This is a genomic window from Porphyromonas sp. COT-108 OH1349 (assembly GCF_000768755.1).
GTDB classification, from domain to species: Bacteria; Bacteroidota; Bacteroidia; order Bacteroidales; family Porphyromonadaceae; genus Porphyromonas_A; species Porphyromonas_A canoris.
In genome coordinates this window covers 173015-229673 of the sequence record NZ_JRAH01000019.1, presented here as the reverse complement: position 1 = coordinate 229673, position 56659 = coordinate 173015, and the positions used below count along the sequence as shown (strand labels likewise).

Here is a 56659-nt window from a genome sequence, read left to right as displayed (position 1 = left end):
GTTACAGAAGTTCTGCGTACATCTTGTTTTGTCCAATATGCTGATATAAAGAGAGCCTTTTTGCCAAGTGCAGAAAGGCTCTTTTCTTGTTTATAGCCTTAGATTTGTCTCTTCTTTCCATTCTTTATAACTTTAAGAGAGTAGTAAACCTTAAATGCTATAGGGTATGGAAGAGAGGGATTTTATCAAGAGAGAGATTGAGAAGATCGGCGTTATTATGAGAGCGATATGGGGCTATCTGTTTGGGGGCAAAGATCGGACGGCTACCACGATTGGGACGGAAGTGGTGATGTCGAAAGATATGTTGAAGAAAGAGATGAACTTCGATGTGGATGAGTTTTTGCTTTTAGACGAATCGGAGAGCATCGAATACTTAAAGGGCTTTGAGGGGTTGGATTTTCACAATCAGGAGAGTCTGGCGGATATTTTAGCCGAAATCGGAAACCGAGAGGAGCCACACGCTTCCAAGCTCTATTTAGGCAAAGCCCTTTTCTTGTACGAACTGATCACGAAACAGAGTCAAACCTATTCTTTCGAGAGGGAAGAGAAAGCTGCAAAGATAAGGTCGCAGTTGTAGTATTGTCGTAGCTCCTTTTCTTTTTCGTCGTTTGGTGTAAAATAAATCTTTTAAGCCTTTTTACTTCTTCGTTTTATCGGGTTGTAAAAAGGCTTTAATCGTATTATGTTTTACGAACCGGGGGCTGTTTTGTGAAAATCAACACTTGATTTGTAGAAATCAAAGCACGACTTGCCGAAATCAAGGCTTGATCTTATATATTATATTCGTTCAGACAAAGATTTGAATCTTTATAAAGAAATATTTATATCCTTTTATCGAATATTTATATCTTTGCAAAAAGCTGTCCGGATTGTGAAAAATAGAATAAGAGAGTCCGGATAACGATCTGACTACAATAAAAACACTTTGTTTATGAAAGGACTACATTTCTCTATCTCCTTGTTAATAGCTCTGCTTGCCCTTAGCGGTTGCCGGAAAGGAGATCTTCAAGAAATAAAGGGAAACGAGGAGAGAATCATCAAGGTTTTGGTCGAGATGCCCGAAGAACCGGCTTTAAGAGCGGAAGCGGGAGAGAATACCGAGGGCAATAAACTCTTGCTTCGTTGGAGGAGAGGGGAGGAGTTGACCCTTTTATTCAAGCAGGAAGATGTTCTAAGTGAGCTCATCAAAACTCCTTTGGAGAATATTTCTTCTGACAATAAGAGTGCAACTTTTGAAGTGAAGCTTCCCAACACCATTGATGCAGAAAAGCCTTATACGCTTTATGCTTTTTCATCTTTTCCGGGAGAGGGAATAAGCGTGAAGGATGGACGGATAATGATGGATATAACACCCATTGTGGGGATGAAGTTGGAGGATGTGTCTGTCCCGGTTATGTCTGTTGTCAGTCTCTCTGATGGGAAACAAGAGGTACGGGCGATGTTTTCGGTTTTTGGCACGATAGAGTACATCCGCCTTCGTAACGGATCCGATAAGGCGTTGAATATCTCTTCCTGCCATCTTGCCGGAGTTGGAGGAGCAGAATGGAGATATATGCCGATGGGCGACAGATATTATCATTACGATCTTTTTGAGAATAAAGTTGTAGAGTCCGATGGGGCTAAAAGTATTATCACCCCGAAAAAGGTTACAAATATAGCGCCCGGAGAAGAGGGGCTGTTTGCTTCGTGGTTTTATCCGCTTGAGAAAAGTTTGCCGGTCATGCTTCTCCGGGTTAAGTCCGCAGACAGTGAAGAAGCCATCTATTCGGAAAATTCAAAACCGGCAAAAGCCTTCGGGATGGAACCGGGTAAGGCGTACAGAGTGCGAGCAGAATGGACAGGACGCTCTCTACAAATGAAAGGACGAGATGTGATCCCGACCGATACTCCATTTATTACAATGGTAACCGCCAAAGAGACGGGGCAGACCATTCGTCTGCTTTTGGCTGCGAAAGAAGAGAACAGATCCAAGATATGGATAGACCTGAATGGTAACGGGCTTTTGGACGAAGGAGAAAATGATATTGTTTGGGCTGATTTTGACGACAACTTTAATAACGATGAGTATAAAGAGTATCGTTTTTCTTCTTCAAAAATCACCATTTATGGTCCTGTTACAGCTTTGGAGTGTTCCGGAAACAAGCTTAAGGAATTGGTCGTGAACGGAAGAGAGAGTCTGGAGATGCTATCTTTTTACGAAAATAATCTTAGCACTTTGGATTTAAGCCTCTGTAAGAGACTTAAGTATCTGGATTGTGAAGACAATGCAATCTCCTCTTTGGACATCAGTATGTGTAAGGAATTGAACGTTCTGTGGTGCTCCAATAACGGGATTAAGGCTCTGGATGTGAGCGAATGCAAGGATCTGCGCGTGCTGGGATGCTCGAAAAATGAGCTTGAGGAGCTGAATATAGTTGAAAATAAAAGACTTCAAAACCTCTCTTGTCATGGAAATAGACTCTCCTCTTTGGATGTAAAAGGGTATAGTTCACTTGAAAGGATAAGGTGCGATGGCAACAAACTCTCTTCTTTGGATCTGGAAGGCTGCATCGGTTTAAGGAAGCTTTACTGCTTTGAAAACAGCATATCTTTTTTGAATATCAAGGATTGCAAAGCATTGAATACCCTGTGGTGCAACAAGAATATGCTCTCTTCTCTGGACCTTTCCGTATGTCTCTCTTTGAAAGAACTCTATTGCGGAGATAACAGTCTGACGGAATTGGATGCAAGTAACCATGAGAGTCTGAGACTTCTTGAATGTCATAATAACCTCCTGACCTCTTTGAAAGTAGAGAAATGTGTTGCTCTGCAGGAGCTTTATTGCGATGAAAATAAACTTTCGGTCTTGGATGTGCGAGACTGTAAAGCGTTGTCCCGTTTCTGGTGTCAGAGTAATGAACTGGAGATACTGGATGTCAGCTCTTGTCCTAATATCGCCGATTTGCCTTGCCAGAATAATAAATTGAAGTCTCTAAAACTGAGCAGAGACCCTTCTTCCCAGTTGAGCTATCTTACAATGCAGGAAAACAAAATGGATGCTTCGGCATTGAATGCCGTATATGAAGCTCTACCCAATAGGGAGGGAAAGGAGATGGGCATTATCGAAGCTGTAGATAATGATGGTTATGCTACCTCCGATGTGAGTATAGCCACTGCAAAAAACTGGAAGTTTCAACCTTATGTCGCCGGTTCTTCTACACCGATCCGAAGAAAAGAGCTCAAATAAGTATAAAGATAAAGGGAGAAAATCCGATGCGGATCTTCTCCCTTTTATTGTTCAATAACAAACTCTTGTTTGTCGAGCCGGGTATCAGTTGGTTTTATGCAGATACTTCAGCTCCGATAGCTGCTTGTTGGCTTCCACTATCTTATTCTTGAGATTCCTCTTGTAAGCCTTGAAGCGAGCGCGTAATTCCGGATCTCCCACAGACAAGATCTGTACTGCCAAAAGAGCGGCATTGAGAGAAGCATCTATTCCAACCGTTGCAACGGGAATGCCGGGAGGCATCTGTACAATGGCAAGAAGGGCATCGAGCCCTTGAAGAGATGCGCTGATAGGAACACCGATTACGGGAAGAGGAGTCATGGAAGCGATCACGCCACAAAGGTGAGCCGCCATCCCTGCTGCTGCAATGATGACTTGTACACCCCTATCTTCGCATTCGGTAGCAAACTTTTCTACCTCTTGCGGTGTGCGGTGTGCGCTTAGCGCTTGTATCTCAAAGGGCACCTGCATCTCTTCCAAGAGATCGGCTGCTTTCTTCATCATGGGCAGGTCTGAAGTGCTACCCATGATTATGCTTACACGAGGGGTCATCATTTACCGATTAGAGCCTTATAGTCTGCTGCTGAAAGGAGAGCTTCTACATCGGCAGGGTTAGCAACTTTTACTTTTACTATCCAGCCTTCTCCGTATGGATCCGAGTTGACCAACTCAGGAGTATCTTCGAGAGTTTCGTTAGCTTCGAGCACTTCTCCTGCAACAGGCAAGAAAAGATCGGATACAGTCTTTACCGCTTCGATAGAACCAAATGTCTCTTCTGCTTCGAGCTCGTCTCCTACAGTGGTTACATCTACAAAGACGATTTCTCCAAGCTCGCTTTGAGCGAAGTCTGTTATACCAATGAAGGCAACATCACCCTCTAAGCGGATCCACTCGTGATCTTTTGTGTACTTTAGATTTTCTGGAAAGTTCATAATTCTAATGATATTGGTTTTATTGTTATAGTGAATATTTGTTCTGCTTTTTTCAGCTCCTCAAAGATACAAAATTATATCTCTTTACGAAGTCTTGCCACCGGTATTCCTAATTGTTCTCTATACTTGGCTACGGTACGGCGAGCAACATTCAGTCCTTTCTCTTTCAGCTGCGCCACCATAGCTTCATCGGAGAGTGGAGAGCTCTTGTCTTCCTGCTCTATCAGCTCTGCCAAAAGTTCCTTTACATGTCTGGTCGAAATCTCTTCTCCGGCATCGGTCATTGTTCCTTCCGAGAAGAAATGTTTTAGCGGAAAGGTTCCGAAAGGGGTCTGAACGTATTTCGTGCTGGTTACTCTGGAGATCGTGGAGACGTCGAGACCTGTTGCATCGGCAACATCTTGAAGGATGAGGGGTTTGAGATAGGCTACATCTCCCATGATGAAATACTCTTTCTGCATCTCCACTATCGCCTGCATTGTAAAAAGAAGTGTCTTCTGACGCTGGCGGAGAGCTTCTACGAACCAACGTGCATCGTCTATCTTCTGTTTCACAAACCGGGCAACCTCTTTTTTCTGCTGCGGAATGCGTCTGATGTCTCCGCTGTATTCGCTCATCTGTTGAGTGAATGTTGTATTGACACGCACCGGTGCAATCCCGTCATTATTGAGGGATACCGTAAACTCATCATCGTGTTCTTCCACGATAAAGTCGGGTACAACGGTAAAGAATGTCTCTTCAAGACGGGTATTAAAGTCGAGTCCGGGTTTGGGATTGAGGTGTGTGATCACTCGGATGGCTTCTCTCAGCTCTTCATCCGTAAGATGCAGACGAGAGATGATCTTGTCGTAATGTCTGTTGGAAAACGGCACAAACATCTGCTCAAGAATCTTTTTGGCTGTTGCTACGGCAGTTGTTTCTTCTCTTCTTTCCAGCTGTAACAGCAGACAGTGACGGAGATCTTCTGCTCCAATACCGGGAGGATCGAGAGTCTGCATAACGCTTAGAACATGTTCTATGGTCTCCAAATCTGTGTTTATACCCATCCGTATGGCAAGATCGTCTTGTATGGACAGGAGATCTCGCCGCAGATAACCATCGTTATCAAGGCTTCCGACAATGTAGCGAGCCACTTCCACCTCTTCGCCGGAGAGTGATGTCAGGGAGAGCTGAGAGAGCAGATGGTCTTGCAGAGAGCTTCCTTCCGTGAAAGGGATCTCCTCTCGCGGCGTGCGATGTTGCTCTACTTGTCGGAGTTTGTACTCGGGAACATCATCTATGGAAGCGTAGTCGCCGAGTATGATTTCATCTTGAGAGATCGGCTCAAGCTCTTCGTTGTCGTTCTCTTTTCTTGTATCGTCATCCTCTTCCACTCCTTCTTCCAATGCCGGATTGATTTCCAATTCGCTCTGTATCCGATCTTCAACCTCGACATTGGAGAGTCCGATCATCTGCATGAGCTGTATCTGCCGAGAGGTGAGTCGGGCGGTCTGTCGCTGTTTGAGCTTCTGGTCGTTCATGTAGAGTAAGATATTTAGAATGGATAGCCGATGGCGAGGTGGAACGAGAAAGCATCTTTCCAGATCTTCTTCCCGAAAGTGTTGAAGTATCCATTGATCCCGGTAGAATAAGGAGCATGGAGAGCCACTCCGGTATCGAATCTGATGACCAGATAAGAGAGGTCGTATCTTATGCCTAAACCTGTTCCCAAAGCGAGGTCTTTGAAGAAAGACTTTCCGGTGAGCACTCCTCCCGGTCGGCTTTGATCTTCTCGCATCAGCCAGATATTGCCGGCATCTATGAATGTTGCAAGCTCAAGGCTTCCGAAGAGCTTCCTCCGATATTCGATATTTCCTTCAAGACGGATGTCTCCGGTGCGATCCATGAAGTTGTAGATGCTGTATTCGGTGGGACGATATGAGCCCGGACCTATCGTGCGGACATTAAAAGCCCTGATGCTATTGGCACCACCGGAGTAAAACTGCTCCGTATAAGGTGCCACCAACATATTTCCATAGCTGTATATAGCCCCGGCAAAAAGTCTGGTTGCGAGCTTCTCTTTGCTGTTCCAGCTGTACGCATATCGCATCTCTAAAGAGCCTTTGACAAACTGTGCAAACGGATTGTTGATAAATGTCTTCTGTTTGGTGAAAGGTTCTCCTCGTAGCGCATAGATGGTGCTGAGGATATTTCCTGCTTCCGAAACGGATGCCTCTATGGAGAATGTATGAGGAGAGTCTCCGTCTATCTGCTCATATCCGAAAGTGTATCCTATAACCGGGATAAACTGGTCTTGGAAAGATAGTGCAAGAACCGGGTTGGCAGAGATGATCGAATCGAATTTAGCCGTTGTGCGCAACAGAGAATTGTAGGTTACTCTGATAGGGATAATGGTATGGCGTACACCTCTCTGCGGTTCGATATTGTAGGCAATGCGACCGGAAAACTGCCCCAGTCTGTAAAAAGATGAGCGGTTCAGAAATCCTCCGGTGATGGAAAAAGAGGTCGTTGCAGGTATCTTTTGAAATCTCTTAGGCAGGAACGGCAGCATGATGCGAGGGAATGTGAGGGAGGAGTTAACGGATATACCGTAGCTGTTGATATCCCATGAACTGCCGGGCAGATTGCTTTTTCTGGTTTCCCATTCGTAGTTGGTGCCCACCTGCATAGAGAGAAGTTCACCTCCTCTAAAGAGATTCTTTTTGTTGAGAGTCAAGGATAGTCCCGGACCTAACTGATTGTTACTTTTGCTTTTGAATACCGTTTCAAGCTCTGCGTAATAGGGGAGATCCGCTTGGGAAGATATTGTAACATTGAGCCTGTTCGGTATAGAGTCTGAAGGTGTGTAGTTCACATCGGAGAAAGAGAACGTGTTCAGTGTAGCCAAAGATTGTACCGTGCGATTCTGATAAGAAGCATTGTACAGCTTATCTTTTATGAATCGGATCTTACTTCTAAGCACTCCTGCTCTTACGGGGATCTTCTTATTGAAGCGGAAAAGTACGCCGTCCAGCATCAAGCTGTCCGTTAGAGGAGATCGCTCACTATCGTACACATTATAACTGATATTCCCTATATACCAGGGCTGATACGCTCTCGGATCTGCTTTATTAGAGAGATTGACCTTCAGATGAACACCTTTTTCTCGCAAGGTTGTATCTGCCTGATAGATGATATTGTCCGGTCTGAAATAGTAGTAGCCCTGATTTTGCAACAGTCCGGCTATTCTGTCTCGTTCTGCTTCAAGAGTTGAAATGCTGAAAGGACGCTTTTTCTTAATCAAAGAGATCGGGGCAGAAAATAGATCCAAACTGTCCGGAGTAACAATGTCAATATCGTACTCTACACTATCTATCACGTGAGGAGCTCCTTGTGAAACGTAATACTGGACAAGAGCCTGCAGAGAATCTTTATTGTAGATAAGATTATGACTTACGGATGAATGAAAATAGCCATACTCTTGTAGGATTTGCTGAGCGATGGTGGAACGTCCGGACGGATTGACATTAGAAACAAAGATAGGCTTTGAGGATAATGTTTTCTCCAACCAACGGGTAAAAGTATTGCTTTCGTTACCTATCTTTTCATTGAAATAGAAACCATAGGTAAACGGCAACCTTAGCTTCGTGTGTCCGAAAAGGCTTCCGTTAGGTGCTTTCTTCAGAGCATCTTCCGCTTCTTCCAGTGCACGGGAAGAGTGCCTTGGGTATGTCTTATCCTTCTCTTCCACTTTTATTTTTTCCATCCCAAGGTAGAACGTCTCTCCTTCCGGGACATATTTGCTCGCAGAGCAGGCTGCAATCAAAAAGATTACAGCGATGGACAGAAAGGCATAAAGGCTATGACGTCTATTGTTTCTTCTCATCTTTCGGTTCTTCTATTGCTTTAGGTGCGGGCGTTACAGGCTCTTCCTGTATCTTCAAGAGTATTGGCTTGGTCTTGAAGTTGAAGAGATCTTTCAGTCTGTAAAGCCTTCTTCTCAAAACATAGCCGGCTCCGGTCTCGATGACTTCACCGTCCAATATGTTTTCATAGTCTTTCTTGTGGAAAAGACGAAGATAGTGAGTGCCTGCCTGATCCAACCTATAATCCAACGATATGTTGTCTATAAAACTTTGGTTGGCACTCTTGTTCGGATTGGCTGTTTCTACCTGTCCACCGATCTGAAGCGTTATACGATCGTTGTAGAACTTCTTTGCAATCGAGTAGGAGTAGTTTGTTCCTCTTTTTCCTTCGGCATCTTGCTCTATTCCTAAGTTTATATCCGCATTGATAAGATCTCCCACCAAAGCATTGAACTCTTTTGTTACAAGAGACATCAGCGTACTGTTCACATCAAAACCGGAAGCACCTGCCTGCGTAGAGCCTAAGTAAGTACCGAGAGACAGGAGCATCAGAGCCTGGCGAGACTTTTCTTCGTCCGTCATGGCGGCTATGTTGTTTCTCAGAGTAAGATCTTCCGGAGCATCCAGAGTGAAAAGAAGGGCAAGATCATTCACTCTGTTCTTTGCCACGACGCTGACATCAAAGTTGACCTTCCTTTTCGGTTCACCCGGCAGAGCCACTGTCGAAGAGATCCGTTCCGTAGCCTTAAAGTTGATGAACGGATTCATCACATCGCCACTCCAAGAGATATAGTTTCCTCTATCCACCTTGAACTTCTTCGAGATGATAGGTGCTTGGTTTATGGCAATAAATCCATCGTTGAAGTTGTATGTCCCGCTTAGAGACATCTGCCCGTATGGCGGGTATCTGAAGTTGAGATCTCCTCCCCCTTGTACCTGCACGGCATTACTGCCATCTGCGGTAATCTCCGCACCCAAAGATACTGCCGGATCTACGTGAAGAGCGAGCGTTACATCCAATCCTCCCAATGAGAGCGTGTCTACATCCGTTTTTTTTGCCGTAAAGAGAGTGTCTCTAAATTCCGTAAACTCTATAAGACCATCAAAGCGATTTCTTTTCGAGAGTTTGGAGTCCTTTAGAATATAGGTGAGGTTCGTGTTTCCATTGATCGAAAGAGCACCTCTCACTTTCATTGTAGAAGCAGGACCGGAGAGACTTATATCGGTACTCACGCCGAGGCGACCATATAAAAGAGTCTGTTGGGTGCGCTTGGAGTCTACGAGCAGTACATCATTTCCTCGCAGGTTCAGTTTTAGCTCGTTGTCTCCGGTCAGTTCGACAGAACCATTCAACATGAGTGAAGTATTGTTGAGAGTCTGAATCGTGAACCTGTCCAAGCGAATCTTATCGTTGTCTATCCGGATCGGCTTCGAGTCTATGCCGTATCTGTTGTTCAGAGCAGCAGAGTACACGCTGCCATCCTTGATGGAGAGATAACCCTGCATCTTGGTCGGCTTCATCAGCTTGATGTCTCCATTTCCCGATGCATTGGAGAGTTCGGCATCCACATTTCCGGCAAGAGAGACCAGATCGTCCGGTAAGAACGGATTCGCCTTAGAGATTGGGAACTTATTCACAACCAATCTCCAAACCGGATCTACCCCCTTGTTTTTAGAGATGAATGCCTCTCCCGTTGCGGCATTGACGCCATCCAGCTGTACATCCATTGCGGCATAAGAACCTCCGCTTACCGGCTCATATACTCCCATAACCGCTATATCTCCCACTTTATTCTTTTGGAAGTGGAACTTGTCCAACGATGCTTGAGCGATGTATTTATCTCCATCCGATCCTTTGATCCAGCGTAAGTCTGCATTCAAGATACCATCCATGTTCGGAACGACTCCCAGATTCTGAATCCTCTTAAGATCAAACTTTTGTATCAAAGCGTTCATAACATATTCGTCTCTCACGTATTTCGTGTCGAGAAGAATCTTACTCTCCGGATCATCCGATGCTTTAAGCAGAACGTGTGCCTCTATATTCTTGTCCGGTTTGAGCGGTATCTTCACATAGCTTTTACCATCATTCAAGAACTTATTGTACACCAGTACGGGCGGATCCGGTGTTAGCGCAAACGTAATATCCTCTCTGTTCCACTTCGCACGAACGCCCAGCAGAAGCAGATCTTTCGATTCTTTATCTTTCAGATTGGCAAAAAGCTCGGCATGTTTCATATTGGTCGTAAGGTTCACAAACGCTTCAAAAGGATCCTGATTCCTGAACTTCTGTTTGTGAACAGCCCCTACGGCATAAAACATAGTGGTATCTTGGAATATGGTTAAGTCCATTTCGTCTATTCTGAATGTGTCCTTTTGGAAGCCATTCAGATAAAACTCTCCGGAAAGTCCGCTGTCGGAAGAGGTGCGAATATCGAGCGTGGTACTCTTCCAACCATATCTGTGTTCGTCCAGATAGGAACGTATAGGATTGTTACGCCCCATGGAGAAGGAGATATTCGCATCCGGATAGTGTTCTATCCAGTGGCTTATGGAGTAGTTGTTCGTGGTATCTGTCGTAAACAGAGAGATCTCTTTGCTCACACTCTTTATGCGATTCAGAAAGTCATTCAGTCCGTTCTTGGAGTTGAACGATAGCACGAGATCGCCCGAATTGACTTTCGCCATCAGACTTTCAGCACTGCTTCGAGCAACAAGATCCAAGTTGGTCGGTCTTATGATCTTTCTATCCGTCTCTATGACGCAGTCCACGATTTTTCCCTCTATATCATACTTCTGCTTTGTATCTGTACGGACGGCAGCGAGGAGCTTGAAGGTCGAGCCCAATACCGGTCCGGAGCCGAGGCCTATCAGGGACGGCACTATGGTATCCACCTCAAGGCGGAGAGAGGCATCTATATCCTCTTTCGCCAACCGGGCATCCAGCTGTCCCATCAGCGTAACGCCCTCCGCTTCCGAGTTCAGTGCCGCAAAGAGCTGCTGCTGTTCGAGCTGAGAGACCATTACGATATTGCCCAGACTCTTGTGGTTATAGGTGAGAGTGTCGAGAGACATCTCCAGACGTGCAAATGTTTTCGGGGAGAACGGATCTTTGCCTTGCCCTTCTATCTTGATGTGTGCCTGTAAGTCGCCAATGGTGTCTTTCGGTAAAAATTGCTGTACCGACAGTCTGTTCGTTTGGGTTTCAAGCTCAAAGCGTTCCGACTTCAAACCATACTTTCCGGCAGCTTCAAGAGAGCCTCTTGGCGTTTCGAGTCGGGTGGTGAGATCTATCAGATTGTTGCGGTAAGAAGCATCGGCAAACAGGAATATATCGCTTGGTATGGTCCATCTGTCGCTTGTCAGCCCCATCTTGTCCAGATACTCCATGAGTCCGGACTTCGTTTGCGCTTCCAATCGGACGTTGCCACTTCGACGCTTCTCGTTCAGAGGGAGCCGGGCAGAGCCGTTCATCAGCAGAGATACCGCTTCTTTGGCCTCAACCTTACCGTTGAACCTCACTCTTTCCTCGATCTCTCCTGTCGCATCTACTTCTATTGTTATCGGATTTTCAGGCAAAGAAAAGCTTTTAGGAAGCAGGAATGCCGCATCTTCCGGATAGATTTCGCCGAAAAGATTAAGAGCAACCTCCCCGACGGAGTCCGGCATCCATTTGTGCATCGGAACGGAAGCATTTGCCGTTATGAAGCTCTTTTTTAGCCGTATCTCAAGGTCTTTTACGTTGGCTTGTCTCTCGTCTATATCAAGTGTCGCTTTCAGATCTTTCATTTCCCAAAGATCCGCACACTTGAAGTGCCCTTTTGCGATATTGCCTTTGACGTTCAACGTATCGTAATAGATATCGTACCCTCTCACGTCTATCTCCCACGGAAGAGCCAGGAACTCCACATCTTCTACCGGCTGAAGGACATCCACTCCGCCTTTTATGCGGGCATACTGCACAAAATAAGACATCTTTCCTACATCCGCAGCTATTCCTCGTATGACGGCTCTATCTACACAAGTGGAGAAGAAAACGGTATCGCTACCCATACTCATGCTGTAACGAACATCTTGTATGCCTATGTCTTTGGCCGTAATCATCCAATTGTTTGGGACGGAGTCTTGGGGCTGATTCTCTTTCATCTCTCCCAGTGAGAGGTAAAGGTCTGCACCATTCAGATCCAAGTCTCTAAGGTGTATGCGTTGATCTTTAAGCCTTATCTTCAGTCCGCTTCCTCTAAGCTGATGCACGTATCCGTCTATTCGGAGTACGCTATCCACTATCGGCATATGAATGCGCAGAGAGTCCAGCTCCAAAATGGAGATCGGAATATCTCCACTCAGAAGCAGAGGGATGGGGATCTCTACATCTATCCGTTTGAGCGAGGCAAGCGTATCTTTCTGCTCCGGATCTACTGCGAAGACATCCGATAGATGGACTTTTGCAGGGAATTTGATTCGGAACTTTCCTATACTGAGATCCACTCCCAATAGGGGAGAGAGCTGTTCGGATGCCACTCGTGCGGCAAACTGCTGCACTCCGGGGATGTAGAAAAGAGCGGACAGCAGGAATGGCAAAGCGATTAAGATGCCCACAATCCACAGTAGCAGGCGAAGCCATAGCCGTCTTTTCTTCTTTTTGGGAGAGATCTGCGGCTCTTCCTGCAAAGATGGGTCTTTGCGGTCTGCTTCTTCGTTATTGTCGGGAGAGGATATTGGTTGCTGTCTCTGTTCTGACATAAAAGTTTGTCGTAAGCTCTTAATTCAAACAAAGATAGCAAAAAAATCGGAGCAGCAGCGGGATTTTCCCTCATATCTTCTCGCTTTTTGTCTCTATCGAAATATGCTCATGAGGCGTTGATAGACAGAGAAATAGGGTGCTAAATGCTTTGGGTTGGAGCATGAAGCTGCATGGCGGATTTTGATTTTAAGCTTTTCGGATGCATTGTATCCGCTTTTTGATCGTGCCGACTTTCTACTCTCTTGGGGTATAAAAGTCTGCTTTCGGGGTGGGAGTTTTTATATAAAAACGGATTGAAGAAAATCTTCATTGTAGAACTTTATCCGGAATGATTTCAGCTCATTCCTCTTGTTTGTTTTGAGATAATATTTTGATAATCATTCAGATATGAAGAAATCTCAAATTCGGATAAAAATTTTTCTCAGTCCGTTTGATGGGCTCTTTTCGAGTTAATAGCTGTAAATTTTAACACCCACACCTGTAAATGTTTCCTAATAAAGAAATCTGCCTTTTTAGGTGCTTTTTAGGATAAAAATATGTAGTTGTTTGATTATTAGTGTTTTAGTTGTTTTGGCTAAACACGTTAATCGAATCCGGTAAACGTGTTTAATGAAATCGGTAAACGTGTTCATTGAAAAATTAAACACGTTAAGCCGAAAGAATATAATATATAAAAACAGCGATGCAAGAGGGGGTAAAACAGGGTAGGCGAAAGGGCGATTTCGTATGCTGAAAAAATGAACAGGCGGCCCCCGGTGTCTTAACGGCCGGATCCTGCTGCTCGAAATGATAAAAGGGAGAAAAAAGGCGTTTGTCAGCTCAGAGCCGAAGGTGCTTTCTCCACTTTTGAGCGGTCTCTTTGAGAATAAGAATGCCTTCAGGACCCAAGTTGCACAGGAGATCCAGAGAGGAGAGATTGGGCAAGAAGCCGTGATGATCCGCAAAAGTCTGATAATAGTGCGGAAAGACGATGGGCGGATGCTTGGTAATCTGCCGGTCGCAGAGTGTCTGGAGGTGCGTGCCGTTGGATACAATCTCATCTTCCGGTACATGTATCGGAGCGGTGATGTGCCATTCCCGACAGATCCAGTTGAGCCAAGCCTCATTGTAGTCTACCAACAGAGGAGTGGGGTTATAGAGCAGCCGCAGGATCTCTTCCTCATAAAACTCATAGTATGGAGAGGAGCCGTAAGCGGAACGAAGGCTTTGCTCTGCCACTCTTCTCCAGTCTCCATGCTCGCTGATGGCTATAAGGGCAGTGGGAGGAGCAGGATTGGGGTATTTCTCTACCGGTACAGAGATACTCATTCTACCGGTAGCTCCGTAGATGTCGAATCTGTTTCTGTAACTCTGTTTGCTGTATGGCTCGTCTATAAATACGGCTACACTCTCGCCCATAAGCAGGGAAGAGATGTAGAGAATAGAGGGTATGGTAGAAGTGGGAAGGAATATCATTGAATCTGTTTTTATATCAGTCCGTCAGAAAGGGGAGCATCTGCATACAAGGTTTATAGCTCTTTCTGTGTATGGGAGAGAGGCCGATCTTTCGGATTATCGCTTTGTGAGATGGGGTGGGATAGCCTACGTGTTTGTCGAAACCATACTCCGGATACAGCTCATGGCTCTTCTGCATCACTCTGTCCCGATGTACTTTTGCCAGGATAGAGGCAGAAGCGATGGAGGCAAAGCGGGCATCCCCTTTTACCAGACAGGTATAGGGGATAAAGGTAGAGGGAGTAAACCGGTTGCCGTCTATCAAAAGATGATCGGGGGAAAGCTTCAGATTTTCCGCTGCCCGGCTCATAGCAAGGCAGGAGGCTTGATAGATGTTTATGCGATCTATGGTTGCCGGGTCTATCTCCACGATGGAGAAGGCATCGGAACAGGAGCATATCCGGTCGAACAGCGTTTCTCTCCGCTTGCCGGTGAGCTTTTTGGAGTCGTTCAAAGAGGGCAGGAGGTCGAGAAGGTGCGGATTGTCCGGAAGCCAGATCACGCTTGCAGCCACCACCGGACCGGCAAGAGCTCCACGCCCAGCCTCATCGCATCCGGCTTCTATTCTGTCTTTTTCGAGCCACGGAAGCAGGTCAGAGGTTTTGTCTGCTCTCATATTCTCTCTCATATTTGTTGTCCAGCGTTGCCTCTTTCGGCTCTACGTGAATGATGATATGGGTCTCTTCTCCGTACTCTTTCCGCAAAATGGCTTCGATAAGCTCGGTAAGGTGATGCGCTTGCTCTACTGTCATCTGTCCGTCAACCATGATGTCCACCTCGATGGCAATTCTCTGCCCCACTCTGCGCGTGCGCAGGTTGTGCGGATTGGATACTCCCTCGACGCTTTCTACCATTTTCCGAATCTTTTGTTCGGTCTCGGAGGGGAGAGCCTTCTCGGACAGCTCTCGGAGAGAGTTCATACCGATCTCCATTCCGACCTTTATGATGAGTACCGCAACGAAGATGGCAGAGACGGGTTCCATGAATCGTGCTCCCTCTCCAAGGAAATAGGCGGCAGACAGACCCACCAACACTCCGACGGAAGAGAGTGCATCACTTCTGTGATGCCACGCATTGGCGGCAACGGCAGAGCTGTTCACCCTGTGAGCCACCCGGATGGTGTATCTGAAAAGGATCTCTTTAGCCACAACGGAGAGCAAGGCTGCCCAGATGGCTATTGCGCCCGGCTTTTCTATCATGACCCCTTCGAGGAAGTAGCGATAGAGCTCTTCCACACTCTTTGCCAAGATAAAAGCTCCGACCACAAGCAGAGAAAGGGAGATGAGAGCCGAGGCTATCACTTCGTATTTGCCATGTCCGTAAGCATGGTCATCGTCCGATGGCTTGGCGGCTATACGGGCACAGAAAAGAACCACAGCGTCTGTAAGCAGATCGGTAGCCGAGTGAACGGCGTCCGCAATCAAGGCTCCCGAATTGCTCAGTACGCCTATAACTCCTTTCACCACAGGAAGTATCACGTTGCCTATGGCTCCTATAAGCGTTACTTTATATATCTCCTTTTTTCTTTCTACTGCGTTCATAGCCACTTTCTTGCAGTTACAAAGGTAAGAATTTTCAAAACCTTGCCATAGCTTGTTCTATTTCTTCATCCGAGAAGAATATCCATGGGAGATGTTTTATGGAAGAATAATACTTACCTTTGTCCTTGACACTTAAAGAGGAGTGCTGTTTGGATAGATAGAATTATCAAGTGCGCACATCCCCATGGGGACACCTTTTTTCTTTCGGATAAGCGAGAAAGAGTTTTGAAAATGAATAATAAGGATATGAAAAAGCGTTTTTTAGTACTATTTTCTGCTCTGATATTGCTGTTTTGCTGTTGTGGCAAAAGTAATGCACAGGTTAAAATAAAAGGTGAAATAGGGGTCGGATTATTCTCTTTGAATGCAGGTCTGTACACCGTATTGGAGGAACACCATGTGGCAGGGGTGTCCGGTGCCGGAATTTTTATGTTCCCATCGCTTGCCGGACAAATTTCTCCACAATACCGTTACTATTTTTCCGGTTATAAAGGGAATTCCAATGGCTTCAGTGGAAGCTTTTTTCTGAATGCCGGAATGAATTTCTGGATAATGAAAGACCTGCATGCGGAATCTCCGGAAAAAAACACAACAAGAGCAGGGAATAGTTTGCTGGTCGACTTTTATTACTTTAATGTTGGAGGGGGATATGAGTTGAGGTATAAGAAGTTCTATATACGTCCTACACTAAATGCCATGTTTCCTAATTTCGGATCAAGTTCGTCTATGATCCTTGCAAGCGTATTTACTGCCTCTGCTTTGCAAGCATCTATGGGGTTTAGGTTTTAGGTTTAAGCTCTTTTCCTTTCCCGGTTTCGGAAAGATGGCAAACCAAAGCAATATTTACACTATATTTGCAGGGAGTGGTCGTGCAGAGCTTCTCCGGAAAGAGTTTCCGTTTTGCTCTCGGCATACCTAAATCAATAGAGGTTGAACCTATATATGTATAAGATGAAAAAGCTGATATTTTTTCTCGTTATAATCTGCTTAAACCCTGTGGCGAATATTTTTGCACAGGAACAAGCAGTGAAATCCGAGACTTCTGGTTATAGAAAGAATGAGATCTCTGTGGACTTCTCTTCTCTTGCCTTTGCCCGGATTCCTCACTTCACTTACGAGCGTATGTTGGACGAGGAAATGGGATTCGGAATAAGGGCTTTGTATAATCCTACTGTTTGGGTAGACTCCGGTATGTCCACATCTTTTGTGGGACCTTATTTCAGATGGTATTTCTTTGGGCGTTCTACCCCCGAAAAGCGTTACGCTTCCGGAATGTTCGTGGAGCTGAACAGTGCTTTGGGACACATGAAGCAAGAACTTGTAAGACGCTATTCCAACGGCAAAGAGTATCAGTATGTTTTTGGTGCCGGTATGGGTCTCGGCTTAGGCTATAAGTATGTAAACAGCAAAGGATGGAGCTTCCAGATCTATATGGCAGGGGGACGCTCTCTTTCTGATGCGGATGTCGGATATTTTATCCCGGCAATAGCTTTGGGTAAGAGATTCTAAGCAGTACCGAAAAGAGTTTAAGAAGATAAAAGAATAGCCCGATGGTTTCAATAAGGAAACTGTCGGGTTATTCTTTTATCTCTTTTACATTGAGAGAGTTGAGGTGTAGGATGTGTGAAAGAAAAAGGGTACTTTTGTAAAAGTAAATAACCAAAATATAGAAGATGCGACTGAAACATTTTATCGGAACTTGCTTGTTGGTTCTAACGCTTGTTCCCATGGCTAATGCTCAGAAGGTAGCGATTAAAAACAACTTGGTTTATGATGCCCTAAGGACGCCTAACCTCTCTTTGGAGTTTGCGTTGGGAAAGAAGTGGACACTGGATACTCAGGTCGGGATGAACTGGTTTCTGTACGAAAGACGTGCGGATCATCCGAGATATGTCTCCAAAAAGTGGAGCCATTGGTCCGTAAGACCCGAACTCCGTTACTGGTTCTGCGAGTCATTCAACGGCTGGAATATCGGTCTGCACGCATTGGGCGGAGAGATGAATGTCGGAGGCGTGGAGATCCCTTACTTTATCTTGCAAAATAGGGACGGCGTTATGAAAAATCATCGTTACGAAGGCTACTTCTATGGAGGTGGTATAAGTGTGGGGTATCAGTGGCTGCTTTCCAACAGATGGAGTTTTGAAGCCTCTGTGGGCATAGGTTACGCCAGAGTGGAATACGAAAAATTTCGCTGTACAACCTGTGGCGCTTCTCAAGGAAAAGGTTCGGCAGACTATGTGGGTCCAACAAAAGCGGCACTTAGCCTGATCTTTTTTCTCAAGTAACAGATTGTTTAACGGATATGGTTTCGATACCATAACACAGATAAAAGAAGTATGATGCCGAAAGATAAAGTAAAACCGGCTCTATTGCTACTCTGCCTGCTATTGGGAGTAGCTTCGGGATATGCACAGAAGCCGCAGAACGTAAAGTATGAAGAGTTTGAAGCCGGGAAGAGTGGCGATGAGAGGTATTTGGAGCTGAGTTTGAAGATGGATGTAAGCGATGTTAGGCTTGGCTCTCGTGATCTTCTTTTTGTGGATTTTCTCCTTAGAAGCGAAGGCGGAGAGTCTGAAAAGATTGCCTCGATAGCTGTTGCCGGAGCCAATAGATACAAGGTGCTGAAGAGAAAGAATGCTTTGGGCAACCGTTTGGATGTGGATGTGCCTTTTACTTCCGTGATTCCCTTGAAGAGCTATGAGGATGGAGTGATCCCGGTATTCCTCAAAGTGCCGTTGAAATCGTGGATGAACCACTCTCAATTAGAGGCAAGATCGGTGCTGCAAGGGTGTGCGGAGTGTCTCAAAGAGCGTTCGGGCTATTGGGTAGTGGGTGATGTCGAACTCTTTTCCGTTCGTCCGGAAGATTTGGAATGGGAATACCTCTATTCTGATATTCCTCCTGTTCCTAAGGAGAGAGCTTGGCAGACAGACTGTCGCTTGCAATTTGTTTTGAACAAACATGATATTCGCCAAGAGTTGGGAGATAACGCAAGAGAACTTTCTGCTTTGGACGAGTTTCTGCACAATGCTTCGCAGGTAGACGGAATGAGCTGTGAGGATCTTACGATAGTCGGATATGCTTCTCCGGAAGGAAATTATGAGCGGAACAGAACACTGGCAAAGCAGAGAGCCGAAGCACTCCTTATATATATACAGGAGAGACACGCTGCTTTTGCATCCCGAATACGTATGAGAGTGAATGTCGTAGGAGAAGATTGGAATGGGCTTAGAATAGCAGTGGCTAAGAGTTCGTTGGAGAAAAAAGAGCAGGTGATTGCAGCAATAGACCAATACAAAAGAGATACCGAGAGGGAAGCTGCAATCCGCAGAATAGATGGAGGCAAGAGTTATCGGATATTGCTATTGGACTTTTATCCACAGTTGAGGAGAAGTACGATTGTGGTAAAGTACACGGAGAGATATTATGCTCCGGAAGCGGATATGGATATGTTCCGTCTGCATAAAGATGATCTTTCGTACGGAGAGCTTAGCAGATTGGCTCAAAGACAACGTCTTGCCGGACACGATACGACGGAGATATACGAGTATATCAGCAGAAAATTTCCGGACAAACAGATTGCTCTGATCAACTATGCGACATCTCTCATGCACCACAGAGGGGAAGGGAAAAAGGCTTTATCACTACTGCTTCCGCTCTCGGATAAGGAAGAGGCTTACTATCCGATAGCTTGCGCATACGTTCTTGAAGGGGATATGAGCCGAGCTGAAATATATATGAAAAAGGCTGCAAGTACCGGAAGCGGTGCGGCAAAATCTGTTTTGAAGAAGATTAAGTAGATCTGCGTCATAACCTCTGCTTTTTCTGCAAGAGAGAGAAAATATAAGGCGGAGTGCTTGTCGGTTTACAATAAATGCCCTAACTTTGTTCCGTAAAACAGGAGGGAGTGTATTTCTCCTCATCGGGATGTAGCACAGTTGGTAGCGCGCCACGTTCGGGACGTGGAGGTCGGAAGTTCGAGTCTTCTTATCCCGACACTAAGAAAACAGAAGAGATCTCTTAGGCAAAGGATCTCTTCTGTTTCTTTTTCTGTTCTTGGGCGTTTGCTGTTTTTAATTGTTACCTTTGTGAAAGTTGAAAACAAGAAAATAAGAACATTATGCTTACTAAATCATCTTTTTCTGCGAAGGCAATAGAGGTTTTTCTGCGTGCGATAGCAGATTACCGTGTTTCTAATGATATAGATGCTCCTATTGTAAATCCGTATGAAGTGAGATCAATCGAGTTTTATCTCTACACCAAAAACTGGATAGATAATGCACAATGGGACATGGAGGATATTATACGAAATCCTGATATAGATCCGGTTGAGGCGTTGGCAATGAAGCGTAGAATAGACCGCTCCAATCAGGAACGCACGGATCTTGTAGAGCTTATAGACAGCTACTTCTTGGATCTGTATAAAGATGTATGCCCGGAAAAGGATGCGAAGATCAATACCGAAAGTCCGGCTTGGGCATTGGATAGAATGTCTATCCTTCAGCTAAAGATCTACCATATGCGCGAACAAACCAAGCGCACAGATGCTTCGGAGGAACATAAAAAAGCGTGTGAACAGAAGTTGCAAGTGCTTTTCGAACAAGAGAAAGACCTTGCAACTGCTGTGGATGAGCTGTTGGAAGATATTGCAAAAGGACGAAAGTACATGAAAGTCTATAAACAGATGAAAATGTATAACGATCCGGCTATGAATCCGCTCCTTTTAGGCAAAGCCGGTGCTAAGTAACGGATAGAAAAGTATGCCTGTTTCGGCACAACATAAAAAGCATTACATCGTCCTTCGTTTCTCTGCGTTGGGCGATGTTGCTATGGTACTTTCTCAAATGAGGCGTCTTGCAGAACATCTGCCGGATGCCTCTTTTACTTTGGTTACTCGCCCTTTTATGGCTTCCATGACAGGTTTTGATCCGAAGGAGAATATAGATAGTTACCCTTTCAAGCCGGATCCGGATGGATCTTTCTTTGGTTTGTTGAAGCTCGCTAAAAGGCTGCATCAGCATTTTCCTGACGCTATTGTTGTGGATTTACACGATGTTTTGCGTACCAAACTGCTAAGATGGATGCTTCGTATATTGGGACACAAAGTGGTGAGTCTGGAAAAACCGCGAGCAGAACGTAAACGCCTTTTCTCTCGTCCTGAAAAAGAGACTAAAGTACCCCGGGAACTCTATATCCATCCTATGGTATACAGGTACTTTGATCTCTTGAAGCAGGCTGCCGGATTGGATTTAACAACCGAAACAGCACCATTCCCTAAGGTCGAAAAAAAGGAGAGATACAGAATCGGTCTTGCTCCATACGCTCAGCATAAAGGAAAAATGATGCCTGTTGAAACCATAAAGGGATTGCTCGGACTGCTGTCAAAAGAGGGTGTATACGAGGTGGTGCTTTATGGTGCTCCCGGAAAAGAGACAGAGCAAAATACGTTGCTTGCCTCGGAGTTTGAGAATGTCAGACTGACAAAAGCCAAAAAGCTCACGGAGGAGATGGAGGAAATATCTTCTCTGGATCTTATGATAAGCATGGATTCTGCCAATATGCATCTCGCCTCTTTGGCTCAAACTCCGGTTCTTTCCCTTTGGGGAGCAACTCATGTCGCTGCCGGTTTTTTAGGGTATAGGCAGAGAGAGGAGGATGCTTTAGGGGTCGATCTGGTATGTCGTCCATGTTCCGCTTATGGTCAGAAGCCGTGTCGAAGAGGAGACTATGCCTGTCTCGAAATATCTTCGGAAGAGATCTATAAGAAAGTTGTAGAGCTTACCTCTTAGCTCTGAACTAATATGTAAAATTTGCGGGATAAAGAAAAAGCTCTTAACTCATTAGTTTAAGGGCTTTTGTTGCCGTTTTAAGAGGGTTTTTATGCCCTCTTTTTATTTGTATTGTATCGTTTAACTATTTGTTTATTAGCTTTTTATGATTTTATCTGTCTGGCTATAAAAAGGCATGGAATGGGGTTCTATATCTGCAACTTTTGTTTATCTTTGTAGCTGACTAAATGATAAATAAAACAATGATATTCTGATAACACCATAACGAAAAATGAAAATATTAAAACGGGACCGAACAGAGGAAGATTTTACACTGGGTAAGATCTCGAATGCTATTCGTCGTGCTTTTGTCGCTTGCGGGGAGACCATGCCTGAGAAGGAGATTGAGGTCATTTGTAAAGATATTGAGGCTGCATTGCAAGACCGCCGAGAGGTGGATGTGGAAACCATACAAGATATGGTTGAAAAGGCTTTGATGCAAGCCGGCCACTATCAGGTGGCAAAGAAGTACATTCTTTACCGCGAGAAGCGCAGTGAGTTCCGTGAAATTATCAATAAGTTCAGCAAGACTATTTCGGATAGCGGTGTCATCAGCCTCTTAAAAGATATTCAGGCAACGTTCCAGATGAAAGCTTACTCTTTGGACTTTCTTTATGCAAAGTATCAAGCCTTCTACAAAGAGCAGGCAAATACGTTGGAAATCTTGACTAAGGCTGCGGTGGAGCTTATTACTCCGGAAGCACCAAACTGGGAGTTTATCGCTTCTCGTCTCCTTCTGCTTCAGATCGAACGCTCTATCATAGAGGAGGAGAATAAGCTCTATATCGACTCTTTCTATGGTAAGATCGCTTATTTGACGGATCAGAATCTGTACGGAAGATATATCCTCGAAGGCTATACCAAGAACGAGGTCGAGGAGTTAGGCAGATATATAGACCCCTCACGCAATCACCTGCTCACATATAGCAGTTTGCACCTCATCTCCAAGCGTTATCTCATTACGGACAACAGCCATAGCTTGTTGGAGCGTCCGCAAGAGATGTTCATGGGAATCTCTATGCACTTGGCTTTGCCGGAGAAAGAGAACAAGGTGATGTGGGCTAAGAGGATATATGACATCATAAGCAGACTGAAGGTAACCATGGCAACGCCTACGATGAGCAATGCAAGAAAGCCACTCAATCAGCTTAGCAGTTGTTTTGAAGATGTTATGCCCGACAGTCTCACCGGTATTTACCGTACGATAAACAACTTTGCTCAGGTCTCCAAATTCGGTGGCGGCATGGGTATATACATGGGAAAAGTGCGAGCCATCGGTTCCGACATACGTGGTTTCAAGGGTGTAGCCGGAGGAGTGTTGAAGTGGATCAAGCTGTGTAACGATACTGCCGTGGCTGTCGATCAGCTTGGCATGAGACAAGGATCCGTTGCGATATATCTCGATATATGGCACAGAGATATGCCGGAGTTTTTACAGATCCGTACGAATAACGGAGACGACAGAATGAAAGCGCATGACGTCTTCCCCGGAGTGTGTATCCCAGATCTTTTCTGGCGTATGGTGAAAGAGAATATCGAGGACAACTGGTACATGATGTGTCCTCACGAAATACAGGCCATTAAAGGCTATTCGCTGGAAGACTATTACGGCGAAGAGTGGGAGCGCAGATACAAAGATTGTCTCAATGAATCTCGCATAAGCAAGAGGCCTATCAAGGTAAAAGACATGGTTCGTCTTCTTATCAAGAGTGCTGTGGAGACCGGAACACCGTTTATCTTCAATCGAGACACCGTAAACCGTCTCAACCCGAACAAGCATCAAGGTATCATCTACTGCTCTAACCTCTGTACCGAGATTGCTCAAAATCAGAGCGAGATAAAGGAGGTTAAAGTCTCTGTACGGACAGAAAACGGTCGCGAAATCATTACAACCGAAACAGAAGCCGGGGATTTCGTAGTGTGTAATCTGGCTTCCCTTGTTCTTGGCAACATCGACACAGAAAATAAGCAAGAGCTCCAAGAAGTGATTCATACCATAGTGCGTGCGTTGGACAATGTCATAGACCTCAACTTCTATCCGGTTCCTTATGCTGAGATCACCAACTTGAAGATGCGTCCTATAGGCTTGGGTACGAGCGGTTATCACCATCTGTTGGCACAGAAAGGCATCAAGTGGGAGAGTGCAGAGCACCTCAGCTTCATGAACAAGCTCTATGAGCAGATCAACTATTACGCGATAGAAGCATCATCACTGCTTGCCGAGGAGAAAGGCTCATATCTTCGCTTCCCCGGCAGCGACTGGCAGACAGGAGAGTATTTCCAGCTTCGCAAATACGATTCTCCGGATTGGAAACGCCTTGCATCCGATGTTGCACGCAGAGGAATGCGCAACTCCTATCTTCTTGCCATAGCTCCCACAAGTTCTACCTCTATTATTGCCGGTACTACGGCTGGTATAGACCCTGTCATGAACCGCTACTTCCTCGAAGAGAAGAAGGGTAACATTGTCCCTCGTGTGGCTCCACAGCTTTCGGACTCCACTTTCTGGCTCTACAAAACAGCTCACCAAATAGATCAAGAGTGGGTAGTGGATGCAGCAGCTGTCCGTCAGCGTCATCTGGACCAGTCCCAGTCCGTCAATCTTTTCATTACTCATGATTATAGCTTCCGTCGTATTTTGGATCTTTATTTACGTGCATGGGAGTCCGGCGTGAAGACCTTGTACTATATCCGCAGTCGCTCTTTGGAAGTAGAGGAGTGTGAAAGCTGCTCGGCATAATCTTCTCCCTTTTAAGACCGGGACGGATATAGATATTCGACTAAATTATTATCAACATCAATATTAACTTATAACAGTATGTCCGAACTAAAAAAGAAGGCTCTATTCAACGAGCATGGTGACGTAGAAGTAACGAAACGCAGGATGATAAATGGCAATACCACTAATCTAAATGACTTCAATAACATGAAGTATCCTTGGGTTGCGAACTGGTATAGACAGGCCATGAACAACTTTTGGATACCGGAAGAGATCAATCTTAGCCAGGATGTGAAAGACTATCGAGAGCTTTCACCTGAGGAGAAGATGGCTTATGACAAGATTCTTTCATTCCTTATCTTTCTCGACAGTATTCAGACAGCCAATCTGCCCAACGTTGCCGAGTATATCACCGCTAATGAAATCAATCTCTGTCTGACCATCCAAGCCTTCCAAGAAGCCGTTCACTCTCAAAGCTACAGCTATATGCTGGACTCCATCTGTTCTCCCGAAGAGCGTTCGGCTATCCTGTATCAGTGGAAAGACGACGAGCATCTCCTCCGCCGCAATAAGTTTATAGGAGATATATACAACGAGTTTCAAGAGAATCAGAGTCCGCAACAGCTACTAAAGACTATGGTGGCAAACTATATCCTTGAAGGGGTTTACTTCTATTCCGGATTCATGTTCTTCTACAACTTGGGACGCAACGGCAAGATGCCGGGATCCGTTCAAGAGATCAGATACATCAATAGAGACGAGAACACACACCTTTGGCTGTTCCGCTCCATGATCCTTGAACTCAAGAAAGAAGAGCCGGAGCTTTTCACTCCGGAAGCTATCGAACTCTTCCGCGGGATGATCAAAGAGGGAGCACTTCAAGAGATCGCATGGGGAGAGTACGTTATAGGAGAGAATATCGAAGGGCTGACCTCTCAGATGGTAAGCGACTACATCAAGTATCTTGCCAACTTGAGAAGCGAGAACTTGGGCTTCGGTGTTCTTTTTGAAGGGTACGAAGAAGAGCCGGCAAGTATGAACTGGGTATCTCAGTACAGCAATGCCAATCTTATCAAGACCGACTTCTTTGAGGCTAAACCGAGTGCTTATTCCAAGAGTGGTGCTATTGAAGATGACCTTTAATAAATCTTTCTGTAAGATCAGATCCTAAAACTCATAAAACGAAAAAGCCGCACCGAGAAATCCTCCGGTGCGGCTTTTCTATTTTATCGTATAGTATCAGGCTTTTACATCGTATATCCGATACTGATATAGGGTGTGAATCCCCACTCGGAAGCGAAGAACTTTGTGCCGAGTCCTTGTAAAAGCAAGAAGTTTCCTCCTACTCCCAATGTAAAGCCATAGTCATGCGTATAGCGATAACCCACTCTGATGTAAGAGTGTGAAGCAAATGAAGAAGGGTTTGCTTCTCCTGTCAAGATCTCTTTGGCCTTGATTGCATCCCAATCTTGAAAATAGTTGACCTTTTTTGAGAACCAGTCGAGAGCCGTACCTATACCCATTTCTCCTGCGTGGTTATAGCTACCAAGTAGGAAGTTGACCTCGCCTCCCAAAGACACCTCTTGATGCTGTATGGGAAGATGTCCTTTGCCAAGTTTTGAGAAGTTGATGTGATAGGTCGAGAACTGATATGCCTTTTTAGGAACGGCAAAAAGTCCATAGCCGAGGAATGTTCTGAATCCCAATACTCTGTTTGCCACGAATGCCGGTCGGTACTCGTAGGACAATTCGAGTCCCTTACTGCCTGTACCAAATCCCACTTGGAATGTTTGCGTTGGAACATTGATGCTCTGAGCAGAGAGAGAGTACGATGCTCCTAACAATAGAATGGCTGAGACGGAGCGGAAAAACGTGCGTATGTTCATATCATTAACTGTTTGTTTTGTCTCTTTTGGGTATAAATCCTGTTTTCGGATCGGGACAAAGATAAATAATAAAATTAAGATGGGCGAACGGGGTTGGGAGTCCTCTTTCTGGCAAGAGCTTTTATATAAAAATGCTCTCCTCTCGGAGGAGGATCGGAAGCCCTTAGGGTTGTGAAATTTTTGGAGAGAATAGAATAGATAAGAGTGTAATTGTCTTATGGTCAGTATTATATGTAAAATCGTAAATTTGCGAACAACTCTCCTCTTGCACGCTTTCAGGGGCTGTTTTCGAGTTAATAAATATAGAATTTCAACCTGTTTCGTCTGAATTATTGTTAATGAAGAAATCCCCCGTTTTCCTTCTCCAAAAGGGCTGTTTTATGCTAATCTTTTGATAAACAGTACTATGTGTGAAAATTCTAAATACTTTAATTGAATCCGGTAAACGTATTAAATGAAATCGGTAAATACGTTTATTGATTTCGCTTAATACTTTAAGCCGACAAAATATACTGCTTTAGCGTTTTGAGTAAACCTGCATCAAAAATCGTGTTAATAAAACAGCCCGAATTTAACAGTTCGGTCATGCTCTGAAAACACCCCCTCCGATCAAAATAGAGAGACCGAAAAAAGTGAGCATTTTTCGGGATGGAATATATAAAAATGAGGGGGCGGAAAAATCGGTTTCAAAGGAGAAAAAAGGGGAAGAGACTCTTAAAGACGACAGCTTTTTGCTGTGTCGGTATGCGTGTGAAAATCGTTATCTTTGCCCCTTGAAAGCGAAATCATATTCGCGAACTATTTTAACACCAAAATGATAGACAATAGTATATTTGAATACAAAACGGCTGCTTTCTTTACGCTTGGGTGTAAGCTCAATTTTGCGGAGACATCGGCGATCGGGAGAAGCCTTTTAGAGGTGGGGATACGCAAAGCCCGTGATGGAGAAGTGCCCGATATCTGTGTGATAAATACCTGTTCTGTTACCCAGTTGGCCGATAAAAAGAGCCGACACGCTATACGAAAGATACATCGAGATTATCCCAATGCAAAGATCATAGTAACGGGTTGCTATGCTCAGCTGAAGCCCGAAGAGGTTGGAGAGTTGGAGGGTGTGGATATGGTGTTGGGTACGGATCAGAAGATAGATTTGGTCTCTTACCTTGCGGAGATAGACCGTGCAGGAGATACGGCAAAGGTGATAACCTCGGCAACGGAGAACATCGTGGAGTTTGCTCCATCTCTCTCTTCGGAGGGGCGCACCCGTCATTTCTTGAAAGTGCAGGACGGATGCGACTATAAGTGTTCCTACTGCACCATCCCGAAAGCCAGAGGCAAGAGCCGGAACGGATCCATACAGAGCATCGTGGCTCAAGCCGAAAGTGTGGCGCGAGACGGAGGTAAGGAGATTGTCCTTACGGGTGTAAACGTGGGAGACTTCGGGCGTAGCACCCAAGAGAGCTTTATAGATCTCATCAAGGCATTGGATGAAGTGGAGGGGATAGACCGCTTCCGAATATCGTCCATAGAGCCTAACCTCATCACGGATGAGGTGATCGCTTTCGTGGCTCGATCCAAACGTTTTGCTCCTCATTTCCATATCCCGTTGCAGAGTGGAAGCGATGAGGTGCTCAAGCTGATGCGAAGAAGATACAATACCTCCCTTTTCAGACATAAGGTGGAGGAGATCAAGCGACTGATGCCGGATGCCTACATCGGAGTGGATGTCATTGTCGGCTCAAGAGGAGAAACGGCAGAAGCGTTCGAGGCATGCCGCTCTTTCATCGAGAGTCTTCCCATATCCCGTCTTCATGTATTCAGTTACTCCGAGCGTCCCGGCACCATGGCTCTGAGCATAAAGCCGGTGGTGGATGCGAAAGAGAAACACAAACGGAGCAAGACACTCCTTGATCTTTCGGATACGAAGCAGGCACGCTTCTACATGGAACAAGCCGGCTCTGTGCGCAGACTGCTGTTGGAGGCCGGTGATGATGAGAACTATCTGTACGGATATACCGAAAACTATATCCGCTTGCGTATCCCAAGAGAGCAGGTGGCAAGCTCCGAGGGAGAAATCATTAAAGTAAAAGTGGGGGAACAGGTGGAAAGCGAAGAACTCGCAGAAGGTTATGTGTGCTGATAAGAAAATATCTTTCGGAGGACGGTGTCTGTGGTGGCTTTTTCGGTTGGTCGCCTTGGTTCCAAGAGCCATACTTTATGCAATCTCCGATTTTCTCTCTTTGTTCCTTTACAGAGTGGTGCGTTACAGATATGGTGTAATCTTTTCCAATATCCAAAGATCGTTTCCGGAAAAGAATCTCAAGGAGCAAAAGCGAATTGTGCGAAACTACTACCGCTATCTTGTGGATCTGGCTCTGGAAACCATGATGTTCTCTCGTTTTACGGAGAAAGAGATGCAAAAATATGCGCGCATCACCAATCCCGAAGTGGTGGAAGCCATCTATGCCGAGGGGCATCACCTTACATTTGTTTTGATGGGGCATACCGGCAACTGGGAGTGGTTCAGTGGATCATCCGTCTTTTTCAGAGATATAGATATATACGAGCTGTATAAGCCGATGAAAGGAGCGGTAGAGGAAGTGATGCTTAAAAATAGAGAGCATCTGGGTACTCGCTGTCTGGACAAAAACAGAGCGCCTGTCTCTATTATCTCTTTGAACCGAAATCGCGAACATCGAAGCAGTGTGGTCTTCCTTGCAGACCAGACCCCCTCTCTGCCCAATGCTCATCTTTTTGCTCCTTTTCTGGGTCAGACCACAGCGATGTTTACTGGTGCAGAAAGGCTTGCCCGTAAGCTCAATATTCCGATGATATTTTTGGATGTTCGTCGTAAGAAGAGAGGCGTTTATGAAGCAACCTTTTCGGTGATTTCCAAGACGCCTCAAGATCTGCCATGGGGCGAGGCTACACGTCGTTATATGCTCGGTGTTCAGCGTCGCATAGAGCATCAACCGGAGATCTGGCTCTGGTCTCATAAGCGGTGGAAGCACACACCGGAGTCGGCTGCATCTCTTTTGGGAGAAGATGCGGTAACGGTATTTACGGATGAGATAAACCATGTGGAAGATGGAGAAAAGCAGTAAGCCGGTAGCGGTAGTGATACTCAACTGGAATGGTGCACAGATGTTGCGAGAGTTTCTACCCTCGTTGATTGAAAACACCAATCCGGATTTGGCGGATATTGTGGTGGCAGACAATGGTTCGCAAGACTCTTCTCTCCGGATCGTGAAAGAGGATTTCCCTTCTGTGCTGACACTCGATCTCAAGAAAAATTGGGGATTTGCAGAAGGATACAATAGAGCGATAGCGGAAATCGACTATCCCTATATACTGCTTCTTAATAGCGATATAGAGGTTACTCCGGGCTGGTTGGAGCCTCTTTGGAATCGTATCCGGCAAGATTCGGATATTGTTTCCGTCCAACCTAAAATACGCTCTTATCGTGAGAGATCTGCCTTTGAGTATGCCGGTGCGGCCGGAGGACATTTGGACTTGTTCGGCTATCCGTTCTGCCGTGGCAGGATATTTGACACCATAGAGAAAGACTTAGGGCAGTACGATACCCGGGAAGAGGTGTTTTGGACAACGGGGGCAGCAATGCTGGTTAGAAGGGATGCTTTTTTGAGTTTGGGCGGTTTCGATGATCGTTTTTTTGCGCATCAGGAGGAGATAGATCTCTGTTGGAGGTGGCTTGGAAAAGGGTATAAACTCTGCTGCGAACCTCAATCGGTGGTTTATCATGTAGGTGGAGCATCTCTTTCGGCAGAGAATCCGTTCAAGACTTTTCTTAACTTTCGGAACAATCTGCTCATGCTCAAGAAAAACCTTCCAACCGGAAAGAGGATTGTCGTTTTCGCTATAAGACTGTTGCTTGATGCTCTTGCTGCGGTTGTGTTTGCTCTTTCCGGAAAGCCGAGAGATGCCGTTGCCGTACTGAAAGCATGGGTCGCATTCTTGAAGATGAAACCCTTAAAACCGGGCTTGGAACTCACTTCGGAGGAGAAGATGATAGCGTATCGGAAGCTTCACTCATCGTCTATATTGTGGGCGTATCGCATTGCCCGAAAACAGAAATATTCGGATCTAAAAGTATGATATTATGAAGAAGATTTCCCTATTGACACTTTTACTGCTACTCTTTACAGGCTGTGCCTCGGAGAGTAGAAAGCAAGCGAACTCGTTGGTAGAGGCTGCGCAACAGGCTTTGGATGCAGGTCTTCTGGAGGATGCTACGATTTTGGCGGATAGTCTGCACCGTACATTCCCAAAAGAGATTGCTGCCCGAAAAGCCATGGAGCCTATCCGAAAAGAGGCAATAGACCGTATCTGTACACGGGATATGGCTTATATAGACAGCCTCAGACCTATCAAGCTGCAAGAGATAAGCGCGATGGAGAAGGAGCTGTTCACGAGAATAGAAAATAAAGAGTTTGCCGATGAAACGCTCTTGCGCTTCAAAGGCTTTGATGGCATCACTGCCCCTTCAGCTCCATTCCTGGATGTGTACATCAAGGAAAAGGAGATGAAGATTCAGCTTATCTCCGGATGTGCTGCTCCCGGTAAGGGATATGGTCATACCGGATTCCTTGTGGTGGATGAGAAGAGCGGGCTTGAGTTCCGTTCAGATGAGATAGAGTATGATGGTGGAGTCAATTACCGCTTTACGGATGGCGGTATCACCTACGAGCGTATTACCTATCCGGAGAACAATGTCCTTGAACTGGCTGCCCTCTTAGGCTCTATGGAGACCGTGTCGGGTAAGGTTAAAGTACAACTTTTATCTCCCAATGGTAAAGCTCCATCCTTTGCACTCTCTTCTGCTGCCATAGATGCCATTAAAGGTTGTGGCAGGCTCATTCTGCTCAAAAAAGAGATGGAAGACATGGAAAAACATTATACAAGAACCCAACAACGTCATGCAAGCATTTAGAAAACACGGATTGGTCGTATCGCTACTATTTTGTACATTTGTAATGGCTATCGCTCCGATAGCCGTATCACAACTACCAAAAACAACACAAAAACGTATGAGTCAAGTAACATTAAAAGGTAACCCGATCCGCCTTCAAGGCGAAATGGTAGCCGTAGGAGCAATGGCTCCGGACTTTGAAGCAGTGAAAGTGGATCTTTCTACCGTGAAACTTTCAGATTATAAGGGCAAGAAAGTAGTTCTAAATATTTTCCCAAGTATAGATACAGGAGTTTGTGCTCAGAGTGTAAGAACATTCAACAAAGAGGCAAGCAATCTTGAAAATACAGTGGTACTTTGTCTTTCCAAGGATCTTCCTTTTGCCATGGCAAGATTTTGCGGTGCGGAAGGTCTGGAAAATGTAGTGCCTGCATCTCTTTTCCGTGCAAAAGAGTTTGACGCAGCGTACAATCTTCTTATGGTTGAAGGCCCATTGGCTGCTCTTACAGCAAGAGCGGTGATCGTCTTGAACGAAGAGGGAAAAGTGATTTACACAGAACTTGTTCCTGAAATAGCACAAGAGCCGGACTATGCTAAAGCAATAGCAGCTTTGAAATAATCCGAACAGACCTCTTTTTTCTCTGATAATAGAGAAGAGAACTAAAATATCAAGCAGCCCTGCACAATGTGTGGGGCTGCTTTTTTGTAGATCTGATACTGGTTTTCATATACCTTATTTTTTGTTGAATAATGGTATTGGGTTAAAAATAAATGGAAGGAGTGAATATATAAAAGGGATGCCACAAATCTCTCGATCTGTGGCATCCTACTAACAACTTGTATAAAAAACGAAAGTAATCTCCAGAGGAGAGACCTTTAGAAGCCCTCTCCCGGAGATTCCAATGCCGCGAACTCACGTCCTGAGCATTAGAGCGAAATACTGTCCCTCTGTTACGAGGATTGTATGTGTATATTATATTTCCCTTTCAGAGCGTTTTTCTTCCTTATACAAACACTTGCTTGTGAGAAGAAAAACAAGAAAGAGTGATGTTCTATGAGAAGTCAACTACAAAGATAGCAATTGAAAAAGAGATTTGAAAAAGAAGCTTAAATATTCTTTTGCCTTTTTTGCACAAAAAAACAACGCCCTGAAACTTCAAGGCGTTATTCTTCTTTTTTTTGAGCGGAAGACGGGACTCGAACCCGCGACCCTAACCTTGGCAAGGTTATGCTCTACCAACTGAGCTACTTCCGCAATTTTTTGTCTTGAAAAGAGACCCTCTCTTTTCGACGTTGCAAAGTTAAGAAAAACTTTTTATCAACCAAAAGGTTTCATAAAAAAACAAGAATCATTATTCCTGATAACTTTCTTGTCTTTCAATTAACCTGTGGGCCCTAACGGATTCGAACCATTGACCCCCTGCTTGTAAGGCAGGTGCTCTAAACCAGCTGAGCTAAGAGCCCGATCACGTCTCCTTATCTTTTTATCCGGAAGTGTTGGTTGTGGGCCCTAATGGATTCGAACCATTGACCCCCTGCTTGTAAGGCAGGTGCTCTAAACCAGCTGAGCTAAGAGCCCGAAATATATTTCGGTTTCCGTATTCAAAGAGAGCATCATCTTCACCGACGTAAAGAGAGAATGCCAAACATGAAGAACGTGAGGAATAAAAGTGGGCCCTAACGGATTCGAACCATTGACCCCCTGCTTGTAAGGCAGGTGCTCTAAACCAGCTGAGCTAAGAGCCCCAATCTTATTACTACAGCTATGCCGTGTAAATTCTGTGCAAAGATATACTTTTTTTTCGATACGGCAAGAGTACACCTTCTTTTTCTCTTACCATAGCCACGTTACGCATTAGTTTTATTATATTTGAAAGCTAAAACAAGGGCAGAGAGACGCTCTGTCCATATCACATCAATAAAGCTTTGAAAGAAATAATCTCTTCCGTAGAGCGTGAGCTCGCTCTCTTTACAACCAGATATATGCAGGCGTTGGATAGTGGATCTACTACACTTTCCTCCGCATTGGAGCATCTGTATGCCTCTATGGGTAAGCAGGTTCGTCCGGCTATTTTATTGCTCACCGCCAAGTGCTTCCGGCCGATCTCCGATCCGATACTGGATGCTGCCGTGTATATCGAACTGCTTCATACGGCAACGCTTATCCACGATGATGTTGTGGATAACACTCCCAGACGTAGAGGTATTCCGGCGTTGCACTCTATCATGGACAACAAGGCGGCAGTTCTGGTTGGAGACTATCTTTTATCTACGAGTCTCTATCTTGCGGTCAAGAGCAATAGCATGGCTGTGCTGGACGTTTTGATGGCTTTGGGGCGTGAACTTTCCGAAGGAGAGCTTTATCAGCTCGATTTGGCACACACCGATGCGCCTACCGAAGAACAGTATCTGAACATCATAAAGAAGAAGACCGCTTATCTCATAGCTTCTGCGATGAAGATCGGAGTGTTGCTATCCGATGTTACGGACGAGGAAGTGATAGATAGGATATTCCATGCAGGTATTCTGTTGGGCTATGCTTTCCAAATAAAAGATGATATTTTCGATTATCAGGAAGCCTCTTCAAACAAAGATTTGGGTAAGCCTGTCGGAAATGATCTTCGTGAACATAAAGTAACCCTTCCTCTTATACACGCATTGGAGAAAGCGTCCGATGCAGAGAAATATAGAGAGATTCTCAAGGAGGAGAAGCTTTCGGACGAACAGATTGCTGCTCTTATCTCTTTTGCAAGAGAGAATGGCGGAATAGAGTATGCCCAGCAACAGGTGGACAGATATATTGCCGAGGCGGTGGCGATATTGGAGCGATTCGTCCCTGAAGGGGAGGCAAAAAGAGATCTTATAGCTCTTTGCCACTTTATCGGGAATCGGAAACGCTGAGCAGAGCAAGGAATTGGGTCTTATTATCGACGGGGAGCAACGATGTTGTTCCCCTTGTTATTTTTCCTCCCTCTATGATTGCCGACTTCTGTATGGCAGATACGTACTCCAATGCTTCTCCCTCTTTGGGGAAGTAGACTATCTTGTACGTGCCGGATGTGCAGTAATCGGAGAGAAACAGAGCGATATGTCCCATCGTAGGACGAATATTCAGCTCTACACAAGGGTGGAGTCTGATCTCACTATTGCCTATTCTGTATCTCATGGCATCCACACCCAAAAATCCTTCGTAGGTATTAAGAGCCGAAACAGAGAGTAGTGCCTGCCTGATGATCTCTGCCATATTGTCGGCGTTGTCGGACTTCAACTCCGGGCTGACCCTGTTCCCGATATATCTGCCTCTTTCTGTGATGAACTCCGAACGTCCAAGAAACAGAAACTTTTCTTCGCTCTTATTGGAGCTGTAATACTCGAAAGCCATATCCTTTTCCTTTTCGAGATAAGGTTCTACGTATAGCTCTCCTTGTTTTTTCAGAAGTCCTGAGAGGGAAGAGTAGAGATAGTCCTCTCGGTTCATCTCTCCTTCCAAGAAAAAGACCCCTCTGCCGGAAGAGGAGTAAGGGCTCTTTATCACTTTCGGCGTATTGGTCCGGAGCTCTTGCTCCAATTCATCCTGTGTGGAGATGGTTTTGAATGCTTCCCTCGGAAGTCGAAATCTCTCCGGATAGCTATCCAGCAGAGCATCAAGCAGTATATAGCTGCTTTTTCTGCTGCCCCAAAGGCGCATCTCATCCATTGATGGAATACTTCCTATATTATAAGGAATGTCATGCAGATCCGGACTCCAACCCCATGGAAGAAGGTTGTACTGCTTCTCTTTTCGGGGCAACAGCTCCGAAACAGGCGTTCCGCATATCGGCATTTGTGTATTCTTCCATCTTTCGGGACAAAAAGAAAAGAGAGAATCCCCACTTTTTGCTCCCAAGTAGAACGGGAGCAATGCAAGGTCTTCCCTCATCTTTTGAACCTGCTTAGGAGGGGTATAGCCTCCTCGCAAGTGCGGTAGAAGACTCTCTTCATACCCCGGATTGAATACAAAGAGAGTACTACACATCTTGTTTATGCCTTATCCTTTAAGAGCCTTTTGGAGAGCTTTTCTGCGTTCTGTAAGTCTCTCTATCTCTCTTTTCAGGTTGTCCATCTTCTTTATAACGGGAGCCAGTAGGGCATCTTTGCCGCTTCCCGATGCGCTGAAGAAGCTGAGGTTGTTTTCGTATTGCTTCAACTCATGCTCCATCTTCTCAAGCAGTGTGTTGAGGCTTCTTATTTCGCCGCTGATAGTATCGTTGTTCATCTCCTCTATCGGAGTGCTGTAACGAGGACCCGAGTGGCGACCTTTGCCCGGCTCTCCCTTGTGGGCTTTTGCCTGAGCCGCTCTGAGCGCAGAGTAGAAAGCATCATTGATCTCATCTTTATGCTTCGCCGGAACAAGCCCCACCTTAGACCACTCTTCCTGCAACTCGGCAATGCGTTCTGCCAACTCTTCCGGAGAGAGTTCGGAAGCAGACAGGCTCTCCATCTTGGAAGCTATCTCTCTCTTCTGTTTCAGGTTGGCTTCTCTTTTTGTATTACGATCTTTCAGGTCTGCCTGCTTTCTGTCGAAGAAGTGATTGCAGGCTGCCTGGAAGGCGTGCCACAGCTTGTTTGCCTCCGCACTCTTTACACCGAGACCTCCAAGCTCTTTCCACTCTTTTTGCAGATCCATCAATTTTTGGCTCGTAGGTACCCAATCGGTGCTATCTTTAAGGGCTTCCGCTTTTTCGAGAAGTTGAGCATACTTTTCCAGATGCTTGTCGATCTTTTCTCTGAACATCTTTGCGGATGTCCGTCGTTGTGCAAAGAAGCTGTTCGTAGCCTCTCTGAATCTCTTATATATCTCTGTATTGTTTTTTTTCGGAACCGGGCCTATGGTTCTCCACTCTTCTCTCAGTGCTTCGATGAGAGCAGCTGCGGCTTTCCACTGTTCGCCCGTAGAAGGGAGAGGATTAAGGATGGCTTCAGCCTTTTCGCACAAAGCCGTCTTCTTCTCAAGGTTTTTCTTCTCGTTTTCTCTCCTTTTTTCAAAGAAGGAAGAGTGGTTTTTGTTTACGATCACAGTGGCATCCTTGAACTCTTTCCACATGGGTTCTCTGAGATCCGGAGCCACCGGACCGGTTTCTTTCCACCTGTCGTGAAGAAGTTGGAGAGCGTTGAAGGCAGATATGGGATCCTCGCTTTCGCTTAGCTTTACCGCTGCAGCAATGAGCTGTTCCTTGATCTCTTTGTTCTTTTGGAAGTCTAAGTCGCGAAACTCGTTGGTAAGATTTTTAAGCTCGTAAAACTCTTCCATCAGCTTGGAATAGCGAGAAAGATACTCGGACTTCACTGTCGGGTCTACCTCTCCCAGTGCATCCCACTGCTCTCTGATGCTGTTGAACTGTTGCTTGATAACGGACATATCTTCCGTTGAGGAGAGCAACTCCTGCATTCTGTCGAGGAGCTTGCCTTTCTCTTCCGTATGCCGACGAATCTCTTCACGAATGCGCTCTTGCTGAACCGCACGAACCTCTTTATACCTTGTCAGGATCTGCATGTACCGGAGCACCGCTGCCTCGTCTTCCGAACCCTCCTGTCCACCGGCGGATGGGGTTAGGCGGTAGTAGTAAGCGGATAGTCTGTCTGCATCTTCACGGGAAGGTACTTCGTTAGCATTCAATAGCTCCTCCATTCGGTTGGCTATCTCTTCTATGCCTATGCTTGCTACCTCATTATCCTGAGGGAGCATATCTTCTTTCTTTTCTTCCATGTGTTACCGTTTAATTATAAAGAGTGATATGGTTCTTACTTGCAAAATAAATGAAAAAAATGGAGACCGCAACACTTTAACGCTGTTTTGATGCAGGCTCTGCTCGTCGGAGCTGTCTGTTTTCAAGGGTGTTGCCGTTTTTCTGTCTGTTTCTGTCGGTTTTTCCTCTTGTTGTTTGTGTCTCTTATTGTTGTTGCTTACGGCATCTGTTCTCATTTTTCCGATGAGAGTCGGGTGTGCTAAAGAGCTTTAGTACATATATAAGGTATGGTAAACGTATTGAGATCTGTTCGTGAACCTTTTCAGATGTGAAAATCGTGTCTTGACTTCTGCAACTCATGTTTTGATTTCTGCAAGTCAAACCCTGATTTTTGGATTTCAGGCTTTGATGTGCAGATCCGAAAGGCTTCAGAGTAGTTTTTTAACGGGATAAAACCATCTTGTTTGCCTGTTCAGATACTGTTTTAAGCTCCTGTTTTTGTGGTGTGATCACTATAAAATGTAGTGGTTGTGATTTTTTATTGTTTTGAAACAAACTATATGATTTCTCTTGAAGGTGGCGAAATATCTACGTTTCTGCTTGCTCGTCAAAATAAAATTGTTACTTTTATGCTCTTTTCTCCCGAAAAGATTTGCATATTAAAAATAAAGTCCTTACCTTTGCATCGTGGTTTTTTCATAATAGTATTAGATTTAAGGTTAACAAAGATGGTTAGGGGATGTCGTGAGACATCCTTTAATTTTTTATACCAACCCCATTTCTTTCCGGGAGATTCTCCTCTTTTCTGCTGCGAGAATGTTTTTCTTCAATAATATTTGAATTTTCAATGAATTAAATAGTAACTTTGCATCACTTTGAAAGAGAAACAAACGATTACATTTTACTATTATAGCATCTTTCTGTTGTAGTCAGCCTTTGGTCGTCTGATCACTTCTTCGAATTGTCCACGATGTGGAGAGTGTTTTGGTTGAAGTTGTACGTAAAGACCGCCCGGAGGATGACCCTCTGAAAAGAGAGATAAAGAGGGGTGTTTGGGAGCATTACGAAAGGAATAGCTAATAATTTTGAAAATACTGTGCAAACTCACTACATTTGCACAACATTCAACACATTAAAAACGTAACATTATGGACAAAAACCCGGATGTTTTGGTTGTAAAGGATATAGTGGTGCGCTTCTCCGGAGACTCCGGAGACGGAATGCAGCTCACTGGCAACCTTTTCTCCGACCTTGCCGCAATACTCGGCAATCAGATCTCAACGTTTCCGGACTTTCCGGCAGAGATTCGTTCTCCTCAAGGTACTCTCAGCGGTGTTTCCGGCTTCCAGGTTCACCTTGGAACGGATGCTGTTCATACCCCCGGAGATTTAGCAGACTGCCTTGTAGCAATGAACCCGGCTGCACTAAAAATCAATGTTAACCAAATTAAGAAGAACGCAATCATCCTTTGCGATTCGGACTCTTTCACCCCGGCAGACTTGAAGAAGGCAGAGTATGCCACGGAAAATCCATTTGAAGAACTCAAATTGACGCAAGCGCAGATCATGGAAGTGCCCATCTCTTCTATGACTAAAGAGGGGCTCAATGAGTTTGACATGGAACCGAAAGACAAGTTGCGCTGTAAGAATATGTTCGCTTTGGGATTGGTTTGCTGGCTTTTCGGAAAAGAGATCGACCATGCAGAGAAACTCCTTGCAAAGAGATTTGCGCGAAAAGAGAAGGTTCTTGCAGCCAATATAAAGGCTCTTACAGATGGTTATAATTATGGTGCCAACACTCACGCATCGGCGATGACTTACCGCATAGAAGGTAAGACGGGAGAAAAGGGGCACTATATGGATATAAATGGTAATAAGGCTACATCCCTCGGATTGGTTGCAGCGGCTGAGAAAGCAGGCTTGAAGCTCTTCCTTGGTAGCTATCCTATCACTCCGGCTACGGATATCTTGCACGAGTTGGCTAAGCTGAAGCATCTTGGTGTAAAGACTGTTCAGGCTGAAGATGAGATTGCAGGTATCTGTACTGCCATAGGTGCATCTTTTGCCGGAAACCTTGCCGTAACTTCCACATCGGGTCCCGGTCTTGCTCTAAAGAGTGAAGCAATGGGCTTGGCGGTTATGACAGAGCTTCCGCTTGTGATCGTGGATGTACAGAGAGGCGGACCTTCTACCGGACTGCCGACCAAGTCGGAACAAACAGACCTTTTGCAGGCACTCTACGGACGCAATGGCGAAAGCCCTATGCCGGTAATAGCTGCCACATCGCCTTCGGACTGTTTTGATGCTGCATTTGAAGCGGCGAAGATTGCTCTCGAACATCTTACTCCGGTGATCCTTCTTACAGACAGCTATATCGCAAACGGTTCTTCCGCTTGGCGTATTCCGGATTTGGATAAATATCCTGAAATCAAGCCTCCCTATGCTCCTACTCATTATAAAGGTGCATTGGAAGATTGGAAACCTTACAGAAGAGATTCTGAAACACAGGTAAGATATTGGGCTGTTCCGGGTATGGAAGGCTATACTCACCGTGTGGGCGGTCTGGAAAAAGACTATAACACCAGTGCAATATCCACCAATCCGGACAACCACCAACGTATGGTGCTTACTCGTAAAGAGAAAGTAGAACGCATAGCAGATACGCTTCCTATACAGAAAGTTCAAGGTGATGAGAACGCAGATCTGCTTGTAGTGGGTTGGGGAAGTACAGCCGGACACATATATACAGCTTGTGAAACACTTCGCAGAGAGGGTCATAAGGTTGCAATGACTCAGTTTAAGTATATCAATCCTCTGCCTCGTAACACAGAGGCTATCCTTAGAAAGTATAAGCGAATAGTGGTTATCGAGCAAAGCTTGGGTCAATTCGCTCAATATTTGGGAGGAAAGTTCCCGATGTTGGATATACATACACTGAACAGAGTGAAAGGACAGCCATTCAAGGTGTGGAGATTAGTAGAAGAGTTAAAAACCTATTTAAACGCTTAAACGAATGGATACTAAAGATATTGCAACGACCAAATACGAGGCAAAAGATTATAAGAGCGCGCAAGCAGTACGTTGGTGTCCCGGATGTGGCGACCACGGTGTGCTTGCAACCATACACAAAACAATGTCGGAAAGAGGTGTGGCGCCTCACAATACCGTAGTGGTTTCCGGTATCGGCTGTTCTTCTCGTCTGCCTTATTACATGAACACTTATGGCTTTCACTCTATACACGGTAGAGGTGCAGCCATTGCAACCGGAGTGAAGACCGCAAATCCCGAACTCGATGTCTGGCTTATAACAGGAGACGGAGACTGTCTTGCCATCGGTGGTAATCACTTCATCCATGCGGTGAGACGGAATGTCAACATCAATATCGTGTTGTTCAACAATAAGATATATGGTTTGACCAAAGGACAATACTCTCCTACATCTGCACGTGGATTCGTTTCCAAGAGTTCCCCGATGGGTACAGTGGAAGATCCGTTTATACCGGCAGAGCTTGCTCTCGGTGCTCGCGGACGTTTCTTTGCCCGTGCATTGGACGTGGATATGAAGATGATGCAGCAGTGCATGCTTGCAGGAGCCAACCATGAGGGTACTTCCGTAACCGAAGTGCTTGTAAACTGTGTGATCTTCAACCATGGTACTCACCGCGATTATTCGGCAAAAGAGGTTCGTGCAGACCGTACTATCTACCTCGAACATGGTAAAAAGATGATCTACGGAGCGGATAAGAACAAAGGTCTTGTGCTGGATGGTTTGCGTCTTAAATCCGTTACAATAGGTGAAGATGGCTATACGGAAGACGATATATTGGTTCACGACGCACATTGTAAGGATGATACCTTGCATCGTATGCTCGCAATGATGTCGGATGATATGCCTATCGCTTTGGGTGTGATCCGTGATGTCCCCGATTTGATCTACGACAGAGAGGTGGAACGTCAGGTGAAAGAAGCACAAGCTAAGACCGATATACACACGCTTCAAGCCCATATGTACAATATAGCCGGCTGGATCAATGAATAAATTGACAATAAATAAGTAGGCTTATTTATTGGTCAGTAGAATAAATCTAAGTACCTTTGCTCAAGGAGTCAGAGATGACAATTCTTCTTGAGTAGAGGTACTTTCTGTTTTGGTCTCCATTATCGTAATCCACTAAATGAAATTATTGTAGTATATAGTAACACACAACATCTAAATATTTATAATCTAACATTATGGCAAAATTAGATCTATCAAAGTATGGCATATCTAATGTCAAAGAGATTGTCTATAATCCTTCTTATGATCTGCTTTATGAAGAGGAGACAAAACCGGGTCTCCAAGGTTTTGAACGCGGTCAGGTAACAGAACTTGACGCAGTAAACGTGATGACAGGCGTTTATACGGGACGTTCTCCAAAAGATAAATTCTTTGTGATGGACGATACAACCAGAGATACTATCTGGTGGACTTCTGAAGAGTATAAGAACGACAACAAACCTATCACTAAGGAAGCGTGGGATGAACTTAAAAAGATTGCATCAAACGAGCTTTCGGATAAGAGACTCTTTGTTGTCGATGCTTTCTGCGGTGCGAATGAGAACAGCCGTCTTAAACTTCGCTTTATCATGGAAGTGGCATGGCAAGCTCACTTTGTTACCAATATGTTTATTCGTCCTACCGAAGAAGAACTCAAGAACTTCGGTGAACCGGATTTTGTGATTATCAATGCTTCCAAAGCAAAGGTGGACAACTATGCCGAACTTGGTCTTAACTCGGAGACAGCAGTGGTATTCAACCTTACAGAGAAGATTCAAATCATCCTTAATACATGGTATGGTGGTGAGATGAAAAAAGGTATGTTCTCTTACATGAACTATCTTCTTCCTCTAAATGGTATGGCTTCAATGCACTGCTCTGCAAATACCAGCATGGATGGTAAAGAGACTGCCGTATTCTTCGGACTGTCCGGTACAGGAAAGACAACACTCTCTACCGATCCTAAGCGCAGACTTATCGGTGATGACGAGCATGGTTGGGATAATGAAGGTATCTTCAACTTTGAGGGCGGTTGCTACGCTAAGGTTATCAACCTAAGCAAGGAGAACGAACCGGATATCTACAACGCTATCCGTCGTGATGCTTTGTTGGAGAATGTTACAGTGGATGCGAACGGAAAGATCGACTTCGAGGATAAGAGTGTTACCGAAAATACACGTGTATCTTACCCGATCTATCACATCGAAAACATTGTAAGACCAAAGTCGAAAGCAGGACATGCCAATAAGGTGATATTCTTGTCGGCAGACGCATTCGGAGTATTGCCTCCGGTTTCTATCCTTACTCCGGAACAAACCAAGTACTACTTCTTGTCCGGATTTACTGCCAAACTTGCAGGAACAGAGCGTGGTATTACAGAACCAACTCCTACATTCTCCGCTTGTTTCGGTGCAGCATTCCTCTCTCTTCACCCAACAAAGTATGCAGAAGAGCTTGTGAAGAAAATGGAGCAGTCCGGTGCCACAGCCTACCTCGTAAACACAGGATGGAATGGGACAGGAAAGCGTATCTCTATCAAGGATACAAGAGGAATCATCGATGCTATCCTTGACGGATCCATTGATAAAGCTCCAACCAAGAACATCCCAATGTTCGACTTTAAGGTGCCTACCGAACTTCCGGGCGTAGATCCTAAGATTCTCGATCCGAGAGATACTTATGCAGATCCTTCCGAATGGAATAAGAAGGCTGTCGATTTGGCAGAGCGTTTCCAAAAGAACTTTGTGAAGTTTACAGGTAACGAAGTCGGTAAGGCTCTTGTGGAGGCAGGACCGAAATTGAAATAATACTTCGGAAGAAGTAATGCAGATATTGTTGAGGGCTTATCTCTTATCAGACAGCAATTGATAAGAGGTAGGTTCTCAACTTTTTATTTAGATCCCTTAGTTAAGTCTTTTAGTACCTGTCCGTGAATAGAATGAAAGAGTCAAATAGATTTTACTCTTCCTCAAAACAAGTATTATTAACAAAGTGAAGCTTAATATTTAACTATTATTATATTAAAAGCAAGATTTTATTCTCTTAATTTGCAACATGAGAAAGTCCATCATATGGCCTATCGTTGTTCTGGCAGTATTCACACTTGTAGGTTTGTTGGTAATGCAAATCAACTATGTGTCCATTATGTATGACTCTCGTGCAGAGCAGTTTAATTCTGCCGTCAGGAGAGCTCTTAGCAATGTGAGCAGACAATTGGAATATGATGAAGCTCGACGGATATTACAGAGCGAGCTGCTTGGGAGAAAGGTTTCCATAACAGAATCCACTCCTTCGACCGATCTGCTCGGCAGCGGCACGAGCCTTTATACCACAACTATCGACCCTAAGCTGTTCCAGCTTGATCAGCTTCCCGAGGTCAGCCAGTCTCATTGGGCGAAGAAAGAAGATCAGTTTGTGGCTACTTCTTCGAAGTTGCAGGAGGAGTTGCGAAAGAAGTTTGAGTATCAAAAGGAGATTATGAATGAGGTTGTTTTGGATATGATTACCCAGAATGACGAGCTTCCTATATATGAGAGAATTTCTCGTACTCAACTTAAAAACACTCTTGCATTTGAGCTTGAAAATAATGGTGTGAATCTTTACTACGTTTATGATGTTGTAGATAAGAATAATCACAGCTATTTTTCAACAGGTAAAATACCGAAAGGAGAAGCAGAGTCTACGTTCTCGCAGCTCATTTTTAAGAAAGACAGGCCGTCTCGCTATCTGTTTCTGAGAGTTTATTTCCCGGGACGAGGAGATTATCTGTATGAGACGATAGACTTTTGGGTGCCGAGTGCTCTGTTTACGATTTTCGTATTGGGCATGTTTGTTTACACTACCGTACGGGCTACCAGGCAGCGTAAATTAGCTATCATTAAGAATGATTTTGTGAACAACATGACGCATGAGCTGAAGACACCGGTGAGTACCATTCGCCTTGCAAACGAGTTTCTCATGGATAACAACTTGAATCTGTCACGGGAGCAAGTACAGAACAGGCTCAAAGTAATAGATCAGGAGACGAAACGGCTGAGTAATCTGGTGGATCAGGTTCTTTATACCTCGCTTTTGGATAAGAATTCCACTGTTCTGAAAATGGAAGAGTTGGATATTCAGGAACTGATTCTTGAGATTGCCAATACATACAGCATAAAAGTCGAAGGCATTGGAGGAACTGTTGATATAGAATTGGATGCTACGGAAAATGATGTCTTTGTCAATCGTACTCACATGACAAATATCATTACCAACTTGCTGGATAATGCTATAAAGTACAGGCGTGAAGAGGTCCCGTTGCAGCTGAAGATCGGTACGGCTAATGAAGGAGATAAACTGTGTATTTATGTATTGGATAATGGGATAGGTATCAAAAAAGAGTATTTGAAGAAGATTTTTGAGCGTTTTTTCAGAGTCCCTACCGGAAATGTTCATAACGTCAAAGGATACGGATTGGGGCTCTCTTATGTGGCAAATCTTATGCAACAGATGAACGGAAGCATCAAAGCGGAAAGCGAGCCGGGGCAATGGACGAAGTTTTCTATTTATCTCCCTCTTATAAAGAACAAGTAAATGCAGATAGTAAAAATAAAAACAGAAAAATTATATAACCCTTTAAAACATTTATACTATGAACTTGGATGAAAGAATTAGAATCTTCTTCTGTGAAGATGACGAGAACTTAGGTTTGCTTCTAAGAGAGTATCTTGAAGCAAAAGGCTACAAGGCTACACTATTTCCTGATGGAGAGGCCGGTTATAATGAAATAGCTCAAAACCCGACAGAGTATGATATTTGTGTATTGGACGTAATGATGCCTAAGAAAGATGGCTTCACTTTGGCTCAAGATATCCGTAATATCAATCCGGATCTTCCTATCATTTTCCTCACAGCTAAGAATATGAAGGAAGATGTTTTGGAGGGCTTCAAACTTGGTGCGGACGACTATCTTGCCAAGCCGTTCAGCATGGAAGAGTTGGTAATGCGTATAGAAGCGGTTCTTCGTCGCGTGAAAGGTAAAAAGATCAAAGAGACTCCTTTCTATAAGATCGGAGAGTTCTTGTTTGATACTCAAAAGCAGATCCTCTCTATTGGTAATAAGTCTACCAAACTTACTACAAAAGAGACAGAACTTTTGACTCTTCTTTGCAGCCATGCCAATGATGTACTGGAGAGAAACTATGCTTTGAACATTATTTGGAATGAAGATACTTACTTCAACGCAAGAAGTATGGACGTTTATATCACAAAGCTTCGTAAGCTATTGAAAGATGATCCTAATGTTGAGATTATCAATATACATGGTAAGGGGTATAAGTTGATCACTCCTATGGCAGATCTTCCTCTTTCTGAAGAAAATATTCAAGTGATATAATATTAAGATTAAGCATGAGGGCTGTATTGGGATGAACAGAAATCTTGATACAGCCCTTTGTTGTTTTAGATGACCAGTGGGAAAGAAATTTTCCCTATTTTTGCTCTTCCAAAAATAAGAACAAGAGATTTTACTGCAGATCTTCGGGAGGTTAAGATGCTTCATTCCTATATCCTATCTCTATAATTATAAATGTCTTCTAAGAAATCTACATCGCACTACACGGGAGACGGCATGTGTGTTCATATTTTAGGTTGTGGCTCTGCCAAGCCTTCTCTGTCGCATTTCCCCAGTGCGCAGATGGTGCGTTTGCGAGACAAATGTTTCTTGGTGGACTGCGGAGAGGGAACTCAGATACAGCTCCTAAAGTATAGGGTGCCGTTCTCTTCTTTGCATCGTATCTTTATTTCGCACATGCACGGAGATCATTGTCTTGGTCTTCCCGGACTGCTCAGTACGATGGCGCTGCAAAAGCTGACATTCCCGATGCACATTTACGGACCGAAAGGGATAGCCGATTTTGTGGATTATATTGTTCGGACATTCTGCACCGAGGAAGAGCTTCGGTTTCATGTCCATGAGATAGATCATAAAGCCGCTCCCATGGTTGTTTTTGAGGATAAGAGCATTACGGTAGAAGCCATTCCTCTGAAACACAGGATGCCTACTGTGGGATATCTGTTCAGAGAAAAAAACTTGTTGAAAGCTCTTGATAGGTCATCTGCTGATTTTTATGGTGTTCCTGTTTATTGGTTCAATCGGATAAAGTTGGGAGCAGATTTTGTTACTGAAGATGGCATAGTTATTCCCAATTCTCGTCTTACTCATCGCTCTCGGAAGCCTTATAGCTACGCTTATATTTCCGACACGGCATATTCTCCTTCGATAGTTCCACACATACAGGGAGTAGATCTGCTTTATCATGAAGCGACCTTTGAGAAGAGCCTGAAGGAGCGAGCTATCAAGACTTTTCATTCCACAACGGAAGATGCCGGGAAGATAGCCGCAGCAGCAGAGGTGGGTCATCTGCTGATAGGGCATTACTCGGCGCGCTATTCTCGCTCTGCCGATATGGAGCGTCTGAGAAGTGAAGCCGCGGAATATCATCCCAGAACAATCGCAGCCAATGAGGGGATGTTTTTGGACTTAAAAGAGCTGCGAAACCAACTACAATAGTATATATCGACATGGATGTAAAGATAGAACCGTCTTGGAAAGAGCGACTGAAAGAGGAGTTTGACCGCCCTTATTTCGAGCAGATTGTTTCTCAAGTAAAAGCCGCATATCGCTCGGAGCCGGTGGCGCCTGAGGCGAAGAATATTTTCAGGGCTTTCGATCTCTGTCCTTTTGATAAAGTAAAGGTTGTCATTTTAGGTCAGGATCCTTATCATACTCCCGGAGTGGCGGACGGATTGGCATTTTCTACCTCTCCCGGAAGTCCTATCCCTCCATCGCTGAAAAACATATTCAAGGAGCTTGCCTCGGATCTTAAAGTCCCGGAGCCGATGAGCGGAGATCTCACCCATTGGGCAGAAGAGGGTGTATTCTTACTTAACAGTATTCTTACGGTAAGGCAGGGGATGGCGGCATCTCATGGCAGAATGGGATGGGAGATATTTACGGACAGAGTCATCGAGGTCTTGAGCCGGGAGCGAGAGCATCTGGTATTCATCCTGTGGGGCAGTAAAGCCGGGATGAAGCAGCAGTTTATAGACACGTCGAAGCATTATGTGATCAGATCTGCGCACCCATCGCCTCTTTCGGCGCACAATGGTTTTTGGAAAAGCGAGCCTTTCAGTAAAGCAAACTTTTTCCTTGTTCAGCACGGAATCCAACCCATCAAGTGGGTCAAATAATCGGAACGCTCTGTCATTTGCAGAGCAATAATTAACTCTTAAAAAAGAAATAATGATATGAACATAGCAGTAGTAGGAGCGAGTGGTGCCGTTGGGCAGGAGCTTCTTCGGGTTTTGGAGCAGAGGGCATTTCCTTTCACGTCTCTGACTCTTTTCGGATCTGCCCGGAGTGCGGGTACGACCTATACGGTGGCTGGTAAGGAGTATGTGGTAAAGGAGTTGAAGGAGAATGACGATTTCAAAGGTATCGACATCGCGTTTACTTCTGCCGGGGGGAGCACTTCGGAACGTTTCCGGGAGACGATCACCAAGCACGGAGCGATCATGATAGATAACTCAAGCGCTTTTCGGATGGATCCGGATGTCCCTTTGGTTGTTCCGGAGGTGAATCCGGAAGATGCGTTCAAGCATCCGAAGGGCGTTATTGCCAATCCGAACTGTACGACCATTCAGATGGTTGTCGCTCTCAATGCGCTGCATAAGGTGAGTCCGATCAAGAGCGTACATGTCTCCACTTATCAGGCTGCAAGTGGAGCAGGAGCCACCGGGATGCAGGAGTTGGAGGAGCAGACCGTGGCTGTTGCAAACGGCAGAGAGCCTCGTGCCGAGAAGTTTGCCTACCCTCTTATTCATAACCTTATCCCTCAGGTCGATGTCTTTACGGACAATGGCTACACGAAGGAAGAGATGAAGATGTTCCACGAGACGCGGAAGATCATGCATGCTCCGGATCTGAACGTGAGTGCTACCTGCGTGAGAGTCCCCGTACTTCGTGCACACTCCGAATCCATTTGGGTTACGATGAAGGATCCGATGACACCCGAACAGGCTCGCGAACTGTTTCTCCGCACACCGGGAGTGATTGTCTTGGACGAGCCGTCAAGTAAATCTTACCCGATGCCGAGGGATCTTTCCGGCAGAGATGAGGTTTTTGTCGGTCGTATTCGCCAAGATCTCTGCTCTCCGAATGCCATAACTTTCTGGTGTGTGAGTGATCAGATCCTCAAGGGAGCGGCTCTGAATGCCGTGCAGATAGCGGAGCTGCTGCTGTCTCGCGGGAAGAGTTGCAGCGGGAAATAGCAGCCCGAAAGCGAGGCGATTATTTTGGGAGATTGCTCCGCACGTATAACGGAAGAAAGAAGAGACCGAGCATCCGGGTTCCGGAGCTTGGTCTCTTTTTTGTGGAGTTATGAGCCGTATTTCGGGGGATTATTATGGTTTTCAAAATCGGTAATTACCGTTCTTCGGTTTAGTAATTACCGTTCTTCGGTTTAGTAATTACCGTTCTTCGGTTTAGTAATTACCGTTCTTCGGTTTGGTAATTACCGTTCTTCGGTTTGGTAATTACCATTCTTCGGTTTAGTGATTACCGTTCTTCGGTTTAGTAATTACTGTTTTTCAGATTGGTTCTTATCAATCTTGAGGCGATGGCTATCATTTTGCTCCGTCTGTAAAAAATAAGGTGGAAAAATACTATATTTGCGGTCGGCAGACATGATGAATTATTATTATACCAATCAGTTAAAAACGAAAAAACAACCATGAAAGGAACAAGACTATTTTCACTACTTTCAGTACTTGCCGTAGCACTTTTTCTGCTCCCTTCCTCACTGTCCGCACAAAAGGACTCAAAGGCAGAGGGCGGTATCATTAAACTTAACGCAGAAACGTTCAGAGTAAAAATACACGACTACAAGAGCAGTGCCGAGTGGAATTATAAGGGAGACATTCCATGTATCATAGATTTCTATGCAGACTGGTGCGGACCCTGCCGTCAGCTTAAGCCTACGCTCGAACGCCTCGCAAAAGAGTACAAAGGCAAGATATACATCTATGCAGTGGACGTGGATGCCAACAGAGAACTCGCCGAAGCATTCAAAGTACGCTCCATACCGATGACTCTCGTCGTCCCAATGAAAGGTAAACCGCTTATGAATACAGGAAATCTGCCTTACGATGTGTTCAAAAAGCAGATAGAAGAGGTTCTTAAAAAGTAATATCCGATAAGAGTAAAGCCACCCATGCAGATGTTGGAAAGGATCTTTGTTCTGAATGACGCAGACCCGATAATCTTTTTCGGGCTGAACAACAAGAACATCCAGCTGCTGAAAGATTTACATCCGAAGCTGAGAATCATAGCCAGAGGCAACCTCATAAAGGTGATGGGAGAGGAAGAAGAAACGTCTGCCTTTATCTCCCTGCTGCGAACACTGGAACGATACACAGAGACTTTCAACTCCTTATCGGAAGAGGTGATACTCGCACATACAAGAGGAGGAGACAACAATGTCTCCTCCTCTACACCATCCAACGACGTGTTGATCTTCGGACTTAACGGCAAACCCATATCGCCCCGAAATGAAAACCAAAAAGAGATGGTGCGCCTGGTCGAAGAGCACGACCTCGTCTTTGCAACCGGACCTGCCGGAACGGGAAAGACATTCATGGCTATCGCCCTCGCGGTGAAAGCTCTCAAGAACAAAACAATCCGTAAGATCATCCTCAGCCGTCCGGCTGTTGAAGCAGGAGAGAAGCTCGGTTTCCTTCCCGGAGAGATGAAAGACAAGCTGGATCCCTATCTCCAACCTCTGTACGATGCACTCGGAGAACTCATTCCACCCATGAAGCTCAAAGAGTACATGGAGATGGGTGTGATCCAAATAGCGCCTCTCGCTTTCATGAGAGGACGAACGCTCTCGGATGCGATCATCATTCTTGATGAAGCTCAAAACACATCGCCACATCAGATAAAGATGTTCCTGACTCGCTTGGGAAACAACGCAAAGATGATCATCACCGGAGATATGACACAGATAGACCTCCCCGTCGGTACTCAGAGCGGTCTCAAGCAGGCACTTTATATCCTTAGAGGAATAACGGAGGTCGGACACATATATTATAATGCCAAAGATATCGTAAGACACCCTCTGGTGAAGAAGATCGTAAACGCTTACGATAAGTTTGACAAACAAGAAAAGGCTAAGAAAGAGAAAAAAGAGAGTGAAAGCTCAAAAACTTCAAGTTTATAAATCATATCCCAATAGCTATGGACAGCAAATCATTAACAAAAACCGACTTTAACCTGCCTCGACAAACCGCAAAGTATATAGGCAAGGTAAGAGATGTCTATACGATAGAAAACGATATACTGGTTATGGTCGTTTCCGACCGTATCTCGGCTTTTGATGTCGTCCTTCCCGTAGGTATCCCTTACAAAGGGCAAGTCTTGAACCAAATAGCTGCATATCATCTCGATAAAACCGCAGATATTGTTCAGAACTGGAAGATCTCCACTCCCGATCCGATGGTTACCATAGGACATAAGTGCGAGCCGTTCAAGGTTGAGATGGTTATTCGTGGCTATCTTACCGGAAGTGCTTGGAGAGCATACAAGAAAGGGGAACGTACATTGTGCGGTATCACTCTTCCCGAAGGTATGAGAGAAAACGAAAAGTTCCCTCAACCCATTATCACTCCTACTACCAAAGCGGACGAAGGACACGATGAGAACATCTCCAAAGAAGAGATCATCGCTTCCGGTCTGGTATCTGCGGAAGATTATCAACGCTTAGAAGAGATTACTTATGCCCTTTTCCAACGAGGTACAGAGCTGGCTGCGGAGAAAGGATTGATCTTGGTGGATACCAAGTATGAGTTCGGAAAGAAAGACGGAGAGATTTATCTTATAGATGAGATTCATACACCCGACTCTTCTCGCTACTTTTACAGCGAAGGATACGAGGAGAGATTCCAAAATGGAGAACCTCAGAGACAGCTCTCTAAGGAGTTCGTTCGCCAATGGCTCATAGATCACAACTTCCAAGGAAGAGATGGCGATGTAATGCCTGAGTTTACCGATGAATACGTAGAAAGTATCAGCGAACGCTATATAGAGCTTTATGAGAATATCATAGGCGAGAAGTTTGTAAAAGGAGATACTTCAAAACTTTCAGAACGCATAGAGGGAGCTATCTGCAAGGCTATTGATAGTCTTTAAGATCAATCCCCTTTAGATATAATGTCGCAACAAGAACAGATAGAACGGGATAGACTCTACCATAAAGAGGCAGAGTCTATCCGTTCTATGTTTAATAACATTGCCCAAGAGTATGATAAACTCAATGGGATAATGTCTCTCGGTTTAGATAAGAGATGGCGAAAGCTGTGTGTGCAGAAGGCTTCGGAGAATGCTCCGCATAATATTCTTGACTTGGCTACGGGCACAGGAGATTTGGCTTTTGCACTGAAAGAAGCCAATCCCGACGCTTCTCTTGTGGGACTTGACCTCACTGAAGGAATGCTCGAAGTGGCTCAGTACAAAGCGGCGGAGATGGGATACACTCTTAAAGAAGTCTCTTTTGTTCGTGGAGATGCTCTTGATCTCCCTTTCCAAGATCAGAGCTTTGACGCTGTTACCATCGCGTTCGGCATCCGAAACTTTCAGAACATCTCTCGTGGCTTATCCGAAATCTTTCGCATCTTGTGCCCCGGAGGACGTCTCTGTGTATTGGAGTTGGCAGAGCCTTCCAGACGAATATTGAAACCGTTTTACAAGATCTACACACAGTACTTCATACCACTGCTCGGAAAGGCGGTGGCTCACGACAAGCAGGCTTATCAGTATCTCCCCGACAGTATAAAGACTGTCCCGATGCGAGAGAATATGTGTCGACTGATGTCCGATGCCGGCTTTCAAAATGCACGCTTCTACTCTTTCTCTCCGGGAGTCTGTGTGCTATATGTAGGAGATAAATAGAGCAAAATGAGTAGTCCTGTTCTATATGGACTTTTAGGGTATCCGATAGAACACTCCAAGAGTCCTGCCTTTTTTAATACTCTCTTTTCAAAGGAGGGTATCCCGGCTCGTTATGCTCTTTTTTCGTATAAAGAGCTAACCGATTTTCTCGCTGAGATAGAGAGAAATCGCGATATGTCCGGTTCTCTTGCCGGCTTTAATGTAACAAGTCCCCACAAATCCGACATCATCCCCTACCTGCACGCATTATCTCCCGAAGCAGCTGAGCTTCAAGCTGTCAATGTTGTCAAGGTGAAGCGTGAGGCATTGACCGGAAAAGTTCTATGGTATGGCTACAATAGCGATGTCGTAGGTTTTTCAAAGCTGCTTGAACACGCTTTACGGCAGTCCGGAAATCCGTATGTCTCGAAAGCTCTTGTCGTCGGAAGCGGAGGTGCTGCCCGTTCGGTTTGTTACTGTCTCAAGCAAGAGGGTATTGACTATAATGTGGTAAGCAGAACGCCGGATGCCGTAACCAATGGCGTTTCCTATTCATCCCTGAATGAAGATGGTGTCATGGAGAGCTACCCTCTCATTGTTCAGTGTACCCCTTTGGGGATGACCCCAAATATCTCTACTGCCCCTCCCTTACCCTACGAAAAGATAAACAGAAGAGGAACCATCGCTATCGATTTGGTTTATAGCCCGGAAGTTACTCGCTTTATGGCATTGTGTCAAGAGTATGGTGCTCACACCTTTAATGGAGATATGATGCTGGTAGAGCAAGCCAAAGAGGCTTGGCGAATATGGAAAGAAGAGTAGACCGATTGTAGATAGAAAGAGAAGATCAGAATAAAGATTATACAGAATGAACCTTCAACAACTCGAATATCTGCATGCTTTGAAAAAGCATAAGCACTTCGTAAAGGCAGCCGAGGCATGTAATGTTACTCAGCCTACCTTGAGTGCCATGATACAGAAGCTGGAAGCAGAGCTTGGTGTAACTCTCGTGGATAGAGCGCATCAACCCATAAGACTTACAGCCGTAGGAGAGAAAATAGCAGCAAAAGCGCATGACCTTTTGGGCGTGATAAGAAGCGTCGAAGAGTTGGCTGCCGAAGAAAAAGAGGGTCTTAGCGGAAGTGTCCGAATAGGAGTACTGCCCACTATTGCCCCATTCCTTTTGCCCAGGATCATCACAGCGCAGAAGAAGATAGCGCCCTCGCTCAATATCCACTTCATAGAGCTTACCACCGGAAAGTGTGAGCAGGAGTTGTGTGCCGGAAATATAGAGCTTGCCATCCTTGCAGGAGACCTCAAAGGAGACGGCTTTGCTCTTCATCCTCTTTATTACGAAGAGTTTATCGGATATGTAAGCCGCAATGAACCTCTTTTTGCAGAAGAGAAAATCAAGAGCATGAAAGTAGATCCTAAGACCCTATGGCTTTTGGACGAAGGGCACTGTTTCCGAAATCAGCTGCTCAGGTTCTGCTCTCTTCCTGCCGTGAAGGAGAGACGCATAGACTATGAGCTGGGTGGAATAGAAACCTATATGCACCTGGTCGAGGGCGGATATGGGATAACCTTTGTCCCGGAGCTTGCTGTCTCCACAATGTCTAAGGCACAGAAAGAGTTGCTAAGACCTTTTGCCATTCCGCGCCCCGTGCGTCCTATCTCTTTGGTGCACACTCAGAGCTATGTCAGAGAGAGTGTTGTGAACCACTTGTGCGAGCTTATCCGTTCGGTTGTTCCCTCTGAGATGCACGAGATAAGGGTAGGACAGATGTTGGCATAGGTTTTACTTGCAGTTTGGCAATGCTTTTGCATAGAAGAAAGTAGGAGAACAGACAAAAATAAAGACACAGATACAATGAAAAAAGAAAAGAAAGAGGAGATAGATATAGAGTTGGAAAAGGAGATGCCGAAAGCGGATCTGCCGAAAGAAGAGGGTGTAGACGAGACAGCGGAAGAGCAACCAACGTTGGAGCAACGCCTGGCAGAGTTGGAAGATACTCACCTTCGTCTCAGAGCGGAGTATGACAACTTCCGCAAACGTACACTCAAAGAGAAAAGCGAACTTATCAGAACCGCCGGAGAGCGTATCTTGACACAGTTTATAAATGTAGCGGACGACTTCGATCTTGCTGTGGCTAATCTCCGTCAGGCGACAGATATGGATGCTGTTGCAGAGGGAATAGATATAATTCGTACCAAGTTTATTTCTGCAATGAAAGCACAGGGTGTTTCGGAGATGGAAGTGCTTGGCGAACCGTTCGATGCCGATCTTTACGATGCGGTGGGTATGTTTCCTGTGGAAGATGCCGATAAGAAAGGTAAAGTGATAGAGTGTGTACAGAAAGGGTACACCTTGAACGATAAGGTGATAAGACACCCTAAAGTGATAGTGGGACAGTAACTTTCTGTACAGTAGCAGATATTTATTATGGCAGGGAAAAGAGATTATTATGAAGTCTTAGGCGTCTCAAAAGATGCTACGGACGACCAGATAAAAAAAGCTTACAGGAAGACAGCTATTAAGTATCACCCGGATAGAAACCCGGACAACAAGGAAGCCGAAGAGAAGTTCAAAGAGGCAGCCGAGGCGTATGGTGTACTTAGCGATCCTGATAAGCGTGCAAAGTACGATCGCTTTGGACATAACGGTCCTGAAATGGGCGGTGGCTTCGGAGACTTTTATGGAGGTGGCATGAGCATGGATGATATCTTTGCTCAGTTTGGAAACATCTTTGGAGGACATTTCGGAGGCTTTGGCGGTTTTGGCGGATCTGCTTCTTCCTCTCGTCGTTCGCGAGGAGGAGACATTCGTGTAACCGTATCTCTGAGTCTTAAAGAGATTGCTCAAGGAGTCGATAAGAAGATCAAGGTAAAGAAACGCAATACTTGTTCCGTATGTAGAGGTACGGGAGCCGAAAGCCCTTCTGATGTACACTCTTGTGCTACTTGTGGTGGTAGTGGGGTGGTATTCCATACACAGCAGAGTTTTCTGGGAACCATCCAGACTCAACAGGTGTGTCCCTCTTGTAAAGGAACCGGTGAGACCATAGACAAGAAGTGTAGACACTGCCATGGAGAAGGTACCGAAATGGGAGAAGAAGTGGTCGCGTTCTCCATCCCGGCGGGTGTACAGCAAGGTATGGCACTTACCGTTTCGGGAAAAGGAAATGCTGCACCGAGAGGCGGAGAGCCGGGAGATCTTATCGTTGTCATAAAAGAGCTGCCGGATGATAACTTTATCCGAAATGGAGACGACATTATTTACAATCTGCTTATCTCTTATCCGGAAGCAGTGGTAGGTGGGAAGGTAGAAATGCCGACAATAGACGGAAAGGTGAAAGTAACGATAGAGCCGGGAACTCAACCCGGTAAGATTTTGCGCCTTAGAAACAAAGGCCTACCATCTTTACGTTCAGGAATCAAGGGCGATCTGCTTGTACATATCAGCATCCATGTTCCTACCCAAATGGATGATAAGGCTAAGGAAGTTATTGATAGAATGGCTGCAATTTCGTTCTTCTCTCCGACTCAATCGGACAGAGAGGCCTATATCAAAGAGCAGAAAGTTAAATACGAATTATAAATTATGAAACTTTAACATGATAGTGCCATTGAAATAGCAAAAAAAAGCAAATAAAGCGTTGGATGGAAAGAAAAAAGGCTTTAACTTTGCAGTGTGTTTTTCATGGTATTAGATTTTTTAAGGTTATCAAATAACAGAACAGAAACAGAGAGGGTGTCGTGAGACATCCTCTTTTGTTTTTATTTACACTATCCGTTCGGAGCATCTGTTTTTCTCCGAAACAGAATGACTATCTTTGCGTTATCCTATTATCACACAACAAAATCATATAAGCAAGATGAAAAAGAGATCTCTTATGATCGTTCTTAGTGCGATCTTCCTTGTTGGCTGCAACAACAAGAGTGGCAACGAGACTGCCACAGAAACTACCGTAGAATGGTCTATTAGCGAGGAAGCTATGGCTGAAGTTTTGAAAGGAACCTTTGAAGGTGTTATCCCTTGTGCGGACTGTGAAGGCATTCGCATGTCTTTGATTCTTTCCGGGGAGGAGTTTTCCCTTACTATGGAGTATATGGGAGAGGAAAACTCAACCTTTCAAGAGAGTGGAAAGTTTACCCTTTTGGAAAATCGTCGTACTATAGAACTCTCTTCTCCGGAGACAGAAACCAGATACTTCAATGTCTATGAAGACAGAGCAGTATTATGCGATTCCAATGGCGTAGAGACTGAGGGAGAGTTGGCACAAAACTATGTTTTGATCAAAAAGTAGTTCCGGAAGCTCTTTTCAGGTCTCTTCTTTTGTGAGAAGAGTAGCTTCTAATTTTTCAGATATATGTGCCCGGTGTAGTGGTACTTTGAGAAGAACCTGCAAATTTTCTGCTCTTAGAAGATGAAGATTTGCAGGTTTTTTGTTTGCCAAGATTTCTTGCTTTTTCTTTTAATAGGGTTCAGACGTTTTTTCTCCCCTCTATTTTTATATAAAAGTTCTCACCCACTCTGTCGATTTTTCCTTAAAAAGAGGTTCTGAAAGGGTGATACCACTGCCATAAAGTCAGTCTCCAATTTTTGAAGATTATGTAATGAGTTTGAAATCAATTAGATATATAAAATCTCGAATTTGGAAAAAATTAATCGAATCCGGTAAACGTGTTTAATGAAATCGGTAAACGTGTTCATTGAAAAATTAAACACGTTAAGCCGAAAGAATATG

Annotated in this window: 44 protein-coding genes and 5 tRNA genes; 34 read left to right on the top strand and 15 right to left on the bottom strand. The window is 44.9% G+C overall.

The annotated features are described in order from the left end of the window. The first annotated feature begins 166 nt into the window (after window positions 1-166). A complete protein-coding gene (locus JT26_RS05090) occupies window positions 167-577 on the top strand; it encodes a hypothetical protein (RefSeq protein ID WP_036847032.1) in 411 nt (136 codons plus the stop codon). A 354-nt stretch (window positions 578-931) separates the two neighbouring features. Beyond that, the gene (locus JT26_RS05085) at window positions 932-3226 is read left to right on the top strand and encodes a leucine-rich repeat domain-containing protein (RefSeq protein ID WP_036847028.1); all 2295 of its coding nucleotides are present in this window, start codon (window positions 932-934) and stop codon (window positions 3224-3226) included. Between the two features lie 84 nt (window positions 3227-3310). Here JT26_RS05085 and purE read toward each other — a convergent pair whose 3' ends face one another. The 8 genes from purE to JT26_RS05045 form a co-directional block, all read right to left on the bottom strand. Then, window positions 3311-3817, bottom strand: coding sequence for a 5-(carboxyamino)imidazole ribonucleotide mutase (purE, locus tag JT26_RS05080; protein WP_036789340.1), 507 nt, complete (start codon window positions 3815-3817; stop codon window positions 3311-3313). Continuing rightward, window positions 3817-4197 carry a glycine cleavage system protein GcvH gene (gene gcvH, locus JT26_RS05075; RefSeq protein WP_036847025.1) on the bottom strand — a complete coding sequence of 127 codons (381 nt, stop codon included), beginning with the start codon at window positions 4195-4197 and terminating at the stop codon, window positions 3817-3819. Before gcvH ends, purE begins: the two co-directional genes overlap by 1 nt. A gap of 74 nt (window positions 4198-4271) precedes the next feature. Further along, on the bottom strand, window positions 4272-5717 hold the full coding sequence (gene rpoN / locus JT26_RS05070; RefSeq protein ID WP_036847022.1) for an RNA polymerase factor sigma-54: 1446 nt from the start codon (window positions 5715-5717) through the stop codon (window positions 4272-4274). Window positions 5718-5731: 14 nt separating this feature from the next. Then, window positions 5732-8062 (bottom strand): BamA/TamA family outer membrane protein, encoded by a 2331-nt coding sequence (locus JT26_RS05065; RefSeq protein ID WP_036847019.1) that lies wholly within the window; start codon window positions 8060-8062, stop codon window positions 5732-5734. Continuing rightward, a complete protein-coding gene (locus JT26_RS05060) occupies window positions 8046-12785 on the bottom strand; it encodes a translocation/assembly module TamB domain-containing protein (RefSeq protein ID WP_036847016.1) in 4740 nt (1579 codons plus the stop codon). The genes JT26_RS05065 and JT26_RS05060 overlap by 17 nt, the downstream gene beginning before the upstream one ends. 820 nt (window positions 12786-13605) lie before the next feature. After that, window positions 13606-14241 carry a WbqC family protein gene (locus JT26_RS05055; protein WP_052110366.1) on the bottom strand — a complete coding sequence of 212 codons (636 nt, stop codon included), beginning with the start codon at window positions 14239-14241 and terminating at the stop codon, window positions 13606-13608. A 16-nt stretch (window positions 14242-14257) separates the two neighbouring features. Further along, window positions 14258-14896 carry a ribonuclease HII gene (locus tag JT26_RS05050; RefSeq protein ID WP_036847126.1) on the bottom strand — a complete coding sequence of 213 codons (639 nt, stop codon included), beginning with the start codon at window positions 14894-14896 and terminating at the stop codon, window positions 14258-14260. Continuing rightward, window positions 14874-15821, bottom strand: coding sequence for a cation diffusion facilitator family transporter (locus tag JT26_RS05045; RefSeq protein ID WP_052110365.1), 948 nt, complete (start codon window positions 15819-15821; stop codon window positions 14874-14876). The genes JT26_RS05050 and JT26_RS05045 overlap by 23 nt, the downstream gene beginning before the upstream one ends. 246 nt (window positions 15822-16067) lie before the next feature. On the opposite strand from JT26_RS05045, the gene JT26_RS05040 reads away from it, so the two are divergent. The 9 genes from JT26_RS05040 (at window position 16068) to JT26_RS05000 (ending at window position 25511) form a co-directional block, all read left to right on the top strand. After that, window positions 16068-16610: a hypothetical protein gene (locus JT26_RS05040; protein WP_152566992.1), complete on the top strand. Its 543-nt coding sequence runs from the start codon at window positions 16068-16070 to the stop codon at window positions 16608-16610. Between the two features lie 162 nt (window positions 16611-16772). Next, window positions 16773-17330, top strand: coding sequence for a hypothetical protein (locus tag JT26_RS05035; RefSeq protein ID WP_152566991.1), 558 nt, complete (start codon window positions 16773-16775; stop codon window positions 17328-17330). Between the two features lie 164 nt (window positions 17331-17494). Further along, window positions 17495-18106, top strand: a complete 612-nt coding sequence (locus tag JT26_RS05030) for a DUF3575 domain-containing protein (RefSeq protein WP_036847010.1) — start codon at window positions 17495-17497, stop codon at window positions 18104-18106. 51 nt (window positions 18107-18157) lie between these two features. Beyond that, window positions 18158-19621 (top strand): DUF3868 domain-containing protein, encoded by a 1464-nt coding sequence (locus JT26_RS05025; RefSeq protein WP_036847007.1) that lies wholly within the window; start codon window positions 18158-18160, stop codon window positions 19619-19621. Between the two features lie 123 nt (window positions 19622-19744). After that, window positions 19745-19817 (top strand) — tRNA-Pro (locus JT26_RS05020). Window positions 19818-19941: 124 nt separating this feature from the next. Next, a complete protein-coding gene (locus JT26_RS05015) occupies window positions 19942-20568 on the top strand; it encodes a DUF4254 domain-containing protein (protein WP_036789370.1) in 627 nt (208 codons plus the stop codon). Window positions 20569-20581: 13 nt separating this feature from the next. Continuing rightward, entirely contained in the window at window positions 20582-21610 is a 1029-nt protein-coding gene (locus tag JT26_RS05010; protein ID WP_052110364.1) for a glycosyltransferase family 9 protein, read from the top strand. A gap of 271 nt (window positions 21611-21881) precedes the next feature. Continuing rightward, window positions 21882-24389, top strand: a complete 2508-nt coding sequence (locus tag JT26_RS05005) for a ribonucleoside-diphosphate reductase subunit alpha (protein WP_036847003.1) — start codon at window positions 21882-21884, stop codon at window positions 24387-24389. Window positions 24390-24467: 78 nt separating this feature from the next. Continuing rightward, on the top strand, window positions 24468-25511 hold the full coding sequence (locus JT26_RS05000) for a ribonucleotide-diphosphate reductase subunit beta (protein WP_036789375.1): 1044 nt from the start codon (window positions 24468-24470) through the stop codon (window positions 25509-25511). Between the two features lie 104 nt (window positions 25512-25615). On the opposite strand, the gene JT26_RS04995 is transcribed toward JT26_RS05000, so the two are convergent. After that, entirely contained in the window at window positions 25616-26254 is a 639-nt protein-coding gene (locus tag JT26_RS04995) for a hypothetical protein (RefSeq protein ID WP_036846999.1), read from the bottom strand. Between the two features lie 814 nt (window positions 26255-27068). On the opposite strand from JT26_RS04995, the gene mtaB reads away from it, so the two are divergent. From mtaB to tpx, 5 genes are all read left to right on the top strand, one after another. Further along, the gene (gene mtaB / locus JT26_RS04985) at window positions 27069-28394 is read left to right on the top strand and encodes a tRNA (N(6)-L-threonylcarbamoyladenosine(37)-C(2))-methylthiotransferase MtaB (protein ID WP_036846993.1); all 1326 of its coding nucleotides are present in this window, start codon (window positions 27069-27071) and stop codon (window positions 28392-28394) included. Then, a complete protein-coding gene (locus JT26_RS04980; protein ID WP_052110363.1) occupies window positions 28384-29358 on the top strand; it encodes a lysophospholipid acyltransferase family protein in 975 nt (324 codons plus the stop codon). The genes mtaB and JT26_RS04980 overlap by 11 nt, the downstream gene beginning before the upstream one ends. Continuing rightward, on the top strand, window positions 29342-30370 hold the full coding sequence (locus JT26_RS04975; protein WP_200879743.1) for a glycosyltransferase family 2 protein: 1029 nt from the start codon (window positions 29342-29344) through the stop codon (window positions 30368-30370). Before JT26_RS04980 ends, JT26_RS04975 begins: the two co-directional genes overlap by 17 nt. Before the next feature lie 4 nt (window positions 30371-30374). Beyond that, window positions 30375-31205, top strand: coding sequence for a hypothetical protein (locus tag JT26_RS04970; protein WP_036846975.1), 831 nt, complete (start codon window positions 30375-30377; stop codon window positions 31203-31205). Window positions 31206-31302: 97 nt separating this feature from the next. Next, window positions 31303-31803, top strand: coding sequence for a thiol peroxidase (gene tpx, locus JT26_RS04965; protein WP_036789788.1), 501 nt, complete (start codon window positions 31303-31305; stop codon window positions 31801-31803). Between the two features lie 563 nt (window positions 31804-32366). On the opposite strand, the gene JT26_RS04960 is transcribed toward tpx, so the two are convergent. The 4 genes from JT26_RS04960 to JT26_RS04945 form a co-directional block, all read right to left on the bottom strand. Beyond that, a tRNA-Gly gene (locus JT26_RS04960) sits at window positions 32367-32439 on the bottom strand. 134 nt (window positions 32440-32573) lie between these two features. Then, window positions 32574-32648: transfer RNA gene (locus JT26_RS04955), tRNA-Val, on the bottom strand. 40 nt (window positions 32649-32688) lie between these two features. Then, window positions 32689-32763 (bottom strand) — tRNA-Val (locus JT26_RS04950). Between the two features lie 92 nt (window positions 32764-32855). Further along, window positions 32856-32930, bottom strand: a tRNA-Val gene (locus JT26_RS04945). 180 nt (window positions 32931-33110) lie between these two features. Here JT26_RS04945 and JT26_RS04940 point away from each other — a divergent pair. Further along, the gene (locus JT26_RS04940; protein ID WP_052110362.1) at window positions 33111-34085 is read left to right on the top strand and encodes a polyprenyl synthetase family protein; all 975 of its coding nucleotides are present in this window, start codon (window positions 33111-33113) and stop codon (window positions 34083-34085) included. On the opposite strand, the gene JT26_RS04935 is transcribed toward JT26_RS04940, so the two are convergent. Together JT26_RS04935 and JT26_RS04930 are read right to left on the bottom strand one after the other, a co-directional pair. After that, window positions 34063-35199, bottom strand: coding sequence for a hypothetical protein (locus tag JT26_RS04935; RefSeq protein ID WP_036846969.1), 1137 nt, complete (start codon window positions 35197-35199; stop codon window positions 34063-34065). The genes JT26_RS04940 and JT26_RS04935 overlap by 23 nt on opposite strands. Before the next feature lie 12 nt (window positions 35200-35211). Further along, window positions 35212-36930: a DUF349 domain-containing protein gene (locus tag JT26_RS04930; protein ID WP_036846967.1), complete on the bottom strand. Its 1719-nt coding sequence runs from the start codon at window positions 36928-36930 to the stop codon at window positions 35212-35214. 1128 nt (window positions 36931-38058) lie between these two features. On the opposite strand from JT26_RS04930, the gene JT26_RS04915 reads away from it, so the two are divergent. The 17 genes from JT26_RS04915 (at window position 38059) to JT26_RS04835 (ending at window position 56218) form a co-directional block, all read left to right on the top strand. Continuing rightward, window positions 38059-39918, top strand: a complete 1860-nt coding sequence (locus tag JT26_RS04915; protein WP_036846959.1) for a 2-oxoacid:acceptor oxidoreductase subunit alpha — start codon at window positions 38059-38061, stop codon at window positions 39916-39918. A gap of 4 nt (window positions 39919-39922) precedes the next feature. Then, complete coding sequence (locus tag JT26_RS04910) at window positions 39923-40948, top strand: 2-oxoacid:ferredoxin oxidoreductase subunit beta (RefSeq protein WP_036789401.1); 1026 nt, start codon at window positions 39923-39925, stop codon at window positions 40946-40948. Between the two features lie 194 nt (window positions 40949-41142). Further along, window positions 41143-42753: a phosphoenolpyruvate carboxykinase (ATP) gene (pckA, locus tag JT26_RS04905; RefSeq protein ID WP_036846956.1), complete on the top strand. Its 1611-nt coding sequence runs from the start codon at window positions 41143-41145 to the stop codon at window positions 42751-42753. A 247-nt stretch (window positions 42754-43000) separates the two neighbouring features. Continuing rightward, on the top strand, window positions 43001-44518 hold the full coding sequence (locus JT26_RS04900) for a HAMP domain-containing sensor histidine kinase (protein WP_036846953.1): 1518 nt from the start codon (window positions 43001-43003) through the stop codon (window positions 44516-44518). A gap of 58 nt (window positions 44519-44576) precedes the next feature. After that, a complete protein-coding gene (locus JT26_RS04895) occupies window positions 44577-45320 on the top strand; it encodes a response regulator transcription factor (RefSeq protein WP_369794005.1) in 744 nt (247 codons plus the stop codon). Between the two features lie 192 nt (window positions 45321-45512). Continuing rightward, window positions 45513-46496, top strand: a complete 984-nt coding sequence (locus tag JT26_RS04890; RefSeq protein WP_052110361.1) for a ribonuclease Z — start codon at window positions 45513-45515, stop codon at window positions 46494-46496. Window positions 46497-46507: 11 nt separating this feature from the next. Continuing rightward, window positions 46508-47176: a uracil-DNA glycosylase gene (locus JT26_RS04885; protein ID WP_036846950.1), complete on the top strand. Its 669-nt coding sequence runs from the start codon at window positions 46508-46510 to the stop codon at window positions 47174-47176. A 57-nt stretch (window positions 47177-47233) separates the two neighbouring features. Continuing rightward, window positions 47234-48256, top strand: coding sequence for an aspartate-semialdehyde dehydrogenase (locus tag JT26_RS04880; protein WP_036846948.1), 1023 nt, complete (start codon window positions 47234-47236; stop codon window positions 48254-48256). A 461-nt stretch (window positions 48257-48717) separates the two neighbouring features. Continuing rightward, window positions 48718-49173, top strand: coding sequence for a co-chaperone YbbN (locus JT26_RS04875; RefSeq protein WP_036846943.1), 456 nt, complete (start codon window positions 48718-48720; stop codon window positions 49171-49173). A 30-nt stretch (window positions 49174-49203) separates the two neighbouring features. Further along, window positions 49204-50205 (top strand): PhoH family protein, encoded by a 1002-nt coding sequence (locus tag JT26_RS04870; protein WP_036847112.1) that lies wholly within the window; start codon window positions 49204-49206, stop codon window positions 50203-50205. A 17-nt stretch (window positions 50206-50222) separates the two neighbouring features. Continuing rightward, window positions 50223-51173: a phosphoribosylaminoimidazolesuccinocarboxamide synthase gene (locus JT26_RS04865; protein ID WP_036846939.1), complete on the top strand. Its 951-nt coding sequence runs from the start codon at window positions 50223-50225 to the stop codon at window positions 51171-51173. Between the two features lie 21 nt (window positions 51174-51194). Continuing rightward, a complete protein-coding gene (gene ubiE, locus JT26_RS04860; RefSeq protein ID WP_052110360.1) occupies window positions 51195-51932 on the top strand; it encodes a bifunctional demethylmenaquinone methyltransferase/2-methoxy-6-polyprenyl-1,4-benzoquinol methylase UbiE in 738 nt (245 codons plus the stop codon). A 6-nt stretch (window positions 51933-51938) separates the two neighbouring features. Next, window positions 51939-52733, top strand: coding sequence for a shikimate dehydrogenase (locus JT26_RS04855; RefSeq protein WP_036789420.1), 795 nt, complete (start codon window positions 51939-51941; stop codon window positions 52731-52733). A 46-nt stretch (window positions 52734-52779) separates the two neighbouring features. Then, complete coding sequence (locus tag JT26_RS04850) at window positions 52780-53706, top strand: hydrogen peroxide-inducible genes activator (RefSeq protein ID WP_036846935.1); 927 nt, start codon at window positions 52780-52782, stop codon at window positions 53704-53706. A gap of 75 nt (window positions 53707-53781) precedes the next feature. Next, on the top strand, window positions 53782-54327 hold the full coding sequence (locus JT26_RS04845) for a nucleotide exchange factor GrpE (RefSeq protein WP_036846934.1): 546 nt from the start codon (window positions 53782-53784) through the stop codon (window positions 54325-54327). A 27-nt stretch (window positions 54328-54354) separates the two neighbouring features. Further along, complete coding sequence (gene dnaJ, locus JT26_RS04840) at window positions 54355-55509, top strand: molecular chaperone DnaJ (protein ID WP_036789424.1); 1155 nt, start codon at window positions 54355-54357, stop codon at window positions 55507-55509. A 277-nt stretch (window positions 55510-55786) separates the two neighbouring features. Continuing rightward, on the top strand, window positions 55787-56218 hold the full coding sequence (locus JT26_RS04835; protein ID WP_036846927.1) for a copper resistance protein NlpE: 432 nt from the start codon (window positions 55787-55789) through the stop codon (window positions 56216-56218). The last annotated feature ends 441 nt before the right edge of the window (window positions 56219-56659 follow it).

Excerpts from the sequence above, each read along its gene's own strand:
- JT26_RS05030 (WP_036847010.1), top strand. The coding sequence starts at position 17,495 with ATGCGACTGAAACATTTTATCGGAACTTGCTTGTTGGTTCTAACGCTT.
- purE (WP_036789340.1), bottom strand. The coding sequence starts at position 3,817 with ATGACCCCTCGTGTAAGCATAATCATGGGTAGCACTTCAGACCTGCCC.
- JT26_RS04865 (WP_036846939.1), top strand. The coding sequence starts at position 50,223 with ATGGACAGCAAATCATTAACAAAAACCGACTTTAACCTGCCTCGACAA.
- JT26_RS04900 (WP_036846953.1), top strand. The coding sequence starts at position 43,001 with ATGAGAAAGTCCATCATATGGCCTATCGTTGTTCTGGCAGTATTCACA.
- mtaB (WP_036846993.1), top strand. The coding sequence starts at position 27,069 with ATGATAGACAATAGTATATTTGAATACAAAACGGCTGCTTTCTTTACG.
- JT26_RS04870 (WP_036847112.1), top strand. The coding sequence starts at position 49,204 with ATGTTGGAAAGGATCTTTGTTCTGAATGACGCAGACCCGATAATCTTT.
- JT26_RS05025 (WP_036847007.1), top strand. The coding sequence starts at position 18,158 with ATGATGCCGAAAGATAAAGTAAAACCGGCTCTATTGCTACTCTGCCTG.
- JT26_RS04880 (WP_036846948.1), top strand. The coding sequence starts at position 47,234 with ATGAACATAGCAGTAGTAGGAGCGAGTGGTGCCGTTGGGCAGGAGCTT.
- rpoN (WP_036847022.1), bottom strand. The coding sequence starts at position 5,717 with ATGAACGACCAGAAGCTCAAACAGCGACAGACCGCCCGACTCACCTCT.
- JT26_RS05060 (WP_036847016.1), bottom strand. The coding sequence starts at position 12,785 with ATGTCAGAACAGAGACAGCAACCAATATCCTCTCCCGACAATAACGAA.
- JT26_RS04910 (WP_036789401.1), top strand. The coding sequence starts at position 39,923 with ATGGATACTAAAGATATTGCAACGACCAAATACGAGGCAAAAGATTAT.
- JT26_RS04835 (WP_036846927.1), top strand. The coding sequence starts at position 55,787 with ATGAAAAAGAGATCTCTTATGATCGTTCTTAGTGCGATCTTCCTTGTT.
- JT26_RS04845 (WP_036846934.1), top strand. The coding sequence starts at position 53,782 with ATGAAAAAAGAAAAGAAAGAGGAGATAGATATAGAGTTGGAAAAGGAG.
- JT26_RS05040 (WP_152566992.1), top strand. The coding sequence starts at position 16,068 with ATGAAAAAGCGTTTTTTAGTACTATTTTCTGCTCTGATATTGCTGTTT.
- JT26_RS04980 (WP_052110363.1), top strand. The coding sequence starts at position 28,384 with ATGTGTGCTGATAAGAAAATATCTTTCGGAGGACGGTGTCTGTGGTGG.
- pckA (WP_036846956.1), top strand. The coding sequence starts at position 41,143 with ATGGCAAAATTAGATCTATCAAAGTATGGCATATCTAATGTCAAAGAG.
- JT26_RS05000 (WP_036789375.1), top strand. The coding sequence starts at position 24,468 with ATGTCCGAACTAAAAAAGAAGGCTCTATTCAACGAGCATGGTGACGTA.
- JT26_RS04915 (WP_036846959.1), top strand. The coding sequence starts at position 38,059 with ATGGACAAAAACCCGGATGTTTTGGTTGTAAAGGATATAGTGGTGCGC.
- JT26_RS05085 (WP_036847028.1), top strand. The coding sequence starts at position 932 with ATGAAAGGACTACATTTCTCTATCTCCTTGTTAATAGCTCTGCTTGCC.
- JT26_RS04895 (WP_369794005.1), top strand. The coding sequence starts at position 44,577 with ATGAACTTGGATGAAAGAATTAGAATCTTCTTCTGTGAAGATGACGAG.
- JT26_RS04975 (WP_200879743.1), top strand. The coding sequence starts at position 29,342 with ATGGAGAAAAGCAGTAAGCCGGTAGCGGTAGTGATACTCAACTGGAAT.
- JT26_RS05035 (WP_152566991.1), top strand. The coding sequence starts at position 16,773 with ATGAAAAAGCTGATATTTTTTCTCGTTATAATCTGCTTAAACCCTGTG.
- JT26_RS04875 (WP_036846943.1), top strand. The coding sequence starts at position 48,718 with ATGAAAGGAACAAGACTATTTTCACTACTTTCAGTACTTGCCGTAGCA.
- dnaJ (WP_036789424.1), top strand. The coding sequence starts at position 54,355 with ATGGCAGGGAAAAGAGATTATTATGAAGTCTTAGGCGTCTCAAAAGAT.
- JT26_RS05090 (WP_036847032.1), top strand. The coding sequence starts at position 167 with ATGGAAGAGAGGGATTTTATCAAGAGAGAGATTGAGAAGATCGGCGTT.
- JT26_RS05050 (WP_036847126.1), bottom strand. The coding sequence starts at position 14,896 with ATGAGAGCAGACAAAACCTCTGACCTGCTTCCGTGGCTCGAAAAAGAC.
- JT26_RS05055 (WP_052110366.1), bottom strand. The coding sequence starts at position 14,241 with ATGATATTCCTTCCCACTTCTACCATACCCTCTATTCTCTACATCTCT.
- JT26_RS05065 (WP_036847019.1), bottom strand. The coding sequence starts at position 8,062 with ATGAGAAGAAACAATAGACGTCATAGCCTTTATGCCTTTCTGTCCATC.
- JT26_RS05045 (WP_052110365.1), bottom strand. The coding sequence starts at position 15,821 with ATGAACGCAGTAGAAAGAAAAAAGGAGATATATAAAGTAACGCTTATA.
- JT26_RS04855 (WP_036789420.1), top strand. The coding sequence starts at position 51,939 with ATGAGTAGTCCTGTTCTATATGGACTTTTAGGGTATCCGATAGAACAC.
- JT26_RS04850 (WP_036846935.1), top strand. The coding sequence starts at position 52,780 with ATGAACCTTCAACAACTCGAATATCTGCATGCTTTGAAAAAGCATAAG.
- JT26_RS04995 (WP_036846999.1), bottom strand. The coding sequence starts at position 26,254 with ATGAACATACGCACGTTTTTCCGCTCCGTCTCAGCCATTCTATTGTTA.
- ubiE (WP_052110360.1), top strand. The coding sequence starts at position 51,195 with ATGTCGCAACAAGAACAGATAGAACGGGATAGACTCTACCATAAAGAG.
- JT26_RS04970 (WP_036846975.1), top strand. The coding sequence starts at position 30,375 with ATGAAGAAGATTTCCCTATTGACACTTTTACTGCTACTCTTTACAGGC.
- tpx (WP_036789788.1), top strand. The coding sequence starts at position 31,303 with ATGAGTCAAGTAACATTAAAAGGTAACCCGATCCGCCTTCAAGGCGAA.
- JT26_RS05010 (WP_052110364.1), top strand. The coding sequence starts at position 20,582 with ATGCCTGTTTCGGCACAACATAAAAAGCATTACATCGTCCTTCGTTTC.
- gcvH (WP_036847025.1), bottom strand. The coding sequence starts at position 4,197 with ATGAACTTTCCAGAAAATCTAAAGTACACAAAAGATCACGAGTGGATC.
- JT26_RS04885 (WP_036846950.1), top strand. The coding sequence starts at position 46,508 with ATGGATGTAAAGATAGAACCGTCTTGGAAAGAGCGACTGAAAGAGGAG.
- JT26_RS04930 (WP_036846967.1), bottom strand. The coding sequence starts at position 36,930 with ATGGAAGAAAAGAAAGAAGATATGCTCCCTCAGGATAATGAGGTAGCA.
- JT26_RS05015 (WP_036789370.1), top strand. The coding sequence starts at position 19,942 with ATGCTTACTAAATCATCTTTTTCTGCGAAGGCAATAGAGGTTTTTCTG.
- JT26_RS04890 (WP_052110361.1), top strand. The coding sequence starts at position 45,513 with ATGTCTTCTAAGAAATCTACATCGCACTACACGGGAGACGGCATGTGT.
- JT26_RS04935 (WP_036846969.1), bottom strand. The coding sequence starts at position 35,199 with ATGTGTAGTACTCTCTTTGTATTCAATCCGGGGTATGAAGAGAGTCTT.
- JT26_RS05005 (WP_036847003.1), top strand. The coding sequence starts at position 21,882 with ATGAAAATATTAAAACGGGACCGAACAGAGGAAGATTTTACACTGGGT.